Here is a 54972-nt window from a genome sequence, read left to right as displayed (position 1 = left end):
TTTTTCTAACTGGAACCCCAATAGGAGTAAAACCGATTCTAAATTATGATCGAGATAGTAGTTTTAGTGGTTTTGATTTTGATTGGAATACCATAAAAAATAACTCAAAACATTTCACCGTTTATCATTCAGACAATGATCCTTATGTGTCTTTAGGTAATGGAGAACAATTAGCTAAAGAGTTAGGCGTTGAGCTTTCCTTTATTCCAAACGCTGGACATTTTAATGCAAGAGCTGGATATTTAACTTTCCCTGATTTATTAGAAAAAATTAGAAAGATTCTATAACTTCAAAGAATATATGTATTATCTTTATATTCTTGAATGTGCTGACAAAACTCTATATACTGGAATTACCACAAATTTAGAAAGAAGAACTGTTGAACACAATAATACAAAGCTGGGAGCAAGGTATACTGTTTCTAGAAGACCGGTAAAAATTGTTTATTCAAAGAAATTCAAAAACAGATCTACCGCCTCAAAAGAAGAAGCTAGAATTAAAAAATTAAGAAAAAATAAGAAATTAGAATTAATAAATAAATAATGGAAAATCTTTTAAAAAAATCAAAAGAAATAATAGAAAAGATTGAATATCTCAATTCAGCTACCATTACCCCAGAGGGTTTGCCTTGGAATAGCCCAGTGTATTGTGCCTATGATAAAGAACTTAATTTCTACTGGTTATCTTGGAAAGAAAATCAACATTCAATAAATATAAGAAATAACCCAAATACTTTTACTACAATCTATGATTCAACCGTACCAGCCAGTACTGGTATTGGAGTATACTTTCAAGGTAAATCTTATGAATTAACTAATCCTATTGAGATTTTAGTTGGTATAAAATGTGTCTATATGAGAAGTAAGCACAAAATGAAAGATGTGGCTATGTTTTTGACTTCATATCCTAGGAGAGTTTATAAATTTGTTCCAGAAAAAATATGGATTAATGGAACAGGTCAAATAGATGGAAATTCTATTGATACTAGAACCGAACTAGATTTAAAAGAATTAAAAAAAATAATAAATTAATATCCATGGAACAATATTTAGAATTTGCAAAGAAACTAGCCAAAGAAGCTGAAGAAATAGCTTTGAAATATTTTAGTTTTGAAGTAGAAAACACTTGGAAGGGAGACAACACTCCATTAACTTTAGCGGATACAGAAATAAACGATTTAGTTATAAAAAGAATTAATGAAACTTACCCAGAACATAGTATTTATGGTGAAGAAAAAAGTGACAGAAAAGGAGGTTCTAAATACATTTGGGTCTGTGACCCAATAGATGGAACCATGGCTTTTTCGGTTGGTTTACCCATATTCGTTTTTTCTATTGCTTTAGTTGATCAATCAAATGGTCAGCCTATTTTAGGTTTAATATATGATCCAATAATGAAAATAACATATTGGGCATATAAAGAGGGCGGAGCATATAGAAATGGTCAAAAAATATTTGTCTCAAAAGAGACTACTTTAAAAAATACATATTTAAATATCGGTGCTGAAGGAAAAACGGTTGGTTTTTCAACATTGCCCTTCATTAAATTAATAATTGAAAAGGGTTGCAAATACATGAAGCTCCCTTCTTTTATTTATGGTGGTGTTCAAGTTGCTAATGGAAAGTATACCGGAGCTGTATTTTATAAAAAAGATGCTCATGATGTTGCCTCATTAAAAATTATTACAGAAGAAGCTGGAGGAAAGGTTACGGATCTAAATGGAGAAGAAAGAAGATACGATCAAGACGGACTTGGATGTATTGTTTCAAATGGTATTTTGCATAATGAAATTGTTGAAGCTGTCCAGTTAGGTAAATTATAAATTTAATGTAAAAAAATGGTTATAGATATAGAACTTACTTTGAATAGGTTTGGATTTGGAAAGATTGCTGAAAATAAATTTCAATTTTTTTGTTTTAGATTTTCTAAATGGAAAATTCCAAACAAGCATTCAATCTCTTTTGAGATAAATTGGAGAGGTAAAGATGATATCAAAATAAGATAATATGAATTTTAAACAAAAAATTAAAAAACTTTATTATTTTTTTAGAAATCCAGTTTATAAATTTTATTGTTTCATCTTTAGACCAAAGTCTCTCGGAGTAAAAGTAGTAGTTGAAAATAATAATAAAATTCTTATGGTCAGAATTGGTTATGCCCATAAGGGGTGGACATTCTCAGGGGGTGGAGTAGATAAATATGAATCTTTTAAAGAAGCAGGATTAAGAGAGTTAGAAGAAGAAGTAGGAATAAAAGCTCAAGATATAATTGAAATGGGAGAATATTCGTCAGAACGTTATTTTAAGAAAAATATCGTAAAATGTTTTTATTTACATACAGATTCTTCTTTTGTAAAAATTGATAATTTTGAAATAATTGATTCAGGTTGGTATGACCCCGAAAAACTTCCAGAAAATTGTTCCTTTGCTGTTCCAAAAATAATAGAAATTTATAAAGAGTATAAAGAAAAGCATAAATAAAATTATGGATAATTATCGTGGAGTAATAATTGAAGAAAGTTTAGAAAACAAAGAAGTGCTTAAGAAAGTTCAGATTTTGGAAACCAAAGTCAGTGTTGTTGCAGAAAAACATAAAACTCCTTGGGTTAAACAATGGACGTTGCACACTGTTTTAATTCCAGAAAATGAAGCTGAAGCCATAGCTAAAGAGATTAGTGTATCTTTAGATAAAGAGCATAATTGGTATGCTGATTTTAGAAACAAAACGCATCACTATATTATTTTCAGAGATAAAGTATTTTATATAAATAGAAATAGTATTGAAGAATATAATAAGGCAAAGGAGTATGGTATTTCCTTAGGTATCCCAGAATATCAAGTAGATTTTCATCCTGATGTTAAGGAATGGGAAAAATAACGTACATCTATTTTTTATTTTCTTCCATAGGAACAAGTTTAATATAATCCATAATCTTATACTTTTTCACCTCTTCAACTAAATGAGTAAAATGATACCAAGGATGCATTGAATTTAATTCTTTTCCATCTTTTGTCTCTCTACCCATTTGTGATTCAGTCAGCTTCTTGGGTGGCAAGATATCTTTATTGTCTTTAACCATAAAAATATGACAATGTTCGCCCTTACCGTAACGAGTAATAATTCTTGGTTTAATAATCCCTTTCCTTACCCACTTATAAAACGTTGGACCTTTGACACCGAACCTGCTTTCAATATCGTATTTTGAATACCAACTATCTTTGTCTTTTGCAACAGATGCAGGTATTTCTCCTTCATCGATTGCTTTCTGACAGATCAAACATTTTATGCCATATTCGTCATACCAATTATCACCTTCGGGAGTGCCATCACCGCATATAGCACAGCGATAACCAGCACCTTCAAGATGAAATCCTTTCGGATTTGCCTTTAATTTTTCTGCTCTTTGTTTTTCTTCCTCTTTCCATTCATCCATAAATTTACCAAGCTGTTCTAGTCGCCATTTTTCTTCTTGCCATTTTTTACCTGCTTCCTCAGTTAAACAAAAACGATCTCTATCTTCGGTAAATTTCTCATCAAACTCTTCTTCTTTTATTGCGTTTCTTTCTATTTCACTTTTTTTAACATATCCGCATTCTGAATTTATGCAGGTGTATTCAGTAATAAATTTTTCTTTAGTACTTGCATCTTTACAATCGAGTTTTGCTTTGCAGTTTGGGCAAGGGTTTGGCTTAGGTCTCCATTCTTCGCCGTCTGAGAAAAATGCTCTTCTTGGTAAACATTGATTTGGACAATCATACATAAAAAACATTCTGTCTTCTTTACCATTTTCAGACCATAGATTTTTAAATGTTGGTTTTAGAAGATTTCGACAGGTTAGACAGCGTATATTTTCTGGTGCTTGTGCTGTTTCATACAATTCGTCTTTTCTTTTATCAGCATCCATCCATTTTCGGATTGTCTCTTCTTTGTTCAAATATCTTTCGCCTGTTTGAAACATCATACTCCACTCAAGAGCCATTTTTGAAATGGCATCAACCATTTTCTGTGTTGGTTTTTTGCCCTCAATCAGTGGAGGATTTTTTATTGGTTCTGAATGAGTGCGTACGAGGTCTCGACAGCGTTTAACGGTGTGGCGGTCGTAAAGGTCAATATAATATTGCTTGTCTTTAAGATGCTTTTCCATGTATTTATTATAGAAAATTTATAAAAGTTTTCCACTTTTTTCCTTGCCTAGCTATTTACGCTTGATATACTAAAAATAGTTCTTTGAGTTTATAACGCAGACCAATGTGCAATAATCTTTTCTTTATCTTTAAAGAGTAAGAGTTGTGCATTGTCCCAACAAATATTTATTCTCTTTTTTACAAAGCTAAAGAGGCAAAAAGTATCTTATGTTTTAATGGTCGATTTAAATGCATAACCTTATCATTCAGGTAAACGAATGGCCGAAGTCGTAAATTAGGGAATTGGTGTGGAGTTGGCAATCTTGTGACTAAACAATCTGTTTAGTGTTTCAAAAAGTTGCCAATTCTTCATCAATAAATTTAATATTTTATTGAAAAGAAAAGGCAGCTACCAAGCTGTTTTTTTGTTGTCTCATTATTAAATTTAACTTAAAAAAAATATGCCAGAAAAAATAAAAATAGTGCATGTGGTTGTAAGCGAACTCAAGATTGCAGAATATAATCCTAGAAAATGGGATAAAGAAGCAGAGAGTCAGTTAAAAGAAAGTATTAAAAAATTCGGTATAGTAGATCCACTACTTGTGAATTCTGCCGAAGAAAGAAAAAATGTTGTTATCGGAGGTCACTTTAGATTGTCTGTGATCAAGGAACTTGGTATTGAAGAAGTGCCAGTTGTCTACATTAATATTCCTGATATCGAAAAAGAAAAAGAACTAAATATCAGGCTTAACAAAAATACTGGAGAGTTTGACTTTAATCTTTTAGCTAAGTTCGACGAAGCATTCCTCGCAGATGTCGGTTTTACTTCTGAGGACATAGACAGCATCTTTGAAGAAGACAAAGTGGAAGAACAATTCGACCTAAACAAAGAGCTAGAAAAATTAAATATCGAAAAGATAACTGTTGAAAAAGGAGATGTGTATGACTTAGATGGTTCAAAAGTTATGTGTGGCGATAGTACGGTAGAAGCAGATATGTTAAAGCTCTGTGGTGAAGATAAAATAGATATGGTTATGACTGATCCGCCATATATTTTAGATTATCTCCATGGAAAAAGCCGCCAAGGGAAAGCGACTGAAGGATTTGGCGCAAAGAAAAATAGACGATATCTTGAAACTGATGTCTTGCCTGATAATTTTACTGAATTATGGATGGCGAATGTGCATAAAGTACAAGCAGAAGATTTTTCCATTATTTGTTATGAGAACTGGAAAAATATCAGGACCATTTGGAATGAAATGGAAAAGTATTGGAAAGTTAAAAATATGCTCGTGTGGCATCTTGCTAACAGAAACCAAGGATATGCGGGTAAGCATAAATTTTTCTCGAAGTACGATATTGCGATGGTGGCAACTAGCGAACAGCATGAGGGCTTGCAGACTGAAATCGAGGAAGAATTACTGGAGAATGAATATAATACGGCTCTGTTTGCTATCTCAGGCAGTCCTCAATGGGAAAGCTATGGTAAAGGTAAAAAATATTGTCCCACAGATCATATTGAACATCTTGCCGCTGACGAAAAATCATCAGGACAAGGCATTATCTTTGGAACCAAACCGTTAGAAATCTTAATTCCATATATCAAAGTTCTAACGACTAGGGATCAATTAGTGCTTGAGCCATTTGGCGGATCAGGTTCGACGTTAATTGCATCAATAAAGCTAAAACGTAGATGTTTTGTCATGGAGAAGTCTCCAGTCTACACAGAAGTTATTATTAATCGCTGGGAGAAGTTCACTGGTAAAAGAAGGATTAAATTATCTTAAATGAAACATAATTATGAAAAATCAAAGTTTTTGGAGATTCTTCGTGAATCTCCATGGATCTCGTTCGCCTCCAAAAAGACGGGTATTTCGAGGGCTACAATTTACCGATGGATGAAGGATAGTCCTGAATTCAGACGAGAAGTGAATGTTGCCATGAAAGCAGGAGTGTCTCAAATAGATGAAATTGCAGAAATGGGGTTGGCAAAGAAACTAAAGGAAGGATACTTTCCAGCAATCAAATTTCATCTAATTAACAATAATCCAAAATATGCTCCAAAGCGGAATATTGATCCTCCTCCACTTTTCGTACATCAACACAATGATGAATCAGAAGTCTGTGAACTTTGCATTCGTGTAGCTGTCGAAAAAGAAAATAAAGAACAAGAAATGAAACAAAGAATAAAGGCAGAGGTCACAAGATTGTCAAATCCAAAAGCAAAAAAAGAAAAAGATGCACTTATGAAAAGTATTTTAAAAAATGCAAGGGAAAGAAACAAAAGACCCAGAGAAAGTTGGGAATAAGGTATTATTTCCTTCGTAATTGCCAAAGTATGAGATCAAGCATCTTAGCTTTCGTTAGGCTGGAATTTTGTGTTGTATTAGTGAAAGGATATTCAGAAACAAAGCGATCAAATAAATTATCTGCACCTTTTGTGGTTATAAATTCTTCAAACATTTCTGACAATTTTTTGTACAAATTTTCAGTTTCATTAAGTCGCTCTGATACATCTTTCAGTCTGCTTATTTTTTGAGATTCCTTTTCAAGAGAAAGATTTTTTAGTATCCACTTATCTATTACAGGTAAATCAGGATTAAGAGTTGCTAAAAGCTTACTGGAAAATGACGGCTCTATTTTATTTGTTTTTGTATACACTCCTTCAAGTGTTTTCTTGAAATCTCTGTCTTTTATTTTTAATGTTTCAAACAAATTAAAATATTCTTTTTTCCAAGCGCTATCTCTATTTCGATCAAAACCATAAAAATTACTAAACATTTCTTGGAACAAGATATCTTTGCTTGTATCCGTAATATTAACGCTTCGCTGAATACTTAAATACTGTTTTAGACCCTTCTTTAATTTTGCCAAGATTGGTTTAATTTTTAATTCGTTGATTGTGAGATCCGAATTGAGTAGCCCATATTCAAGAAATAAATCTTGAATTACACTCTGTTGTGTTTTCATTTTTTGTAGCGAGTTTTATTAGTTGCCTAGAGAGACAAAAAGCCCTCCGCCGGGCGATGGTCTTTCGACCACCCATAACCGTTTCCGATTATGACTCGCTACAAGTACCCTGACGAAGGGTTCTTTATCTTGTAGCGAGTTTTCATAAGACCATATCCTAAAGATTTTAGGGGTTAGGTCAACTTTATTAATTTGTAATGAGATTATACCTCTTTTTTAGAGGTCTTGCCATCCTAGCTTAGATCATAGGATTTGTGTAGTTTAGTTACCAACAGCTGAATCTGACGAGTCCTTATTTTTTGATAGGTGTTGTTCGTCAATTTGTGATATAAAAATCTCAGCGAGTCGTTCAGCACCTAACTCAATTGTTTTTCTTTTTTGTATTTCTGAGGGAGTCGGTTTTTTAAGTTTTTTTGTTTTTGGCATTTTGTTTTTAAGACTTAAAAAATATTCGGCAACTTTTTAAGTTCCTTTATCAATGCTTCAATTGGTATTGTGTGATGAGGAGTATCTTCTTTTGTAGCGATGTGTTTATACATTCCCTCAATTCTTGGTGCAATAGTTGGTGCAGAAAAAATACCATGAGTAAAATACTGAGTACCGATTTTCTTTTGAAGGTTCATTATGTGATCGTGCACGGAACCTCCTTCCGCAGACCACTGCATTGCATTAGCCCTTATTGTTGTAAGTTCTAGAACATAAACATTTTGTTTTATAAAAAAATATACATCCGGATATCCTTCTTTACCACCCAATGCTGGATACATAATTCCAAATTCATCAACCCGACCATTCCATATAACATCATCGATTTTACCTAAGTCTTTATACTTTTGAAGTAATTTAAAAAATAAATATTCTAGTCGGCCACCCCTAAGTTGGGCAGTATTAAAATTATTCTTACCGGTAATTGAACTAACTATAGATATATGATGACCATATAAAGAATCATAATCTTTACTAGCTATAAGCTCTAAAATTTTCTTCTCTAATATTTCTTGTGTATCATCTCCTTGTATAGCTTTTTTCACCGTGGGGAGTAAAAATTTAATAGTATCTGATTTAATTTTTTTCTTTTCAGAGTAAAAAAGTGTTGCATCACTAAAACTAAAAAAATCAAATTTATACTCTTCATTTTCAAAAAGAGCGGCGCCAAAGGATAAAGAACCCGAAACAACACCAGAAGAAGTTTCTTTATTTTCGTGGTTATAAACACGAACATAGCATTTTTCAGGTAAGTTAATGTGAACATTAACAAGTAATGGTGGCCGTATTCTTTTGAAATCACCAAAATATTCAATCCAAAGTCTTAAATTATCTCCAAAATCAAATGGTCTAATATTTTTGTATTTTTCAAGGATTAAAAGTATTTCTTCTTTTTTATCTACTTTTATACATAAATCACTAGATTTTCTTTCACATAAACCTGTAGCAACACAAAGACCAATATAGTAACCTGCGGTAGGTGCTTGTACTAAAGTAAGATTACCAACCTCAGTATTTTTAAAAGCATCAATTTCTGCTTTTCTTCGTTTCTCTGGTAGTTGTCTAAAAGTTTTAATTTTTTCAATAATTAATTTATACTCATCTTCCTTTTTCATTGAGAAAACAATGTATCCTAATTCTTCCTTCGAAAGGGATTCGAGTTCTAATAAAAGTTTTAAGGTAACACGAAATGGGAAAAGAAGAATATTTACACAATCCTCCTTTATTACAGGATTCGTAATTTGCAACTTATTCATTTGGTGTTCCACAACCTTAGATTCCAAAATTTCTTTTCCATTACCAGAAACAATAGTTAAATTTTTTCCTAAACCCAAAACGGAACCGTGTTTTTTTATTAGCTCAAAACCTGCATTTGTTACATGTATTGTTGAAGGTGTTGTGGAATTATCGATAACAATAAAACCTAAATATTTAATTAGGGCCTCTAATGTTCTTCTTGCTGATGGAGATAAAGGTCTACCTCTTTTAGTTAAGCCATGTTTCCCAAGAAGAGTATTAAAAGCTTCTTGTTTCATTGAAGTCCAAGATTTTCCATTAAAACTATCTTGAGATAAGATTTCTACAGAACCAATAATTTGATGGATATTTTGTCTCTTTGGTATATGCCAAATTTCTAAACTCCTTGTTCGTGTCATAAAATTATTTTTCAAAAACTAATACATAGTCTTTAGGGATAAATCCACCTCGACCAGATCTTGGGATACGAAGGTATCTATTTCTTATTATATAAGAAAAGACAAGCTTCTTTTTATATCCTACATCTTTTGCTATTTTTAACAAAATACTAGCTGTATCAACATCAAATCCTCTTATTTTACTGTTTCCTACAACTATGCAATAATATCCTCCTTTTTGAAGAGAATCATGTATAGATTTTAGATTTTCTGTCATTGCCTGAAAATACTTAAAAGTAATCCATGCTCTTTTTTTGTCTAATAAATATATTTGAGCCAATACAGAATCAAGTTCTTTAATTCCATATGCAGGAACTTCTTTTAAAGTTTTTACTTTTTCTGAGCCAATCTGATGATCATAAAGTTCATCTAACTTTTGTTTACTAAAACCATCAAGCCAAAAGTTTTCTAGCTTTAAGGAACGAACATAATCGAAGGCATTTATATAAGGTGGTGATGTCATTGCTAAACTAACCTTATTAAAATAGAGAGATTTTTTATCAACACTTCTTGCGTCAAATCCAATTATTTTTACCTCTGCTTTTGATTCATCTGAAAACTGCTTAATTGAATCTATATACTTAATTAGGTTTTTATAAAATTCATCAAACACAATAACGTGATCTTTTTTTATTTTAGTTGAAATATACGGTTTAGGTGATTGATTATCCGCCTTAGAAACTTTTCGTATTATAGAAGCCAATACAATTTCAAGAAAGTTTTTTACCTTTTTATTCTTAAATTGAGTAAAGTTTTTTTGAATTAGAAAACGAATAAGTGCGAGATCTTTAATTGTAGACTCAGAAAACCAGTAATTAATTAAATCCCTATCAGGAACAAACTCCTCAATCTTATTTTTTAATTGATCAGGCTTTTTTATTGTTATTTTATAATCAGAGATAAATTGATCAATAATAGAAAATTCTCTATCATAAAATGGTGTGGTTTTAACATTACTCAATAATTTACTTAATGGATCAATATCAATACCATAACTAGGATAACCTAACAAAGAAGCTTCTACGAGAGTTGTTCCTGAACCCATAAATGGATCTATTACACCATATTTTTTTGTATCAGTTGAAGCATAATTTTCTATAAACCAACGTGGGATATGTGGTATGAATTTACATGGGTACTTAAAAATGCCATGAGTAAAACTTGAAATACCAAATGCTTTTATTAAAAAAACATCCCCGTCTTTTGGTTTTGCTGGGATATTAGTTACTTCTATAATTTTCTCTTTTTCATCTTTTTCCATTTCTATTTTTTTTCCAAGTAAATGATACTTTCTCTTAAGTAACCACGGTATTTTTCGGTTTCTTTGTATTGTTGTGAACTAGTAATAATGTTACGAGCAACATCAATTGAAGAAACCTTAAAACCTAAATGCTTAGCGAATTTTGCTAATAATAGATCAGTTGGGATAACTATTCCTCCATATGCAGAATTACTAACAATAATTACACAAAACCCATTCTTTTTTAATCCTTTATATATTTCAGCCATTGAACGAAACATATCATTAAAGTATGCTTCTATCATCTTTGGAATTCTTTTATCCCAAAGTTTTTTTAAAGAAAGTTCCTTCACTAATGCTCCTAACTCTGGAACGCTTTTTACTGCAAGCTTAGATTCTATTTCATATCCATTTAAATGAGATCTAATACCTTTCTTTCGTAAAACTTTTAAATCAGAGTATTCTTTTACAAAAGAACCCATCCAAAGTTCTACTTTATATATTTCTGTATAGTCAAAACAATTAGCATAAGGGGGTGAAAAAATAACACCTTTTATAGAATTTTTTTTTGTGTATTTATTTAAATTAAAACAAGAGTCTTCAATGACCTCTGTATCTACCTTGTTAGATATCTTAACCGCAAAATCTAAATCATTTTTTATATTATCGATTGCCTTAAAGAATATTTTTCTTACATACTCCTGATCTCGAAGTGTTTTTTTAATAGTTTTACGGAACTTTAAACCATTACCAGCTTTTTTATAATTTGATGCTTCTTCAAGAATACCCAACCAAGCGAGCATCAGTAAATTAGAAACTTTTTTATTTTTTATTTTATTAATTTTATCTTTTAAAGTTAAAAGATAAAATAGTGCTTTTTTTTCAAAAAGTTGTTCAATTGTTGAAAGTTTTGGAATATCAACGTTCTGTTTACTTGTCACTTTTTTAAGTTCAATTACATTTTCATTAAATATTAAAATATCTTGTTTTTTATAATCTTGAGTCTTTACTTTTGCTAAAAATGCAGAAAAAGGATTTATCTCAAAACCAATGCTGTTACATCTATTTATTTTGGCTTGTAAAAGAGTACTTCCACTACCACAAAAAGGGTCGACTATTAGGTCGCCTTGTTTTACATTGTACTTAGTAAGAACTTGATCAACTAGCTTAATCGAGTATCCTTCCTTGTAGCGATACCAGCTTTGTATTGGTAAATCTAAATCAGAAGCATAATTAACAAGACTCTTATATGTTGCAGAGTTAATTTTTGGATAATTGATATTAAATTCTTTTTCAAAAGAAAGTAAAAATTTATCGTTAAAGTTCTCCATAAATAGTTAATTCATTTTAACATTATTTTTAATGATTCTAAAGCTTTAAAGTTACCAACAGTACCAACCGAGACGCTCTGGACTCCTACAGGGCTTTGCGTCATTCATTAGGTATATATGAATACGATGCAAATGCCGACTGGAGTGACGGTCAAACAAGCAACTCCCATAAAGGTAAAATACTGCCTTTATGCAAGAAAAAGCACTGAGTCTGAAGAACGGCAGGTTTTGAGCATAGACAGCCAAATTAAGGAGATGTTACAACTCGCAGATCGTGAGGGATTAGAGGTTATTACAATGAAAAGAGAATCACATAGTGCAAAAGAAACCGGACAACGACCAGTCTTTAACGAAATTATTGAAGAACTAAAGCAAGGAAAATTCAATGGAATTTTGACGTGGGCTCCTGACCGCATCAGTCGTAACGCGGGCGATCTTGGGAAAATTGTAGACTTAATGGATGCGAATTTATTGCAAGACATCCGAACATTTGGTCAACGGTTCATGAACTCGCCAAACGACAAATTCATGTTGATGATTTTATGTGGACAAGCAAAACTTGAAAATGATAATCGAGGAATTAATGTGAAGCGAGGGTTGAGAACAAGAGTAGAGATGGGGTTATGGCCTGGAGTGGCACCAACTGGATATCTTAATCAAAAACTTATGGATAAAAAGTGTCAGGTAATTATTGATCCTGATCGTGGGCATATCATAAAGAAAATGTACGAAAAAGTTGCATACGATAAATGGTCCGGCAGAAAGGTACATCAGTGGCTTAAGTTTGAATTAAATTTCAAGACAATAGGAAATAAAAACCTAGCACTTGGAAATATTTACCGAACTTTGATGAACCCATTCTATTATGGAACATTTGAGTATCCAAAAAAATCAGGTAATTGGTACGCAGGCAAACATGAACCAATAGTCACTAAAGAATTATTTGAACAAGTGCAGGCACAATTAAAAAGAGACAATATTATACGACAAAGTCATGAGTTTGCCTTTACAAAATTAATGACCTGCGGACTATGTGGCTCTGGAATATCAGCTGAAGAGAAATACAAACAACTAAAAGATGGAACGGTAGCTAAGTATATTTACTATGGATGCGGAAGATCAAGGGATCGACATTGCAAGAACCCATATATGAGGGAAGAAGAATTAATTGATCAACTCCTTATTAGTCTAGATAAGGTGGATCTGAATAAAATTGGGATACAACATAAATTTGAGGATGAATTGAAGCGGCATAATAGATTTCAAAAAGGAGTATTGGGAGTCCAAAATTCAAAGACTAAGCACGAAGACATAGATTTAAGAACTTATGCCAAGTATATTTTTAAAGAAGGCACCAATCAAGAAAAGCGAGAGCTGATGGGATGTTTTAAGTCTAAAATAAAAATTACTGTAAAAGTTCTTACTTTGATTGATTAATTTTTTTACTTTTTAAAAGGATAGCTGTAGTTTTGTTTGTATATATTCTCACGTTTTTCAATTATGCTTCTATGGTCAGTTCGGTGTATGTCATCTAAATTTTCTGGCCAATATTGTCTTTCGCCCCAAGTGACAATAAGCATCTTTTTACCGCTCTCTTTTAATATAAGATCAACTAAATCTTTTCTTGCATAGAGTAGGTTCTCATGTGTGCCATATTGATTTCCTACAGAAACAGGAATAGCAACAACTTCTCTCTTGGCGTTCAAGATATTGAATGATGCTGGAGCACAATGCAGTTTATATTTTTTTACTATTTTCTTACTCAATAAATGTAGTCCGGTTGTATCGTTATCTTTAATGTAGGTGTAATCCTTTGATACAAACCATCTTGCAAGACGCTGTATTGGTATCTCTTCATATATAGTTTCTGTTTTAAATTCTGGTAGTGATTGTTTCTTTTGGACAACTTCCTTTTCTCCAAAGAAAGCGAATCGGATAGAATGGAACCTTTTTTCTTTTTCCGTAAGTTTTTTTTGTATTTCTCCTCGTTTAATTTTGATATATAAATTTGGATCTGGTGTATTTTTCTCTCTCCATCCAAGCTCTCCTGCAAAAACTTCTCTGGTTTCAGGTAGAGAAGGGATATTATCATTTCCTGGAAATGGAGTCTTTGCCATGAATTCCTCGATTTTTTTCTCATTTACCTCATTTACAAGAATACCATAAATAAAAGTTGTGACTTTTCGACTTTTATTTGTATTTTTCTCCCCAATAATTCCATCAACTAAAATCCAAGGGCCTGGAAGGCCATCAATCTTATCAATTTCTAAATAATTGGAAATATCAGGAGGATTTTTCTGAACCATCCATTTCTTAATATCTGTTGGACCAGAGGTCAGATCTTTTGAAAATAATTTATTTCGTTTCGGTGTTTGTGGAAAACTAGCATCTACTTCAAACTCACTGTTTCTCCCATCTTCTGTGTACCACCAACGGTCCAACTTCTTTTTATCTAGCTTAATACCTAGCATTTCATGATATGCGATAAGAGAATATTTTTCTCCATATCTTTCTATTTTTCCAGCATAGTTTTGAGGTCCATCGTATCTTGTATTACGAACAATTTCTTTATCAATTTCGCCAAATTTTTCAAGAGAATAGCCAAGCTGATAAAGTCGCCACATCATGTTTTCTTTTAGACGAATGTAATTCTTGTCCTTATCATCATAAGCTTGACTACCAACAAGGTGTCTTAAAGTGTCTTTTTCAAACTCCCACCCTAAAGGTGAATTACCATCTCGATATTTGCCTTCATCCTTGTCTAGGTTGCGACCCCATTTGCGGGTGCCACCGTCAGTATAGGGTGGTCTAACACGTCTTATTTGAGCAGGTGAAAGTAATTTCTCATTATGATATAACGCTACCTCAATAATACCTCGAACATAGTCTCTGATGAGAACATTTGTTGAACCCAACTTAGCTCCTTTTTTAAAAAAAAGAGCATAAATAGTTTTAGCATTAGGAAATAAGACTTTTGAAATTAGCTTTTTATCTAGGTCCTCAATCGCCATTGCAATTCCATACCCTACGGATAGAATTCGTTCTCGGATATAAGGGTCGTTTATGTGTATAATTTCTTGAAGAGATTTAAAAAATTCCTCCGGATGAATCTTGCCAACAATATACAAACACCGTGTAGCTCTATTTCTCAGTAATTTAACGTTTGTTCCCAACGCCCATGATAATACTGTAATTACAGAAGCAGCTTGGTCAGCCGTAATTTTTTCAAGAGTTTGATTTTCAATCCAAGAAATTAGTTTATATATACTGCCTGAACCATATTGTTTTCTTACATATTCAGACCAGATTAAATCTCTATCAGTAAGCGAGAATTTCAATAAATATTTGTTGAGCATTTTTGAGTTAAAGGGATGGAATGGTTTTGTGGCTGTTGCAACAAATAGGTTTAAAAATTCCCGAGAAGAGTTTTCGTAACGTAGAAGCGTTTTATTTATATAATCAACTATAGACTTTTTGATTAGTCCTTTAGTGTTTAGGAAATTCTCAGGCTTCCTCCAATATAAGCTTTCGATAAAAGCTGACATGATTTGAGAATCAGCCTTGAGTGTTTCTGGTATGTAATCAATTAAGTCACTTTCTGTTAATTTTGGATTTTTCTTTATTCTTTCTGGAAATTCAACCATCAGAGCTTCAATCAATCCTATGTTTCTTAATATACTTTCTTCTGAAGAAAAAAGGTTACCAAGAGAATTTGAAGCATGGAGACTAGCTGTTATCTTTTTGCTGTCAAAAAATCCCCCCAAGAGATATCTTGCAATTATATGGTCACTAAATTTATGAAAAGAGAATTTGAATACGTCAAAATATTTTTTTGTTTGATCATCCCAAGCTGCATCTCGAATTAGTACTCCTTCTTCTATTAAAATTTTTAAAACTTTTGAGCATGTTATGAATGAATACTTATTATTAGATAGGTCTTTAATAACCTGAAGCACTTCGTTTTCTTTGAGATACTGTTGTCCGTTAATTGCCATTACCTTGGCGATATTCTTTATAAGACAATCTCCAGATTTATGCCAAATCCAAGATTGCTTTATAAGAATTTTGAATTTTGATGTGTGTTTCTTTACTATCCATTCTTCTTTCGAGATATAGAAATCTTCCAAGATTTTAGTCATTCCCACTTGACCCAAAGCAAGGTCATTAATCCCTTTTACTACCTTTGCTTTCCCACCTTTAATATCTCTCGCCGTTCTACAAAAACAACTAAGGAATAGTGGGCTACTAAACTCGGATATAAGAAGTGGCACTTGAGGTAAAGATAAACCGTAAAAATTAAAGAATGCAGTCATGGCCTCTAACTCGTTGTCTTGAAAACCTTGATGATATTCCGTTATTATTTTTAACTTTTTTGGAAGGTATAGAAACTGGAAGGGTACTCTGCATGTCATCACTAACCCAACCCAATGATAATTCTTTACCTCGTGAATAAGTTTATACACTCCCGATTTCCAACCTCGTCTGTCAGCTTCATTTATTGCGTCAACAATTATTAAAGCCCTTCGATTTGCTTTTTTACCTCTTTCATTAAGTTCATTTAAAATCTTTTTCTTAGATCCTTTTATTGAGACGGCGCTGAATATGGCACCAAGAGAATCTTGAATGTCTAGAAGTTTTTCACCTAAAACAATCACAGTTGGCGGAAGTTCATTTTCAAGGCGGTTTTTAGTTATATCACATACCAAATGTGTTTTCCCCATTCCTGCCTGACCAAGGATGAGCAAAAAAGGATTATTTAAAAGTTGTGCCTTGTGACTTTTTGCAAAATAATCTATTTCTCGAATACCTCTACTAAATTCTCTGAGATTATGCTCAAGGCTTTTAAGTTTTCTTAATTCGTCCGACTGGCTATGTCCAAAGTACTGTCGGTTCTCAGTCTTTGCTTTTTCCCTTTGTTCATCATCCTCCTTTCTCTCAAAATCCCATATACTCCTTTCAATAGGAGAAAAATAGGGAGAAATTTTTTTTGTTGCTAGAATGATTGATTTTAAATCAATCATTCTAGACTGGTCCTTGCCAAATTTTTCGGTGGTTACTAGGAAAAATTTTCCAAGAGCTTGAATTTTTTTGAGATTCTTTTTTATAACGTCGTCTTTATATTCTGAAGTTTTTAGGTGACTGATTGATTTATATGCACTTCTTATTTTTTTTCTAAATTCTTCAATTTCCTCAAAAATCTTCTCAGTCCTACCAATACCATCGAATACATCTTTTATTTCCAATTCAACATTTATATCGCTGGTATAGCGAGGACCAGCTGCATCTTTAGCGTCCCTCCAAATTCTTTTTTGCAGCTTTTCGGTTAGTGATACTTTCTTCATACTGAGTAAAGTATATATTAAAAACCAATAGTTATCACACTAAAGAAAGTGTCGAGCATCAGAGTCTTCCGATACTAAATACTGACTGCGGAGAGAGAGGGATTCGAACCCTCGGTCCTTTTAAAGGGACGACAGTTTAGTAAACTGTTGGTTTCAACCACTCACCCATCTCTCCTAAACTTAGGAAGAGTATAACAAAAAAATGAAAAAAGAGCAGTAATATGCTAGAGTAAATAAGTTCAACAGGAGCCGTGTCAGAGTGGTCTAACGTACCTCTTTGCTAAAGAGGCAGGGGCTTTAAAACCCCTCGGCGGTTCGAATCCGCCCGGCTCCGCAAGCAACAGATAGCACGAGATGCTTAGATTTTAAGCTTGTTTTTTGTGCGTAATTGCCAGCAATATTTTACTCTTCAAACATCCCAATAGCTCTCTCTTCTCAATATCACTCCTGTTTCTTAATATATCTGGCATATCCTCGCACGACTCCAAAAAACTCATTCAAATCTGAAGATCCTCAAGGCTTGAGCGACGTACCAAACTGCCCGCAAACAAAAAACCACTCCGATTTACGGAGTGGTTTTTTGGAGCAAAAATTATTTTCTAGAAAACTTGGAACATACAAAAACAAGATATACTGCAGAAATGCCCACTAATACATATATTATACGAGAAAGAACAGACATGTCGCCAAATATTGTGGCAACAAGGTCAAAATTCATAGCACCTACGAGACCCCAGTTAAGACCTCCTACTATCACCAAAACGAGCGCAAGCCAGTCGAGAACATTAAGTTTATTCATAATTTTAATTTAATTTTTTTAACTTACTTGTGTGTTTCGACCATAACACTTTTATACTTCAATCATAGCATAGTTCGACACAAAAATGGTATAATTATGTTAATAAACTATGGCAAATACAACATTGAATTTTTTAGGACTCTTTATTTTTATTTCCGGTTTTATTATTGGACTCGGAGCTGTGACAGTCATCGATATTCACGGCTTTCTCGGAAGAAAATCCTCCTATTGGACTGAAGCGACAACACGAACGCACAAGGTTACAAAACCTATGATTTGGGTTGGAATTATTCTTGCCACAATTGGTGGTTTGATTTTCTACCGCCATCAATCTTTTTCGGGTATTCCACTCATTCATTTCATTACCGCGCTTCTCCTCATTACTAATGGCTATTTTCTTTCTTTCAAAGTCAGTCCATTTTTACTGCAGCGTGAAAAAGAAGGACGATCGGGAGAGCTACTGCCTGCATCGTGGCAGAAGAAAATCATAATAAGTCTCATTGTCTCAGACATCGGTTGGTGGGGCGGACTTATTTTACTTGTGGTGTATATAGTAGGTAATTAAATTATGAAACCTAAGCACAGGATAAAAGTAGTTATAGTAAACGACAAATTCCAGAAGGGCTATAGATATGAAATTTCTGAACCAGTTGGCAGAAATTTTCACTCTGACTTCAAGCCAGAACTTACACCGAAGAAAATGCTTAAGCTTGGTGTCTTTGGAGGCAAATATATGACCGACTGTAGAAGAGAATTCCCTAAAAGCTGGTTTATCCATGCCAAGCTGTCACCAAAGCACCACGACGATACGCTTAACTATTTTCACAAACATGCCAGCCAACCACTTAAGGTGTGGGAAGAGAAAGGATGGATCAATGAAGAACATGATCCGCGCGGATGGTTCCAGTGGTATGGCCGGTATTATATGGGTAGAAGATTGCCAGATGAGGACGAGCGCCAGATCAAGCGATGGAAAGCAATAAGGCGGCACGTCGCCCAGATCGTTAAGAACTGTAGAGTAAAAGACCTTGCTTGCCGTCCAGGACAAAGGCAGGCACTTTTGCATTGGGCCTATGACAGCACTAAGATTTAAAAAAGGAATGTTACAGATAGCTGTAACATTTAAAATTTATCCTGTGTCATTTTTGTCATTTTTTAGCTCGCACGAAACGTATCCTTGTGGTAAAAGACAAAATTATAATAAATAACGTCACAGGGCTTGTTATTGAAAAGTCCGAACACGAGATCTCCAACTTGAGACTTTTCTTACAACACCTCCGGTTCGTCGGGAGATCTTTTGACGGGATGTTGGCCAAACTCTCCACGCATAGTAGAAACTACTTTTCCTTGATAGGATGGTTTTTTCTGTGAGGCCTCTCTCGCATCGAGGGACGCTTGAATAACAGGCATAGGAATATTTTCTCTCTTCCCTGCTTCCACTGTCCAATGGCCTTCTCCGGAAGCAGAAGCTTTGCCGGAAATTTCATTTAAATCTTTCCCATATTTTTTATATCCATCATTCATCCATGAAACCAAACTCGAGGTAACCACGCTTCCATGAGAATACACTTCTGTTATTTTTTCCAAATCTAAATTATTAAATTCTTTTGAGTGACGCATGAGGTCAAACCCTTCTGCGATAGCCTGCATCATTCCATATTCTATGCCGTTGTGAACCATTTTCACGAAATGTCCCGCTCCGGACGGACCAAAATGCCCCCAACCTTCCGGCTTGCAAGTATCTTTAAAAAATCCTACACCATCAAATTTATCATACAATTCTTTTTTTCCACCCACCATCATACAAGCGCCATTGAGTGATCCCCCAGGTCCGCCAGAAACGCCGATATCCAAAAATTCAATTCCTTTGGCATTTAATTCTTTAGCTCGGCGCATTGATTCTCGGTACGGAGAATTTCCACCATCCACTATCAAATCACCTTTTTCAAGCATTGGCGCCACTTCATTTATCACTTCATCAACCGCTTGATGAGAAACCATTATCCATACAACACGAGGAGTAGGAAGTTTGGAGACTAATTCTTTTATACTGGATGTTCCGACAGCGCCTTTTGCCCCTACTTCTTTGACGCTTTCCGGACTTCGATTATAAGCGACGATGTTCCAACCTGCACCTAACAATCGAAAAACCATATTTTTCCCCATTCTCCCAAGCCCAATATAGCCTATTTCTTTTTTCATAATTCTTATAGACTTTTCTTTTTAATATTTCTTACAGTTTTTTTAGCAACTTTATTCACTCCTTTCCATTCATCTTTCATTTTCTTGGCAAGAGCTTTTATATCTCCTTCGTGAATTTTATATTGTTTAGCGTAATTTGAAGAAATGGCATTTACGACGTCGTCATAAATAGGGGCGGTAACCTTCCTGGCTTTTTTTACTTCTCTGTCTATCTCTTTTTTCATCTTGGAGATCAAAGCTTTTGTTTTCTTTTGGTGCACTTTAGCTTTGGGACCGAATAAATAATATACTCCAGCTCCAACTGCGCTAATAGCTGCTGCCCCTGCTGCTCCCACTGCTACCTTTTTCCCAACTGACATTTTTTTGTTATTTTTTTTCATCCCGTTTAGAAATCATACTATCTGTACATTTATTTTTATATATAAAGACAGTTGATTATTGTTAATTTAATAATATTTTCCCGTTTTGTAAATTTCTAACGGGATTAATCTTCACGACCCTTGCGACTTTTTCTTTTTTTTCTTAAAAAGAAACTAAATAATGCACTATCTCGTAAATCTCCCAACATTTCTTTCGTAGTATCACCAATTTCATTTATATTATCTTCTATTTTATCCATAATCCTTGAAAAGGCGCGAGTGATGCGAATAAGGTAAAACAAAAATATCGCTGTTAAAATCCACAAAACAACAAAGCCCATAGAAGATATAAAAAAGAAAACTTGAGATTGTAGAAGTGTGTCCATGGGTATATTATAAACTATATGGAGCTTCATAACAAACTGGAAGAAAAATTCCGCCTAGATGTAAATCAAAAAAGAGCTTTGCGTAAATTAAATATTTTTTCAGTGGCAGATTTGCTTGGATACTTCCCTGTCAGATATAGCGATATGAGTGAAGTAAAAAATATTGCAGATCTTGTTGCTGGCGATATGGCTACGGTCTACGGCAAAGTATCAAAACTGAAAACAAAAAAAGCTTTTCGATCTCATATTCCTATGGCTGAGGGTGAAATAGAAGACCTGTCTGGAAAAATAAAAATAACTTGGTTCAACCAAGCTTATTTAGCCAAAATGATGAAAGAAGGAGAAAATGTGAAACTTACAGGGAAAGTTAGCCAAGGGAAAAATAGTATTTATTTGGCGAATCCAGAATTTGAAAAATTACCCAATATGCCGATAGATATGCACGATACTCTATTCACAAAAAACAAAACCTCCAATTCTGGTTTTTCTTACCCTATTTACGCTGAAACTCGAGGCATTACTTCTAAATGGTTTTATCACGCAATAGAAAAAATATTTAAAGATAAAACATTAGATAACATCCAAGATTATATCCCAGACAATATTCTTAAAAAATATCACTTACCGACTTTAAAAACTGCGCTTGTTTGGATACATAAACCAAAAAATAAAAAGGATGCGGAGTCTGCGCGCAAAAGATTCGCTTTTGAGGAAGTTTTCTGTATCCAGCTGGAACGCCAACACGATAAATTTGAATATAGAAAAAATAAATCTTTCCAAATAAAAGTGGGACCTCTTGCTTTAAACGTAGATAAATTTTTATCTCGTTTCCCTTTTGAACTAACTGTCTCACAAAAAAAAGCTATAGAAACAATACTGAATGACATGGGAAAAACTTTTCCAATGTCTCGCTTGCTTGAAGGCGACGTAGGGAGCGGCAAAACTGCCGTCGCTGCCACCGCGGCTTATGTAGTTCAAAATCAAAGACCCTTCGATAACACTTCTGGCAAATCTCAAACTTTTGGTAATCTACAAACAGCCTATATGGCACCGACAGAAATATTGGCCACCCAGCATTTCGAATCTTTTATAGAATATTTTAAACATCTACCAATAAACATCGGACTCATCACTGGATCAGGTTGTCGTAAATTTCCTTCTAAATTAAATCCTAGCGGTTGGACCACTATCTCTCGCGCCCAACTATTAAAATGGGTAGCAAATGGAGAAATCCCAATTTTAATCGGCACCCATGCGCTTATTCAAAAAACTGTAAAATTTAAAAATTTGGCTTTTGTGGTAATTGATGAACAACACCGTTTCGGCACAGCCCAACGAAGGAAACTTGTCCACAAAGATAACATTGCACCACACCTGCTCTCAATGACTGCCACCCCCATACCCCGCACACTTGCGCTCACAATATATGGTGACTTGGATTTATCTCTTCTTGAGGAAATGCCTCTGGGCAGAAAACAAATAATTACTGAAATAATCACCCCGAATAAACGCAATGAAACTTATGAAAAAATTCGCCAAGAATTAAAAGCTGGCAGACAGCTGTATGTTATTTGCCCGAGAATCAACGAACCAGATCCAGAAAAAGAATTAGCTCTCAATGTAAAATCAGCAGAAGCCGAGGCTAAAAGATTAAAAAAAGGGGTTTTTCAAGAATATGAAATAGGAGTTTTGCACAGTAAAATGAGCAAAGAAAAAAAAGAAAAAGTGATGCAAGAATTTACCGAAGGGAAAATAAATATATTGTGTGCTACCTCTGTGGTAGAAGTGGGGGTTAATGTTCCAAACGCGACAGTAATAATAATCGAAGGGGCTGAACGTTTCGGCCTAGCCCAACTTCACCAACTTCGCGGACGCGTCATCCGAAGTTCCCATCAAGCTTATTGTTATATTTTCGCTGAAGCGAAAAGCGAAAAAACAATTGCTCGCTTAAAAGCTTTAAAAACCGCCAAAAATGGTTTTGAATTGGCTGAATTAGACCTAACTATCCGCGGTGCAGGAGAACTCGGAGGTACGAAACAATGGGGTATCACCGATCTCGGCATGGAAGCCATAAAGAATATAAAAATGGTAGAAGCCGCCCGCACAGAAGCCATAGCTCTAATAGAAAAAGATCCAGAACTCTTGAAATACCCCCTCCTAAAACAAAAAGTGCACCAAAAAACCAGCGAATTTCATTTCGAGTGATTATTTATAAATATCATGACTACCAATTGCATGAAAATGTACAGAATTAGTATCAAAAAAAGTAAAACCTATACGATAGTTATAAGAAATAGAAAATGCCCAGTACTCCTGCATAGTTCCATGCAATTTATGTGTTTTTAATTTAGGATTAAATGGATTTTCTCGAAATAATTTCTCACATTTTAGAGCAGATTCTTTTATCTCTTTAGGTAGCTTTTTAAATTGCTTTATAAATTTTGGAGAATACTCGATTTCCATAAATTTACATCAAATCTTTTAATGAACGAAGTTTTTTACCCTTACCAGCAGCAAACTCTCGCTCACTTTCCATAATATCCTTAATAAGCTTGTCTTCCTCAAGAGCTCTAACAGCATCACGAAAAAACTCACTAGTAGAAGAATAATTATAATCTTTTATCATGCGATCCACATTCTTTTTTTGAAGTGGTGGCATTGAAATGTTTAATGTTGTTCTCATATTTCAAGTGTAGCACAATGTGCTACAGAATGTCAACTATTTATACTCCGGTTTGATTTCTTCTTCGCCTTCTAAGTGGCTCGCGATGCGAGCTAAGGCGTATAGTAAACTAGAGAGTCTATTAAGATATGTCAGCGTCTCAACGCTGATTTTTGTTTTTCCTTCCTCTTTTGCATCTATCACCCTCCTCTCCGCGCGTCGCACCAAGGTTCTAGAAATATCCAGCACTGCTCCATCTTTTGTGGCGCCACTGATAAAAAAAGTTTTAATAGGCGGTAAGATTTTTTCAATTTCATCCACTATTTTTTCTATTTTTTTTACTTTCTCTCCTTCTATGGAAAGAGTCGCCCCGGCGACTTCTGCTTGCACAATAAATAAATTCTGCTGAATCTCTAAGATAAGGTCAGGAAATTTTATTCGCTCACCTTTAATTTCAAAAACTTTATCTTTGGTTCTAGCGCGGGCTAAACCTAAAAAAGAGTTCGCTTCATCGAGCGCGCCTAAGGCTTCAGCCACTATGGAACTTTTAGAAATACGCTGATCGCAAGCAAAAGTTTTCGTTGTGCCGTTGTCTCCTTTTCTAGTGTAGAGCATAAATTTATATTACTACAAAACTCTTTCTTGGTATAGTTTTCTGTCAACACGCATAAAAATCTGCTGATTTTTTGCTATGCTCGGCTACCCGCCTGCGCAATGTTTCCATAAAACTACACCTGCAACGAGTTTTGTAGTTACAATTCGCAAACACCAGAAACACAAGCAAACTCTTTCGCTCCAGTGGTGTTGTCTGTCGCTTCATATTGAGAAAGTTTTGAGAAATCAATCTTGCCAATATTTCGAGCGCGCCTCTCGTATTCTTCTTTGGTAATTGCTTCATACGGAGCTAATTGATAAACATGCTCCGATCGAGGAAGGAAAGAAAGCCCGCCGATCACATCCCAGTTTTCGTAAACGAAATTTCCAACAGCGAGCCATTCATCCGGACCGACATAGATCGTCGCGGATGGATTGTGTTCCACGAAATGCTCCTTGAGTCTTTTCCATTCTTTAATCAAATCAAGGGCTGAAACTTCGTCTTTGAAGATTGCTCCTGCTGGCGCTTTGACTGGAAATTCTAAAACGTAAGTGGTTGCGGATTCGGAAGACTGACCGACTTCCGGTAAACAAGGTACCCCTTGGTCTCGAGCCATTTGAAGTAATGTGTCGGTGTGAGAAATTCGTACTCGGCGAATAAAATACGGAGCATACCAAGGATGCATACCAGAACCGACTCCCAAGAGCTGACCGGAATTGCCATGGGGCTTCACGCAAGTTATCGCGGTAGAAGGATTGATTCCGAAGCGTTTCGCATATTTTTTATTTGTCTCAATAGAATCAAGACGAAGAATGTCCAATACTTTATCATTTCTAATAAGAGGATTGTCGTAATAACCTGTGAGGGATACGCCGAGCAATCTTTCTTCTTCACAATTTTCTTTCCATTTTTTTGAAAGATAACCAAAATTCGTCAAAGTAGATTGATAAGTCCCGAGCAAAGTCGCTAATTCCATTTTTCTTTTGAGAGTTTCAATGGTGTCCTTTGGCCGAATCACGATACTGGTCAAATTACAAAATTGTTTGGAACGCAAATAAATTTCTCCACAAGGATTCATTCCTATTTGTCGTTCATCTTTTATAGCTGCCCACCTGCGAGCTGGTAATTGTTTTTCTAATCCGCCTCGATTGAAAATCCCACGCTCCCCGGATTTAGATTTCACTAAAGCAGTCCATTCATTTAGAAACTCTTCAGCTGATGGTTTAGAATTATAGACTGCGGAATTGTTTGCCATAGAACGTTGACCCTCGGTTAAATAAAACTGTCCTTTTTTGGCATCTCGCATCTCTTTGTCTTCTAATTCAGAAAGAGAAATCAAAGCGCTACGCCTGACTCCTCCTGCCACCACGATCATTCCAATCTGACAAATAATATCATGCATGTCTAGATTTGAAAGACGACGGCCTTGTTTTGATAAAATTTTACGTCTAGCGAATTCCATTAAATCCATCAAGGGTTGTGGTCCGGAGGCCCTCCCGCCTGCTGTTTCGAGCCGTGCTCCAGCTGGTCTGATCGCAGAATAATCAAATTTCACATCCTTGCCATCAAACCAAGCTTTGAGTCCTAAAACAAAAGCATTCGCCCAGCCTTCTTTGCTGTCATGAACTATATGAATTGTTGGCTTTTCTTTTGTTTGTTTTTTTATTTGGGGAAATTGTTGAACATTTTCCCATTCAACGGCAAAGCCGAGACCAGCCCCACACATGGAAATATACATTATTTCACCTAAATCTTGAGGACAAGTTGGAGCAATATATGAACAATTATACGCCCAAACATTAGACTCACGGCAAGCTTTTCCAGCAGACCACAAAAGACGCATAGAAGGGCAAATATCTTGATTTAAAATGGCCTGGCGAACATCCACATATTCTTTAGCGGTAAGTTTATCTCCCATATTCTCTTTCATAAAAGACATAAAGCGATCAATAGCCTCGATCCAGGTCTCTCTGCGTCCCAGCTCTGGAACCCACCTGGAATAAAATTGGTAAAAAATATATTCAGAATAAGGACTGCTAAAATACTTACTGGATTCTTCTACAGCCAGCCGGACAGATTCAGGCACAGGACCGAAAGCAGCGCGAAGCTCTGAACGTTTATTGCGGTAAAGAATATATTTTTTAGCGGTATCGGTAAAATTGTTTTTCATTAATTCTTTTTCCACTAGATCTTGAACCATCTCAACGGTAGGTAAAAATTTTGCTCCTTTATGCGCACTTACCAAGCCGGCTTGAATCTTTAAAAGATTTCTAAAAACGCGCTTAGCGACTTCTTGTGATTCTGCCTCTCCTCCTTCTCCTGTCACCTCAAAAGCTTTCAAAATTGCTCGAGCCACTCTCCCTAAATCAAAAGAAACAACCTCACCAGTTCTTCTTCGGATTGATTTTATTTTTGCTAATTCACTTTTTAAAATTTTTTCTGTTTTTTTCATTTTTTTAAATTATTTTAGGATTAAAGATGTTAGAGGGTGATAACAAATTTTTTTCTTTTTTCTTAATTAAATTTTTGTAAATCGCAGGAGATAAAATTAGGGCAAAAATTACATTACCTGTCAGGTGAAGCGCGGTAAATGGAATTTGGCCGAAGAAAGACTGGGTGAATGATTGATGAAAGAAAATAGGACCGACTGTGAACCCGGTAAACGCATCAAAAAAAAGCGTCCCAAAAATGGCAAAACGGACATAATCCCATCTGCTGCCTTGATATTTTTTAAAATAACTCGCTGACCACAAACCAAGCACTCCATATGCCCCGACAGTAAAGAGCGTCTGTATTCCCATAGTGCCAGTTAATAAATCGTAAATAAAAATACTCAAAACAGCAAAAGAAAAACCAATAAATGCTCCATAAGCTTTTGAAAAAGGCATCATCGTCGCGAGGATAGGCTCAACGTTCGGCGCACGGAACGGAATCAACCGAACGACTAAACACAAAAGGAGAGCAAAGAAAAACTTCGGGGAGAATTTAGAATAATTTTCTTTAACTACACTCATAAAAATCATTATACACGAAACTAGTCCTCTTAGGTAAGGTGTATAACCATGATTTTTAGCATTAAAACACAAAATAAAAAATTATAAATATCCAAAAATCACCTATCTAAATATAGCCCATTTATTATAAATATTTTTGAGTCTTTGGGAGGTACCTTTTACAAGATTTTAGAATATTGGGGATAATTTTCTTTAACTAATTTAACCCAATTACCCGTTTCACTACCCCCTCCCATGTCATTTTTATGATACACAAGCAAAACACAAACTTTGTTTATATTTTTATGAATAGCGACAATACATCTATTGCCAGAACCATGACGAGATTCTTTCGTACCAGAAATCTTAAATTCTGTTTTACAAATAGCAATGTCTGCATTTTTATCAGTAATATATTCCGCAATACTTTTACTAAATAAAACATCAAAAAACTTAAACTCTTCTTTTATAAAAAAGAAAGTGCTATCCCATGCATTTTTATATTTTTTCGAAAAAGTTTTTATGAAATGTCTTTCGGAAAAAGGCTCAAACACCACTTCGTATTCATTAGTAATATTCATGCGGATCTTCCTGTGTTATTAAGCCAAGAGTGATAATTTCATTTTTTTTAGCGCATAAATATGGAAGTTGATTGTGAGTAAACTCAACGATTTCTTTAGTTTTTTTATTTTTCCATTTGTGATTAACATCTGTTATTAGTTTTAATTCTTCTTTCTTTATTTCAGATAAAGAACTTTTTCCGCCAGCGCGAGTTTGAGATACGAGCATGGCGCCTTCTTTTGTTTGTTCTATCTCAATTTGACCATTTTGATATAGCTCATCTATTATACTAAAATATGATTCTGCTACTGGACCATATTGGATTTTTCTATATTGCATACCGCTCATACTGCGCAAACGATAATAAAACCAACCAGCATCTGCAAGATACACAAGTTTTGCAAGTTTAGTTTTTGGAATTTTTTTGTCTAATCGTAAGAAAGCCAAGATCATTTGCTTGTACTTTTCATAATTCGGAGATTCTCCTCCCTCTAATTCTTCAAAAGAAACACCCAAAACTCCGGAAAGCTTTTCAAACTCTCCCAAGGTTAATTCTCTTTTGCCTTGTTCTATGCTTATATAGGAAGGTCTAGAAATACCTAATTTATTAGCCAAGAAAGACTGAGAAAGTCCACGCTCTTTTCTAGTAGTTTTTATAAATTGTGCATATTTATTACTCATGTAATTAGTATATAGATAAATGTAAAGAAGTCAAGCATGTTATGTAAAACTTCTTGACATTTGGCTTTTTAGAGATTTTTTAAAAAAGACTCTTCGTGTCCGTCCTCTTGGATTCGAACCAAGGACCCCAGAGGTATAAGCTCTGTGCTCTAACCAACTGAGCTAAGGACGGATGTTTCTATAACATCTTTCTTTTTTAACATAATACCATGAGCAACCAAAATTTTCTCGTAGTCTTCCTGTTCTAAAGTTTCCACTTCTATAAGTTTTAAAGCAATGGCGGTAAATGCTTTTTTGTTTTCTTCCAACACTTTTTGCGCAGTCTTTAACCCATCATTTATGATTCTCGAAACTTCTCTATCGACTTTAGTGAAAACGGCTTCAGAAAATTCTTTTTCAGCAGACATTTCACCATATTGAGACCTACCGGGAGAATCCACTAAAGCTATCGGTCCGATAACATCGGACATCCCCCATCTCGTCACCATCGCTCGCGCTAGATTTGTCGCTACTTGCAAATCACTCGACGGTCCGGTGGTGATGTCTCCGAAAATCATTTGCTCAGCCACATATCCGCCGAGGGACATAGCGATGTCATCAATAAATTCTTTTTTGGATTGCAAACGTCGTTCTTCAAGCGGTAACTTTAAAGTATATCCCCCGGCATTTCCGCGAGCGATAATAGAAACTTTGTGCACCGGATCTGCATGCGGAAGCACCGATGCCACGATCGCATGCCCGGCTTCATGGTAAGCAGTAATTTCTTTTTCTTTTTTGGAAAGTAAATGACTTTTTCGCTCTGGACCAAGCATCACTTTTTCAATCGCGCGAATCAAATCAAATTGAAAAACTTTCTTGCGATTTTCTCGAGCCGCCAAGATGGCGCCTTCGTTCATAAGTGAATACAAATCCGCGCCGGAAAAACCGGGAGTGCGTTCAGCAATCAATTTCAAATTTATATCTTCAGCTAACGGTTTTTTTAATGCATGAATTTTCAATATCTCTTCGCGATCGGTACGATCAGGCAAATCAAGCATAACTTTTCGATCAAAACGCCCTGGACGAATGAGTGCCGGATCTAGCACGTCTGGCCTATTAGTCGCTGCCATCACTATTACTTTGTCGTTCGGCTCAAAACCATCCATCTCTACTAAAATTTGATTTAAGGTCTGTTCGCGTTCGTCATTCCCTCCTCCGAATCCTCCTCCGCGAGTACGGCCTATGGCGTCTATTTCATCTACGAAAATAATAGCAGGCGCCGCTTTTTTGGCCATTTTAAAAAGATCTCGCACTCTAGAAGCTCCGACTCCGACAAACATTTCCACAAACTCACTTCCAGAAAGATGAAAAAATGGCACGTTCGCTTCTCCTGCCACTGCTCGCGCGAGCAAAGTCTTGCCAGTCCCTGGGGCGCCGGTTAAAATGACTCCTTTGGGAATTCTGGCTCCAATATCTAAAAACTTTTTGGGACTTTTTAAGAAATCTACTATTTCTTTTAATTCTTCTTTAGCCTCTTTGCAACCAGCCACATCTTTAAAGGTGACCCGATTGTTTTTATCATCCGGATTCGTGAGACGAGCTTTGGATTGTCCAAAAGTAAAAGCCTGCATTCCTGCGCCCTTGACTTGCCGAGACAAATACCAAAAGAAAATTAAAATAAAAATTATCGGCAAAATAAACGGCAGCAAATTTACCAGCCAAAACATAAAACCACTCTCGTTTTTTATTTGAATGTCTGTTTTTGCAATCGCGGCAGATGTTACCCCATAATCAAAAAGTGTTTGCGAAAGCGGCGCGCCGACTTCTTTTTTAGATTCTTTAACATCGCCATTTTGATAAGTGATAGTGAGCTTATCCCCTTCCACTAAGATGGTTTTGACATTCCCTGCCACGACACTATTGGCTAATTCAGAAATCGAAACTTGGGGAGTTGTTTTCCCGTCTCCAGACACCACTAAATAAAGCGCTGTAATGAGCATAAAAAAAACTATCGCGCCGGCAATATTCCCGCCGAAATTGCTCTTGGGTGGAATTTTTTTTCCTTTATTATTTGGTTCCTTTTTGTTGAAAAAATTCAAATCCATAGGATGATAATAGCACAAAATACATGAAAAGAAAATTAAAAAAAAATAAAAAGAATTTGTGCTAAGATAAACTTATGGCAAGCTATGCGGAAAACCGAAAAGCGCGATTCAATTATGAATTCTTGGAAAAATACGAGACTGGTATTGAGCTTTTGGGTACAGAAGTAAAATCTGTGCGTGGAAGGCAAATGTCGCTCGAAGGAGCTTTTGTTATTATTCGTGGAGGGGAAGCATTTTTAATCAATGCAAATATTCCACCATACCAAGTAAAAAACTCACCCAAAGACTATGACCCGCTTCGCAATAGAAAGCTTTTGCTCACTAAAAAAGAAATAGCGGAACTGGCAGGAAGTGAGAAAAATAAGAGTTTGACAATAGTACCAATTTCAGTGTATAATAAAAACAGAAAAATCAAAGTTGAAATTGCTTTAGTAAAAGGTAAGAAAAAATTTGATAAACGAGAAACTATAAAGAAACGCGATACTGATCGCGAGATTCGTAGAACCTTGAAAAACTAAAATGTTGGAACATAACTTTTGCAGGGGTTTCGAGGCTGTCGAGCCGAGAACTTCAGGAATTTTTAAGCTTCAAAAATTCCGTACCGGAAAAAGATATGTTCCAACATTTTTTATAAACATGGGGATGCCAGGCATAGACAGTTGGCCATTTGTTATTGATGCATATCGAGCATGGACGTAATCTCGTAAAAATTCGTCCAAATGTTAATTGCAAAATTGACTGCTAAAGCAAAAGCTGCACTTTCTCCTTACTTCGGTATGAAGGATTTCGCTTTCGCTCCAGCCTTCGCGTAAGCTCGGCTGGTGTCTCTCTTATAGACTTCCGATATATAAGATGAGGCATAATATTATCGGGATAGAGAAAAGACTGTTCTGACTTTTTTTCGAAACAAAAGAACTCGATTAAAAAATATTTGGCTCGCTTAAGAATTTTTTAATCTAAACAAAAAAGCGCGCTATATATGTAGACTTCTTTACAATAACCTTCTGCACGGGGATTCAATTTCCCCCATCTCCACAAAATCAAAAAACACCCTGCAGGGTGTTTTTTGATTTAATTATTTATCTATTTCTTATCTGGGATAATTTCCAAAACCACTTCTATGGGCAACTCAGCAACTCTATTAAACCTATTTTCTATAAGATCTTTAAACTCAATAGCAATTAGATAATCCCCAGACTTACTTACTGGTAATGATTGAAAATTAGTTCTAACTCTAAAATTTTTAATGTTTTTTTCTATTGCTAATTTTTGATTGGAAGTAGATATAATTTTACCTTCAGGACTAATAAGCATTACTTTATAATCAAGTGTTTCAACTTTTCCAGTATCTTGGCGAGCAAAACGACTAACAACCTGAAAAGGAATTTGAAAAATAATATCTTCTTTGTTGTCTTTTTTTATTTTTTCTAACTCAGATTCTTGTATTTTAAAAGTAAATTTTTCAATTGCATTGAAAAAACTTAAATTATTTGTATCTTTATCAAGAAGTGAATTAGAACAAATTATAGACCAAACATGATTAAGTGAATTTTTCATTTTTTATATTGTGTTTATTATTAACTGACTATTATTTGACCTGTCCCCTACAAAGTATGGAGTGAGAGTTGGAAAATCATATACATTATTAGTAGAATTCGGAGCATTTGTATTAACGATATGATTACTCTGTTTTTCCATAAAAGCGAATTTGGGTGGCAAAAGATAGGTATTGAAGGCTTCGGCTACGCGTTTTAAAAAAGATAAACTTGGTAGAGAATTCCCATTTTCCGTCCTTGCTATATTTGATTGACTTGTACCAATTTTTTTTGCCAATTCTTTTTGAGTAAGACCTTTTACCAATCTCGCCTCTTCAAAATGTCTAGCAACTTGAAAAGCTAGATCTTTCTTAACCTCAAGATCAATATAGGGTTTATTTTTTAATATTTCTTTTTTTATATCTCCTATTTTCATGTTATTTTTTGTAATTATTAATATCCAATAAAGATGCTTTTGTTTTTGCTATTTTTAATTCTCTTCTTGGTATCTGTTGGGTTTTTTTCTTAAAAACATATATTAGTATAAGTTTATCTTTACACACTACACCAAAAAATCTTAATTTAGTTTTAGCTATTGGGATCCTGAGCTCATATAGAGATCCCTTCAACTTTTCAATTTTGTGTTTTTGTATAAGTTCTAGAATACTAAATTTTTCATAAGTCTCCATTCTTTCAAAAACCTCAACTCGCTCCATATCAGTAAAATTAGATTTCAAAAAATCGCTAACTTTCTGACCATCTTTATTATTTTCAGGAATAATAATTTCCATATAGTTATTTTTAATATTCGACCTACAATTTTCTTATTTATCGTAAGATATCAATAATGATATACTATGCAAATAATTAAGTCAAGCCATTTTGTTGAAATTGCACATAATGTTTGACTTTAACGTCCAAATAAGCTAATATTCCTTGTGTAGTCAAAGCCTACTATATCAATTGCGAGAAAGAATAAACAACCAAATACGAGCGAAAGAACTGCGGGTTTTAGACAGTGAAAATAAAAATCTCGGTGTTTTAAGTATCAGAGATGCTTTAGAGCTAGCTCAAAGCAAAGGATTGGATTTAATTGAGATATCCCCGAATGGCAATCCCCCAGTCGCCAAGCTGATGGACTTCGGCAAATACCAATATGAAACTGCCAAGAAATTAAAAAAGGCTAAGGCTAGCTCAAATAAGACGGAAACCAAGTCCATCCAAATAAAAATAGGCACAGGAGATCATGATTTAGAGCTGAAAGCAAAAACTGCTTCAAAGTGGATAAAGGAAGGCCACAGAATCAAAGTTGAGCTTTTCCTCGCAGGACGCGCGAAATATATGGATGAAAAATTTTTGAGAGAACGTTTAGATAGAGTTTTACATTTAATTACCGAAGATTATAAAATATCAGATAATTACAAAAGGGGTCCAAAAGGTTTAACAACAACAATAGAGAAAAAATAATTTATGGGAAAAGGAATGAAAACAAATAAATCATACAGCAAGAGATTAAAACTTACGAAAAACGGAAAGATAATTTCCCGCAAGCCCGGTTTTAATCATTTCAATGCAAAACAATCGCGCGGAACCCAGCTCGCCGGCAAAAAAGGGCAGAATTTTGTTATTAAAAACAAACCAAAAAGTCACTTATTACCATTTAGTTAGACCCCTCCCCAACCCCTCTCCATAATCTGAAAATTATGGAGAGGGGCGAAGGGGTGAGGTAAATTATATTCATGACCAGAGTAAAAAAAGGAGTACATGCGTTAAAAAGAAGAAGAAGTGTTTTGAAACAGACCAAAGGAATGCGCCATGGACGTTCTACCAAGGAACGCCTAGCAAAAGATGCGCTTCTGCATGCTGGAAGTTATTCTTTCGCCCACAGAAAAGATAAAAAATCTCACAATCGCAAACTCTGGAATATAAAAATCAACGCCGGCGCGAGAGAGCTCGGTATGTCTTATTCAAAATTGATCGGTGCCCTTCATAAGAAAAACATAATGCTGGATAGAAAAATCCTTTCTGACTTCGCAGAACATCACCCAGAAACTTTTGCTAAAGTTTTAGCAGCGATAAAGTAAGAAACTATAAAAAACTCAAGATAAATCTTGAGTTTTTTATAGTTTCTTACTTGCTGGGCATTGGAGTTTTTGTAATTTTGTATTCCGGTATCTTGTCTTTTCTAACAAGGGCAATAACGTCTTCTAAAAGTTCCTTTGGATCATTCCCGACGACTATTTTAGAATTTGGGCGATGCCCCTTGGCAATAATCTCTTCAAGTTCTGCTCCCATTTCCCATGTACCTTTGAAAATACCAATAGGTTTTCCATCTTCAAAAGCAACTGTGAACTCGTGAATAGTACCTATGCGCCCGCAACCGCAAATAACTGCGTCAGAGCTGCGAGTAAGTAAAAGATCGCGCCCGGGATAACCAAAACCAGTATAAATAATCAAATCCATATAATCTAGAGGAAGCTTGTACACTTCGACGTGTTCTTTTTCTGAAGCTGCAGGAGATATCCCCACAGAAATCCCGCCTGCTTCTTTCGTTCCCATCGCTGCCCAAAAAGGAAATCCGGTCGTGGCGCCTGTTACAAGCACGGCTCCCTGACGCGCAATCTCGCGTCCAAGTTCTTTGGCTTTTTCTAGTGCGTCTACTCCGCAATTTCCTGTCTCCGCCGCGCCTGAAACACAAATCTTTATTTGGTTATGTCCATGTTTGTCTGGAAAATTAATTTTAGAATCCATCCCGTACGAAGTAGGAAATCTTTAGATTTCCGTAGTTAAATTATTAATAACGACTTTAAAATACTGTCTTAGTATAACATTTATTATGACTTTAATTAACTGAAGGACTTCGTACGGGATTAACATTCCAAAACCACGCTCTCCCCTCTCTCCGGAGCAAAAGCTTCAAGGCCTAAACAATCTCTTAATTTCTGAACTAAAAACATCGATGATTTTGGCTCTCCCATAACCACAAAAACTTTCTTGACTGTATCTTCCATATCTCCCACAAAATTTACAAGCCCATCCGAATCTTTGTGTCCTGAGTACCCAGAAATCTTTACAATATGCGACCTTATGGCCACATCTTCTCCAGTTATTCGCACTGTCTTCATTCCTTCCTCTATTAGACGCCCCGGGGTGCCGACAGATTGATACCCAGTCAAAAGCAAAGTATTGTTTGGGTCTGGCAAATAATGTCTTTCATGATGCACGATACGTCCGCCAGTCGACATTCCGGACCCAGCGATAACTATTTTAGGATTGGGCACATTTCTAATCATTTGCGATTCTTTGGATTGCAAAGTGTCGTGAAGCCCCGGAAAATCAAAAAGATGTCTACCAGGATGTATCACTTTTTGCGCATTCTCATTAAAATAACTTTTATATTTTTTGAAAACTTCAGTCAAACGAATAGCCAAAGGAGAATCTAAAAAAATAGGCATCATTGGAATGCGATTATTAGTGACCAAATCATCCAATTCAAACAAAAGCTCCTGAGAACGCTCGAGAGAAAAAGTAGGAATAATTAATGTACCCTTTCTTTTATAATTATCTTCAATTGCTTCTTCCAAGAATCTTTTGCGATCTTCTCTCGACTCGTGATTCCTATCTCCATAAACACTTTCAATTATTAAATAATCCGCATCAGTGACTTTTTCTGTATCAGGAAGGATCGGCGAAGGACTGTTGCCTAGATCTCCGGTAAAAAGAATTTTCTTTCCATTATAAAGAAACTCAATCATCGCCGAACCTAAAATATGCCCGGCATTTAACATAACAACCTCTAAATTATCTGTGATTTTTATCGTCTCGTGATAGGTAAAGCCCTGCCAAAGCGATAAAGCTGATTTTATATTTTCCGCTGTGTAGATTTTATCTAAACCGAGGGCAGTGTAGTTGCTCAAGATGCCTGCAGTATCTTCAAGCATAGGCAAGGCAAGTCCTTTTGTCGGTTCGGTGGAATAAATTTTTCCATGGAATCCGTCATTGATTAATTTTGGAATCCTTCCCAAGTGATCGATGTGCCCATGGGTCACAAAAAGAATATCTATTTCTTTCGGATCGTATATAAAAGGCTCCCAATTGATGGCGTCATCCATTTTGTCTCCTTGAGTAAGACCGCAATCGACTAGAATTTTCTTGCCGTCAATCTCTAAAAGAAAATTAGCACCCGTTACTGTGCCTACCCCCCCGCAAAATGTTATTTTGGCTGTTTTTTTCATTTTTTTAAGAACGGTTCTTAAGAGAGTTTCTCTAAGAACCGTTCTTTGATAATATCACAAAAAAAACTTATGTAAAAGAAAAAATCCGCCAAAATAAATTAAGATAAATTTAAGTAGCGGAGTTCTTCTTAGGACTATCTCTGATGTATTACCGTAGCTTTAAAGCTAAGTGGGTGTTAGACGCGTTGGGCCAAGGCCTAAAGCGATCGAAACTCCCATAAATTAGTGTTCTAGGTAATAATCGGAAATAACCCTACCTTGAGTATATGCTATTAAAATTTTTTGGCAACAAATTTTTTCAAGACACCACAACTTTTTTACTATTTCAAATAATTTTTTAATCAAAAATTAATGTTACAAAAAACAAAATCCTCTTTCGAGGATTTTGTAAATTATTTTCTTGAATGATGTTTTTGGGTTTGAGTAAACTTTTCGTGTACTGTTTCGTAATCAAAAAGTTCATTATCGGAGAACCAATGCGCAATTTCTAACTTTGCTTCTTCTGTATCACCAGAAGCGTGTAGTAAGTTTGGCAACCCAACATCCTCTTTGTCAGCATGAGCAAAACTCATATGAGAATAATCCCCTCGGATAGTACCAGGTAAAGCGCTCTTTGATTCTGTAGGACCAACCATTTTTCTTATAAAAGAAACTGCTTCTACTCCCTCTAACACGGTAGCTATGACAGGACCTTCACTCATCATTTCAACTGTTATATCAAAAATCTTTTGATTATGGCGAGAAATCATTTTGCCTATAGTTTCATAGTGATGAAAATAATGTTTTTGATCCGGTCTCAGCATTTTCATACCGACAATTTTAAATCCGGCTTTTTCAAAACGAGACAATATTTCCCCTACTAGCCCTCTCTGCACTGCATCAGGCTTAAAAATAACCAATGTTCTTTCTTGTGTGTTTGTCATAATAAGAATATCTTAGCAGAAAAAAATAATTTTGCAAAAGTATTCCTCCCCTCCTTGTCGAGGAGGGGCTAGGGGTGGTGATTCATTTTTACTCCATCCCCGAATACCTTGCCATGATTTCCGCCTCTACTTCTTCTCGGTCTCGGCCAAATTTTAGATAGGAAAGTTCTTTTAAATTATCTACAATATCTGGATTGCCTTTTTTTGCATCTAAAGTTTTTAAATTAAATGGCTTTGTTGGTTGGCCATTTACTAGCATACTTATATAAGCATTTCGATTCTCAAGCTTGGTAATATCTCGAGCAGAAAATTGAGGCTTAAATTTCGGCTCTAAAAAAGTGGCGTCTTCGGTGCCCACTCGAAATACTGCCATGGATCCGACGTTGCCAAAAACAGCATTTTTAATATTTTCTTCAAGCTGAGTGATATACTGGTGCGCAATATTTAAAGACAGTCTATATTTTCGAGCTTCGGATAAGATAGAAGCAATGGAATCCGTGGTAACATTTTGGAACTCATCAATATATAAATAAAAATCATTCATAGGTTTGCCAAACATATCCACGCGAGAAAGCGCTGCCATTTGAATCTTACCGACGAGCACCAGACCAATTAAGTTCGCATTAATATCTCCCAGTCTACCCTTAGAAAGATTTACTAGAAGAATTTTCTTCTCATCCATAATTTTCCTGAAATTAAAAACAGAATTTTGTTGAAGCACTACTGGACGCATGATGTCATTGCTGATAAAGTTGTCGAACTTAGAAGAAATGTAAGGCACAAAGTTCGCGAGCGATTGATCCCCCGTCGTTTGTTCTGCTGAAATCCAAAATTGTTTGATGATAGGATTCTTGCATTTAGCGAGCTTCATATCACGAAAACTTTTATCACCCAAGACACGGGTAATCTCAAGCAAAGTTGAACCAGACTCCGGATCTTCCATCACTAAAAAGGCGCTATTCCTAAAATATTGCTCAAACATCGCTCCGCCTCCGACTTTCATATCGAAAAGCTTGTTGAAGATTCCCATCATTTCATTCACCACAAAAGTTTTCTGCTCCGGATATTTCGGATCATATTCGAGCATATTGAGGCCCATTGGTCGCGCAGTATAAGCTGGATCAAAATAAACCACATCTTCAATGCGTTCTTTTGGTATTCGAGAAAGGATCGTTTGAATATCGGTTCCATGCGGATCAATATAGCAACACCCATCTCCATTTTTAATGTCCTGCGTTATCATATTGAGCATAATGTTCGTCTTACCAGTACCAGTCTGGCCGATGACATAAAAATGCCGCATGCGATCTTCGCGCGCAAGGTGAATTTCGGTATCTTTGCCTCTATAACTGTTTACCCCAAGAATTACTCCCTCTTGGCCCATTTCTATCGGAGCAGGAGCAATGCCTGCTTTGGCTTCTCTTAATTGTGGCTGGCTCCCCATTCCGACTGGGAAATGAAATACTGAAGCAAGCTCTTTTAAATTCAAAGGCAATATTTTATCGGCAGAAAATGTACGATAAGAAAAATCATGGAAAAGTTTTTTTAATTCGCCTCCTCTTGCTTGTTCAAAAACAAAAGAGTTGCTGGCTGCTTCGGAAAACTGATTAAAAGAAGATTCTATTTCCCGTAAAATTGCCTCTGCGCGCTCCGGCGTCCCTCCCGAAGCGATCACTCGAATATTCGCTTTCATGATAGTGCTTTTTATCTTGTTTCCTATCTTTTCAGCAGCACCCTCATCTACCGCGCGCCTGCCTTTCATATATTTTTCTTTTTTCTCGTCTTCGCTTTTTTCTTTATGACCGAACATTAAGCCTTTGCCTGCTTTTAAAAAAGCTTTATTGAATTTGTAAAAATTATCATCTGCATGTTTTACCGAAGTACCGTCTTTAACATCATCTAAAATTTTGTGAAATTCATTTATGAATTTATCTCCGGCTGGCGCTATCACGAGCTGAATCGCCGCGCCTTCTCCTGATGTTTGCAATTTAGAAAAAACATTCAAGATCGGATTCATAGGATCATGCTCAATATTGTCATAAGTTTTGATCGGCATCACTGCGCGCTCGGTAAAACTCGCATAAGCGCCAACTGACCCGCCGTTCTCGCTGAAAATATTGTAATCATCCGCGACTTCTTTGATTTTTGCATAGTGATAAAAAGCCAAAATTTGTTTTTCAAAAAGCGAAAGATATTTATTGGGAATAGCTGCATAGACGACGACTTCATCGCTTTGATTGCCGAGGGCTATCTCCAAAGTAAAATAGTTTTCTTTTTCATTATATTTGCCTTCTCCGATGGATTGCATTCCAGCGTAAAATTGTTCCATGGCGCCGATAAATTCTTTAAAACTTTTCGATTTGTCTGCTTCTTCCTCTGGTGGCGGAAGAGTAATTTCGAAAAGGGTCATATGGAGAGCCTTATAAATAGGAGAATCTTCTCGCAAATCTAATTTTGCCACCCCAGTTTTTAGATACTGAATAAGAATTCTGTGAAAATCATCATCCACGTGTGGATTGTTCATCATTTCCACCACAGAAAGGGCATTGCGAACTCCTTTAGTAATAACAATTCCCAAAAGTTCTTCCATCACGCTATCATGAGATTCCGGCTTTAGTTTTAACACGATACCTTCCGCCTCTTTTTCATTTATTAGATTATTTTTATGAATTAATTGTTCGGCTGGTATATTTTTATATTCACTGATTACGCCATGGGCAGCATTCTCTGTAGCATGTTCTATATGCCCTGTGTTTATAAGCTCTTCCTCTCTGGCTTTCACATGAGCACGCAAATAATCCAGCTCCTCGTCAGGACTTTTAAACTTCGGCATCTCTCTAAAGAATGAGGGATTCATCCCGTTAGAAGTAGGAAATCTTTAGATTTCCGTAGTAAATTAAATAATAAAGACTACAAGACATGACTTCATTATATCACTAGTTGTGATTTTAATTAACTATAGGACTTCTAACGGGATTCATTAGTATAATTATAACACAAGCTATCCTAAAAAAAATTTTAGAATAAACTTTTGGAGGGGTTTTGAGGCTGTCGAGCCGAAAATTTCAGGATTTTTTAAGCTTCAAAAAATCCGTACCGGAAAAAGTTTTATTTTAAAATTTTTTCTGAAAGAGTTTTTAAATTTTAGTCAAAATTTCTGCCTCCCCTTCAGTAATCAAAATCGTATGTTCAAAATGCGCGCTGTTTTTTCTGTCAGCAGTGCGAAAAGTCCAATCATCCCCATCTATCGTTACATTCTTGGTACCAAGATTTATCATCGGCTCTAAGGCCACCACCATCCCCGGAATTAATTTTTCCCCTTTGCCTCTTTTTCCAAAATTCGGGATATAAGGATCTTCGTGAACTGCTCGCCCGACACCATGCCCAGCCAAAACTTCCACAATGCCATACTTATGGTATTTTTGCGAATTAATAAAACTCTCTATCGCATACCCAATATCCCCTGTCGTATTTCCTCCCCGCGCTGCATCAATGCCCACCTGCAAAGTCTGCTTTGTGATTTCTATAAGTTTCTGATTATCCGCATTCACTTTGCCTACAGGCACAGTAATGGCCATATCCGTGAAAAGACCTTTATGTTTGAGGCCAAGGTCTAATGACACAATATCGCCTTCTTTTAAAATTCTATTTTTCTTTGGAATTCCATGCACTACTTCATCATTCACTGAAATACAAAGAGACGCAGGATAAGGCGAACTCGCCCCGTCTGGCTGATAGTTTAAAAAGGCAGGAGTGTCGCCGAACTCGCGGATTAATTTCTCTGCATATAAATCTAAATCCTTCGTAGAAATTCCCGGCTTAACAATTTCTTTCACTTTATAAAGCACGATCGCCAAATGCTTCCCCCCTTCGCGTATTATTTCTATTTCTGCTGGTGTTTTAATGATTATTGACATAATTGCTTGTTTTGCTATAATACACACATTGATGTTCCTTCGGGAACTTCCGAGAATACCCGCCTTGTGCGGGTATTCGATTTTCAACGAAATAATAACACAAAAAGATTTTTAATTTCTTCCAATTTTTTTCTATCTATTTTACTTAATTTTCGCAGCAATCTATTTGAACTAATAACCCTTATTTGTGAAAAAACAACAACACCGCATCCTCCATCTTCGTAATCAATCTTACGATGATATTTATCAGTAAAATGATCTTTACTTGTTAAAGGTAATACATACAAGGTATGTTTATTAATCACTTTCAAAATTAGTACTGGTCTTTCAAAGGTTTCATTTTTCCCATTTATTTCCTTACCGATATTTATTCCGAGCGTAGTCCACCAAACGTCTCCTGGGTGAAAATTAAACTCATCATTAACTTCCTTTTTGTGTATTAATTTTTTTAAATTATTCCAGTTGTCAAAATCTTTTTCCATTGTATTTATTTATTAAATTAAAATAATTAATAAATCTCTTGCTTATAACATTTATAACAAAACACTATTTCAGACCTATAGTGATATTAAAATACTATTGATAATTATCTTTCAAGTATTTAAATAATAATTTGTATTCTTCGGGATGTTGAACGAAAGATGGGTCTTTTTTATTTACCAAAACTTTAAGTTCCTTATGGGGAATAAATTTTACTTCAGAAACTTCTTCCTCTTGTTTTTGTATTTTCTCTGGATTTAAATCTATTTTTACTACATATACAGGATTTATTTCATTATTTATATAACCCTCTCTTTTTGATGTCTGTTTTACCGTGCCAATTTGAATTAAGTCTTCTCTTAAAAATTTTAATCCGATTTCTTCTTTAATTTCTCTTAATGCAGAAACTATATCTCTTTCTCCTGCAGAAACATGACCCGCAGAAGAAATATCCCACTCATTTGGATGATTACTCACTAAAGGGGATCTCTTTTGTATTAAAAGTTCTCCTTTGGAATTAACAATCCAAATATGAACAGATCTGTGCCATAGTCCCAGCTCATGAACTTTTGTTTTAAGTTCTTTTTGTCCTGTTAAATTCCCTTCGCTATCACAAATATCTAAATATTCCATATCAAGAAATTACTGACCCTATAAACTTCTCTCCGCTGAGACATTTTGCTAGATTATCGATCGGCTTACCGTTCATAGTGATCACAGTAATTTTTTCTTCTTCGGCTATTTTGGAAGCGATAGGGTCAAAAGGAGAATTCATCCTCGGATTCCACTCTTTCGGAATAAGCGCTCGGTATAGAGCCCAAGAAATGCTTTCGATTTTCTTGGCATCAGGGTTTACTCTCGGATCAGAATCATAAACATAATCAGTATTGGACAAATTAATTATTTTTTTCGCGCCGACTTTTTGGGCAGCCAAGGTAGCATCCCAATCGGAACTTTTTCCGGGTTCAAAAGCTGAACCTATAACTATTGATTTCTCAAAAGAAAATTCTTTGGAGAAATTATCAACGACTTTAGCATTAGCCAAATCTCCAAACATCACTCTCACTAGCTCAGCGTTTAATCTAAGAGAAGCGATTCCTATCCAATCAAGATCATCATTGGATGGATTCGCAAGTTTTTTTACAGCTTCGTTGTATTTCTTGTTAGTTCCTCCCCCGCCGGTAATGATCACAAACTTTTTACCTTTCGCCACCTGCTCCAAAATAAGCTTTTTAAAATCTTTTAAAAATTCTACATCTATATTTTCGGGAACGATAAGCGACCCTCCCAGTGAAATTATTATTGCTTCTTCCATCCCGTTTAGAAGCAGATCGCGATCAACTCGCGTGTCTGATATTTTAAGTTAATAATTTTTCTAATATTTAATTTCATATTTTTGTTTGTTTTAAATTGCGATCACGGCTTCTAACGGGATCCATATTTTAAAAATCTAAGGCTTTAATAATATCTTTGTGTACTTTTTCTATGCTCTGCTCACCATTTATTGTAAAAATTTTATATCCAATTTTATCCTTAAAATAATTCATCGCCGGAACAACCTTATTCACATATTCGTCAAACCTTTTTTCTATCCCCTCTCCTGTATCATCGTGCCTGCCTCTAAGTTTCAATCTTTTTATGGCTTCCTCTTTGCTTAATTCTATGTAAACAATTTTTACATTCTCTCGTTTGTAAAACTTCATCATCTCGAAGAAAGACTCTGATTGCATTATGGTACGAGGATAGCCATCAGCTATCAGATGTTTTTTATCCGTCAAAGAAGAAATCAAAATATTAGTAAAAAGTGAGGTGGTTAAAAAATTCGGTTGGAGCTCACCGCGATTTAACGAATCTTTTACGATATTTCCAGTATAACTTTCGCTATTCATAAGCTTGCGATATTCATCCCCCGTACCTGCGTAAAGAGGTTCTCCAAGATTTTTGCTTTTTAAAAAATCCATTAGCAATTTGACCTGCGTCCCCTTGCCGGAGCCCACTATTCCAAAAAATATAAAAGTTTGCGGTTGCATCCCGTTAGAAGCAGGTCGCGGTCATTATTCCGCTACCATACTTGATTATGCTATTAAATTTTGTATTTCTTTTTAACATTAAATATATTTAACTGCGACCGCGGCTTCTAACGGGATTGCATTTACTAAGAATACAAAATTTAGCTTGAATAATCAAGGTTTTTATAATAGAATGATTCCATTATGAAAAAACTTGGATTTGATCTTATATTGTTGGGAGACTCTGCTTCTGGAAAAGAAACCCAAGCTAATATCCTTAAAAAGAAATACGCACTAAAGTTTGTGGAAACCGGGGTATATTCACGCAAACTTCTGAAGGAAAAAAGCAAAAATGGGGATTGGGCCAGGCGAACCACAGGCAAAGGCGAACCCTTGCCCGTCGTTTTGTTAAAGGAATTTTTAATTAAAGAGATCAAAAACAAGCCGAAAAATAAAAATCTGCTTTTTTTGGGTGGTCCAAGACTCAAGCCCGAAGCTCAGCTTCTCAAAAAAATCCTCGACTCTCGCAAAGAAGATTTTTTTGCTTTATATCTCACTATTCCGGAAAAAGAAGTCTATAAGCGTTCGCTCAAGCGCCGAGAAAGCAATGTAAAAGAAATTTATAAAGTTCTTGATACGGAAAAAATTATAAAAGCAAGAATCAGATATTATAAAAATCAAGTAAGCAAAACCGCAAAATATTTAAAAAGCTTAAATAAAATAAAAATAATCAACGGCAATCAACCCATCTCAAAAGTCACTAAGGATATTTTGAAAGAGATTGAGAAATACAAATCTCTGCGTTAGGCAAGGCCTAACGCAGAGCTAATATTCTCGCATGGAAACTTGTGCGTCGACTTTTTTCATTAAGTCTAGGACGACAGAGACAACGATAAGGATAGAGGTTCCTCCTAGAGCAAAAGAAGTGTTGCCGGTAATGAATTGCATAATTAAAGGCAAAATTGCTACAAAACCCAAAAAGGTAGCTCCTAAAAGAGTAATTCGGCTTAAGACTTTAGAAATATATTCGGACGTATGCATACCTGGGCGAATACCTGGAATAAATGCCCCATTTTTTTGCAAATTAGTGGAAAGCGCTTCCGGATCAAAAGTAACAGCCGTATAAAAGTAAGTAAAGAGAAATACAAAAATAAAATAAAAGACTGCATACAACACGCTCGTTTGAGTAAATGCCATCAGTACGTGAGAAATCTTCGCAAGAATTACGTTTGAATATCTAGAAAGAAAAGTACCTATCATCTGAGGGAAAAGTAAAATAGAAAGAGCAAAAATTATTGGAATCACTCCGGCTTGGTTCACTCGAAGAGGCAAATAAGTAGAGCCCCCGCCATACATCTTCGTTCCTCGAACACGTTTCGCATAAGTGACAGGAATAGGACGTTCCGCTTCAGTAACCAAGACAATTCCAGCTAAAATAATCACCCCCACAATAGCAAACACAAGATACATAGGGATTTGAGAAACATCAAAAGTAAAAATATGTTCACCAACCCAAGAAGGAAGTCTGGAGACTATCCCTGCAAAAATTATAAGTGATACACCATTACCAATACCAAACTCCGTGACAAGTTCTCCGATCCACATAATCAACACTGACCCCGCAATCACAATAAGTAAATTTGTAATACGGTCAAAAGTTGTCAAATTAACTAAAATATTTTGTTGTTCAAGAATAAATAAAAGACTAAATCCCTGAATAGCAGCCAAGGGAACAGTGAGCAGTCTAGAATATTGAGCAAATCTTTTCCTGCCTGCCTCCCCTTCCTCGTGATAAATCTTCTTCAAGGCTGGAACCATAATAGTGAGGAGCTGCATGATAATTGAAGCAGTAATATAAGGACCGACACCGAGCATAATGATCGACAAATTGGAAAGTCCACCACCAGAGAATATATTTAAAATGCCGAAAAATTGGTTGTTGGAAAGAAATCTATTTAATTCTACGGTATCAATGCCTGGAATAGGAATAGCGGAGAGAAGTCTGAATACTATCAACGCAAAAAAAACAAACAATACTTTTTTGCGTAAGCTTGTGTCCGTCCAAATCAACTTTATTTTATTCCAGAAATTTTGCATTATTTTGGTAAATTTCTATTTTATAACTATATGCTTCCCTTTTATCCCTAGGCGTTTTCTGATGTCAGAGAAGGTTTCTTTCGGAGAAGCTAATTTATCTTTTTTGATCAAAAGAACTTTTTTGATAGATTTGAATTGGTAACCGCGATTCTTTGGCAATTTTTTGATAATATCGCGAAGTTCCGGACGGCGTTTATTGCCGGCACGCGCTGTTTGACCCTTGCCTCCTCGGCCGGATGTCTTTGCATGCTTGCCTCCTCGGCCGATAAGCCTATCTTTTTTATTTTTATGGGTTCTTTTTAAATTATGTATTTGCATAAGATTATTTTATCAGCGCCTTAGGCCCTTGTTTAAATAGGGCCTAAGGCGCTATCTGTTACGACTTCTTTGTTGGCAATCACGGTGCTTTCTGGAATTATTTTTGTATATTTTGAAGAAATTTGAGAAAATGCTGCCATCACTGCTTTTGCATTATTTAATTTATTTTTACTGTTAGATAAAATCTTTCCAGTGACGTCTTTCACTCCGGATAATTTGATTATATCACGAATGACAGAACCAGCGACGAGCCCACGACCCTTGTTTGGTCTTAATATTACATACGAACTTGAGAATTTAGCAGAGAGTTCGTGAGGAATAGACATTGTTTTGGTGAGGTTCAATCGGACCATATTTTTCTTTGCATTTCGAAGAGCCTTGTTGATCGCAAGGGCAGTATCTCCAGCTTTTCCCAAACCTAAGCCAACAGATCCTTTTTTATCTCCAGCCACTATCGCGACACTAAAAGAAAATCTGCGTCCGCCAGCGACAACGCGAGTAACACGGCGAATGTTTAAAATCTTCTGGTCAAATTCTGGTTTTACTCTATTAAAAGAGCCCCCCCTGCGGCCAGTATTCTTTCTTTCTCTTATACCCATATTTTCTTTTGGTTTGTCTTTATCCATATACAAATTAAACTTTAGAATTCTAATCCCGAAGCCCGGGCAGTATCCGCTACTAATTTTATCCGGCCAGTATATTTAAAACCATTGCGATCAAAAACAACTTTCTTAATTTTTTCTTTTAAGCAAACTGCTCCGATTGCGCTTCCCACTTCTTTTGCTCTTTCACTTTTGGTGCCTTTGGTCATCTTCACGTCGCTTGCTTGCGCCAAAGTTTTACCAGTCATATCATTTATGACTTGCGCATAAATAAATTTATTTGAACGAAAAACCGTAAGCCTAGGACGCTCTGCCGTACCTTGGATTTTTACTCGTATCTTTTTCTTTAATCTTATTCTTTTGTCGTTTTTGTTTTGCATATTATTATACGGTCTTCTTACCCTGTTTTCTTCTTATGACCTCACCTTCATAACGCATACCTTTACCCTTATAAGGCTCTGGTTTTTTCAACGCACGCACGGATGCGGTAAAACTTCCGACAAGCTCTTTATCAATCCCGGTAATCGTAATATTATTTTTTTCAGCCGTAACAGTGAGGCCCTCTGGTATTTTCACAATCACTGGATGAGAGAAACCCAAAGCAAAATGAATTTCTTTTCCTTTGACTTCGGACTTGAAACCAACTCCCTCTAAAATTAACTTCTTTTGATATGGGGTTTCGACACCCTTGATCATATTTTTGATATGCGAAGCATAAGTACCCCAAAGGGATTGAGAAAATTTGTCATTCCTTTTTATATTTAAATTGATTGTTTTACTTGCCCCGTCAACGGCGGGGTCTGTAATAGTAATAACAATATCATTTCTAAAATTCTTTGTAAGTGTTCCCTTTGGACCTACCACAGTAAAAATATTGCCTAGAGAAGAAGCACTGATTGAAGCTTTGATTCCCGCTGGTATTAAAATTTCTTGTTTTCCAATTCTGCTCATAAATTTTTGTAAATTTTTGTTATATTTCGCACAATTTTCGTATTACCAAATTCTAAATAAAGCTTCACCGCCGACTTGTTCTTTCCTTGCTTCTTTGCCTGATAAAATTCCTTTAGGAGTAGAAAGCACTAATAACCCTGTCCCATTTCTAACTGAATGAATATCTTTCATACCAAAATAAACCCGTCTAGACTGTTTGGAGATTCTTTCTACTTCTGTAATTTTTGGTTTTTTGTCTGTGTAAATCAATCCTACTTCCAATACAGACTGTCCTTTTTTTACTTTTTTGGAAATTTCAGAAATGTATCCTGCTTTTTTTAAGCATTCGCCGATAGCATTTTTCATTTTGGAATATGGAAAAGATACAGACTCTTTGCCTGCAAGTGATCCGTTCTTCATTATTATTATCATATTTGAAATTGAATCCATCCCGTTAGAAGCAGATCGCGATCAACTCGCGTGTCTGATATGCTATGTTAATAATTTTTTTAATATTTAATTTCATGTTTTTGTTTATATTTTAAATTGCGATCGCGGCTTCTAACGGGATCCATATCCTTAATTACCAGCTTGACTTACGAACTCCTGGAAGCATTCCTTCATTGGCTAATTCTCTAAAACAAATACGGCATAAACCAAAATCTCTCATAAAAGCTTTCCCTCGACTACAGCGAAAACATCGATTCTTGGATCGAGTGGAAAATTTTGGTTTCTTTTTGCTTCTTGCTGTAACTGATGTTTTTGCCATCCCATTAAAAAATTTAAATAATAAAACTTTTTCATTTTACAAGTCCGCTGATTTTCTAACGGGACAAGTAAATAATTAACGGGGGTGCTTCGTTAATATCTTACTTTTTTTCTTTAAGCCTTTACAAATAAGAATTATGCAAAGAATTAAAGGAGAAAAGCAGATTAATCAAAACTACATTCCCTTATTGCTATATTAGCAAACTAACACTTATTAGTCAAATAAAAAGGTTACTTAGGAAATTATTTCTCAAATTTTCCTGTCACCCAATCAAATTCACCTTGCCAATTTCTATTAGTACATCTCCATCCCGGACTTCCTGGATAAGGATTTCCACTTGTTTCCATATTGCGAACTCCTAAAACATAAAAACTACCAGGGCAACCTGCTTGAGGGCCATAACGATAGTATGCATAACCACCATTTTGAGAAGTAATAGTTGGATCACAAGGGGTCTTTGAAATAAAATCATTAGTTTCTAAGGATGAAATAAACGAATCACCTGCTCCAAAACATCCAGTATCCCAACCACCATTATCATTATCATTATTACCAGGATAAGTGCCATACTTATCATAATAAAATTCTAAGGCTAATTGAATTTGTTTCATATCAGAAAGACGATTTATATCTCTCGCTTTTTCACGAGCTGTTTTTAAACTTAATGAAACAATAGAAGAAAGTAATCCGATAATTGCTACAACAACCAAAAGTTCGATAAGAGTAAATCCTTTAGTTTTTGATTTTTTATTCATATTGATATCTGTATTTTCTTTTATTTTTATTTCTTCAGACATAAAGATATTATACACAATACAATATTCAAGTATTTGAGGGCTAGGGAGAAGTTGAATTTCTACTTCTTCTTTTTTTCTTCCTCCTTTTTGAAAGGAACACCCAAGATTTCAAAAAAGGCCATCCCTTCTTTTTTGTTTTTTGTGGAAGAAACTAAGGTAATAGATATGCCAAAAACATCTCGAATATCTTCGTCGGCTGTTTCTGGGAAGATGGTGTGTTCTTTTATGCCAATAGTTAAATTCCCCATGTTGTCTACCGCATTCCGAGTAATTCCTCGAAAGTCTTTCGTTCGGGGAAGAGCGATATTAATGAGTTTTTCCAAAAAAGCGTACATCCTTTTACCTCGCAAAGTCACTACTACCCCTATAGGGTCGCCTTGTCTGGTTTTGAAAGATGCGATAGATTGTTTAGCGCTTCGGAAGGAAGGCTTTTGACCAGTGATCTTTGCTAAACGAAGAGAGATGGCTTCATTTTTATTTTTATCTTTCTTCATAGCTGTTCCCGTGCCGACGTTTAGCACGATCTTTTGCATCTTGGGAGTAGCCATCGCATTTTTATAGTGAAAAACACTTTTTGTTTTCTCAAAGACTTCTCCTTCTTTTTCTTTTACAGTTAAATGTTTCATCCCAGTACTAAAATTTTAATTATTAATGTTTATCTTTATGCCCCGTAATCAAAAATTTAGTACGGGACAGGTATATTTCTTATTCGACTTTTTTAACATTTGAAGCGTGAATCGGCATTTCAATATTTTTCATACTCCCCTTTGAGCCGGACTTGGTAGGGCGTTGATGCTTCTTCATCATGTTTGCTCCTTCAACAATAACTTTATTTTCTTTAACTAAAACATGAACAATCTTGCCAGACTTTCCTTTGTCTTTCCCCGTTATTATTTTTACGTTGTCTCCTTTTTTTATTTTCATCCCGTTAGAAGCAGATCGCGATCAATTCGCGTGTCTGATATGCTATGTTAATAATTTTTTTAATATCTAATTTCATGTTTTTGTTTGTATTTAAATTGCGATCGCGGCTTCTAACGGGATTCATTCCTTAAATAACTTCTTGCGCTAAAGAAATAATTTTCTGAAATCCTTTTTCCGCCAACTCTCTTGGAATTGGTCCAAAAACGCGGCCAGCCTTTGGGTCTTTTTTTCCTTTTTCTAAAATAACTACGGCATTGTCATCAAAGCGAATATATGAACCGTCTTTTCTCCTATATGCGCCTCTGGTGCGAACCACGACAGCCTGATGCACGTCTTTCTTTTTTACTGCCTTTCTGGGACTAGCGACTTTAACTGAAATGATAACTAATTCGCCCAAAGTCGCATATCTTTTCTTGGAAGACCCTAAAATCTTGAACACCTTTCCCACGGTGCCTCCGGCGTTGTCTGTTATTTTTACTAAAGTCTCAGTTTGAATCATACTTTGTCCGCCTATGGCGGGAAATTATCTTTTAATTATCGCACTATCTTAAATCTTTTATCTTTCGAAATTGGCCGAGTTTCTATTATTTCTACTTTATCTCCCACCTTGCAAAGGTTCTCTTCATCGTGCGCTTTATATTTCTTGCTGATTTTGTAAAACTTCCCGTAAAGCGGATGCTTCACAAACCTAGAAATGGATACCACGACAGTTTTATCCATTTTGTCTGAAACAACCACCCCTTTTAGTGTATTATTTTTTTTCTCTTTTTCTCTTATTTTTTTTGTTTCTGTTTTCATAAATTCGTAATTCGTAATTTTTAATTCGTAATCATTTCTGATTTATTTCTGTAAGAATTCGGGCGATTTGTTTTTTAATATTTAAAGACTCCTTTACGTTTTTTGATTTAGAACCTTCAGCCTTGAATTTGATGACTCTGATTTCCTCCCGCAAAGAAGCAAGCTTTTTTATCAGTTCCTCTTTTTTGAATTCTTTTAAATTTTCTTTTTTTCTTGCCATTTTTTTATTCGTGATTGATTATTATTGCTTGTGCGCTCTGCTAACAATTCTGGTTTTGATTGGAAGCTTCGAACCCGCTTTTCGCAACGCCTCACTGGCTACTTTTTCATCTACTCCATCCACTTCAAAAATAATACGTCCAGGCAAAACATCAAAACAATATCCTTGCGGATCCCCTTTTCCTTTTCCCATGCCTACTTCAGCAGCCTTGGCTGTAAAAGGACGGTCTGGAAAAATACGAATCCAATATTTGCCGGTTTTGGTCAAAGTACGAGAAATAACTTTTCGAGCAGATTCGATTTGATTTGATTTCACTCGGGATTGTGATTCGGATTTTAAGCCAAAAGAACCAAAAGCAAGTTTTATGCCTCGCGTGTCAGCTCCTCGCGTCTTTGGATTTGAACGCGCACTTTGCCACTTTCTAAATTTTACTTTTTTCGGGGTCAACATAAATTAATCCATTTTATTCTTATTTTCTAATGAACCAGAAGCATTTTCTTTAGCGCTCCCTGCACCGGAAGAAATATAAGTGCTGCGAGCAGGTTTCTTGTCAGCAAAAATTTTACCGCGATAAATCCAAACTTTTATTCCAATGACGCCATAAGTAAGAGTGGCGCGTTCACGCTTGAAATCTATATCCGCACGGAAAGTTTGAAGCGGAATCGAGCCTCGTTTGAGTTCTTCAGTACGAGCAATTTCAGCTCCACCTAGGCGCCCTGACAATACGACTCTGGCGCCTTCTACTCCGTGAGCTTGCATTACCTTTTCAATGATTTGTTTTATTACCCGTCTGTAAGGCATTCTTTTTTCCAATCCTTCGGCAATCATATAGGCAACTATCGCAGCATCAGCTTCTGGATTTGAAACTTCTACAATTTCAAGCTTGAAATCTTCCGGTCTGCCTAATTTCAGCTTGTCCATTTTCTTTAAAATATCTTCTTTGAGTTTTGTCGCTCCCTCGCCGCTTCTGCCGATGATAAGGCCTGGACGAGAAGTTTTAATTATAAAACGAGTAGCTTTTCGGCTTCTCTCGATTTCAATACTGGAAACATACATACCGCGCAATTTCTTTTCTAAATATTGGCGCACTAAAACATCTCCTTTTAAATAAGTAACGTATTTTTTAGGATCAGCAAACCAGCGGGACTTCCAGTCTCTCAATATTATCAATCTATGGGCGTATGGATGAACTATTTTTGACATATTATTTCTTGCTCGCCGAAGCTTTAGCGGAGGCGGGTTTTTTAGATTTCGACTTCTTAACTGCTAAAACTTTTTCTCCTAAAAGAATATTTAAATGACTCGTGCGTTTATTTATTCTGTGTCCTGTGCCCATCGCAGCCGGCATCATTCTCTTCATGGTGATCCCTTTATCTACGCGTAATTCTTTTATAAATAAATTATCCACATCTTTGCCTGCTTGTTTGGCATTTGCCACAGCTGAAAGCAAAAGTTTCTTGATGGGAAGCCCTGCGCGTTTTGCCAAAAAATCAAGCTCTGCAATAGCTTCTGATACTTTCTTCCCTTTAACAAGCCCTGCTACCAAGCGGACTTTTCTGGGAGACTGTCTATAATTTTTTAAAAATGCTTTCATCCCGTTTAGAAGCAGATCGCGATCAACTCGCATGTCTGATGTTTTAAGTTATTAATTTTTAATATATTTGATTTCATTTTTTTGTTTATTTTTTAAATTGCGATCGCGGCTTCTAACGGGATTCATTCTATTTCTTTTTTGCATCAGCAGCTGTGGCTGTCGCAGTTTTAGCTTGAGTTATCTCTGCTTCCTTTTTCTTTTGTTCTAGCTCTTTCTGCATTTTTCCTCCGTGTTTTATAAATTTCTTCGTTGGAGAAAATTCTCCCAATCTATGCCCGACCATGTCTTCGGTCACCAAAACCTCGACATGTGTTTTTCCATTATGAACACCAAAAGTAAAACCGAGCATCTCTGGGGATATCACGCAGGCTCTTTTCCACGTCTTTATCGTTGGAGTCGAGAGCGGATTTTTACCGGCAATCTTTGACAGAAGCCTTTCGTCGACATTTAATCCTTTTTTAATTGATCTGGTCATGTATTTTTATCTTTTCACGTAAACAAAAAGCTCGTAACGAGCTTGGTTTCATAATAGCAAATTCAACAAAAAAGTCAAATAAAAACGCCCCACCACATGAAGATAAGTGTGGTGGGGCAAAAAAGCGGCTTTCGCCATACGATGCAGGACAGACATGCGCCCTCCTATATTAGAGAAAGGTTAATTCCTTTCTCTCTTTCGAAAATTTTCGAATACTGCAAGGAAACAAATTCTTTTTCATTTATGACAGATGCCCCAAAAAAAAGCAAACGAGGAAATGTGGAAAACTTATTTTAGAAATCTTATTTATTTTTTCCAATCTTTCTGCGAGAAACGATAAACACATTGGAGTATTTCTTTGGACCTCTGGTTTTCCTTCCACCAGTAACTTTACCCCACAATGTTTTAGGTCTTTTGGTTCCTCTGCCTTGTCTGCCTTCTCCACCTCCATATGGATGGTCTACTGGATTCATCGCCGTACCACGAACTCTAGGACGAATTCCTTTCCAACGGCTGCGGCCTGCTTTGCCGTAATTTTCTAAATGATGTTCTTCGTTTGAAACAGTTCCGACAGAAGCCCAGCAATTTTCATTTACTTTTCTTATTTCCGTTGAAGGCATTTTCAAATTTGTATATCCTTCGGCATTCGCTACTACTTGCGCGAAAATTCCAGCAGAACGGCCGATCTTTGCACCGCCTTGAGGCTTGATTTCAATGTTATAAACAAAAGTTCCCACTGGAATACTCTTTAAAGGAAGTCTGTTTCCTGCTTTTAGCTCGGCTTTTTCAGATACGATAAAGGCATCTCCCGGCTTTACAGACTTTGGTAATACTACATATCTTTTTTCTCCATCCTTATATACAGCTAAACCAATAAAAGCTGAACGGTTTGGATCATATTCAATAGTTTTTATTTTTGCTGGTATTTCTTTTTTATCGTATAAAAAATCAACTTCTCTGAAAAGACGTTTATGCCCTGATCCTTTGTGGCGCATGGTTATTCGGCCCGCACTATTCCTTCCCACTGAACGCCTAAAACCATGAGTTAAAGACTTTGTCGGGATTCCAGTCGTTAAAATATCCCTGTAATTAACATTAGTCATTTGTCTTCTTGATTTTGATGTTGGTTTGTATGTTTTCATTTTATTAAATAAATTCTATCTTATCGCCCTTTTTTAAATAAACAAGGGCTTTGCGGCCCCCTCCTTTTGTCCCAGCCTTGCCTTTGGACATAATATTTTTCTTCGGAACAGTTAAAACATTTACTTTTACAGGATGCACTTTGTAGAGTGTGAAAATAGCTTTTTTAATTTCTGTTTTATTAGCAGACTTCGTAATATCAAAAGTATAAACATTTTGCTCTGCACTAAAAGATGCTTTTTCAGTAATTCTTGGGTTTTTAATTATTTGTGTTGTCATAATTTTGTTACGGACGTTGGACGTCTAGGAATCTAGACGTCCAACGTCCGTTTCTCTAACCTCTTGATTCTAAAAATTTAACTGCCTCTGCAGGTTTCTCTATTAAAAGATATTGATGATTAAGCACGTCGAGCGGATTTAAATTTTTAAGAAAAACTATTTCCATCTGGGGCAAATTTCGAAAACTCTTTTCTGCTTTTTCGTCTCTTCCAAAAAGCGCAGTCAGAACTCGCGGCTTCTTTGAATTTGCCAATGTTTTATAACCGCTTGCTTTCGCCAAATTTTTTACGACATCCAATGCGGATTTTGTTTTTATTTTAGACATCGACAACGAATCAATAAAAATTATTTCATTATCCTTTAGTTTTTTAGAAAGCACAGAAAATAGTGCTTGCGCGCGCATTTTTTTGGAAATTTTTCT

Annotated in this window: 69 protein-coding genes, 3 tRNA genes and 1 other RNA gene (2 of these 73 running past the window's edge); 20 read left to right on the top strand and 53 right to left on the bottom strand. The window is 35.6% G+C overall.

Annotation, left to right across the window (positions count from 1 at the left end):
* The 7 genes in view from PHT16_01545 to PHT16_01515 are tightly spaced (at most 15 nt apart) and all read left to right on the top strand, a layout consistent with a single transcriptional unit that may run on beyond the window.
* Positions 1–287 carry the 3' portion of an alpha/beta hydrolase gene (locus tag PHT16_01545; protein ID MDD5721113.1) on the top strand. The gene continues 277 nt to the left of window position 1, outside the view, so the window shows 287 of its 564 coding nt (coding positions 278–564); its start codon lies beyond the left edge, outside the window; the stop codon is at positions 285–287.
* A gap of 13 nt (positions 288–300) precedes the next feature.
* Positions 301–543, top strand: a complete 243-nt coding sequence (locus PHT16_01540) for a GIY-YIG nuclease family protein (GenBank protein MDD5721112.1) — start codon at positions 301–303, stop codon at positions 541–543.
* Positions 543–1031 (top strand): pyridoxamine 5'-phosphate oxidase family protein, encoded by a 489-nt coding sequence (locus PHT16_01535; protein MDD5721111.1) that lies wholly within the window; start codon positions 543–545, stop codon positions 1029–1031. The genes PHT16_01540 and PHT16_01535 overlap by 1 nt, the downstream gene beginning before the upstream one ends.
* Positions 1032–1036: 5 nt before the next feature.
* A complete protein-coding gene (locus PHT16_01530) occupies positions 1037–1822 on the top strand; it encodes an inositol monophosphatase (protein ID MDD5721110.1) in 786 nt (261 codons plus the stop codon).
* A 15-nt stretch (positions 1823–1837) separates the two neighbouring features.
* A complete protein-coding gene (locus tag PHT16_01525) occupies positions 1838–2005 on the top strand; it encodes a hypothetical protein (protein MDD5721109.1) in 168 nt (55 codons plus the stop codon).
* A 1-nt stretch (position 2006) separates the two neighbouring features.
* Positions 2007–2480: an NUDIX domain-containing protein gene (locus PHT16_01520; GenBank protein MDD5721108.1), complete on the top strand. Its 474-nt coding sequence runs from the start codon at positions 2007–2009 to the stop codon at positions 2478–2480.
* 4 nt (positions 2481–2484) lie between these two features.
* Positions 2485–2877 carry a hypothetical protein gene (locus PHT16_01515; GenBank protein ID MDD5721107.1) on the top strand — a complete coding sequence of 131 codons (393 nt, stop codon included), beginning with the start codon at positions 2485–2487 and terminating at the stop codon, positions 2875–2877.
* A gap of 7 nt (positions 2878–2884) precedes the next feature.
* On the opposite strand, the gene PHT16_01510 is transcribed toward PHT16_01515, so the two are convergent.
* Positions 2885–4144, bottom strand: a complete 1260-nt coding sequence (locus tag PHT16_01510; GenBank protein MDD5721106.1) for a hypothetical protein — start codon at positions 4142–4144, stop codon at positions 2885–2887.
* Positions 4145–4585: 441 nt separating this feature from the next.
* On the opposite strand from PHT16_01510, the gene PHT16_01505 reads away from it, so the two are divergent.
* A complete protein-coding gene (locus tag PHT16_01505; GenBank protein MDD5721105.1) occupies positions 4586–5911 on the top strand; it encodes a DNA methyltransferase in 1326 nt (441 codons plus the stop codon).
* A complete protein-coding gene (locus PHT16_01500; protein ID MDD5721104.1) occupies positions 5912–6433 on the top strand; it encodes an AlpA family phage regulatory protein in 522 nt (173 codons plus the stop codon). It begins immediately after the preceding gene.
* A 4-nt stretch (positions 6434–6437) separates the two neighbouring features.
* Here PHT16_01500 and PHT16_01495 read toward each other — a convergent pair whose 3' ends face one another.
* The 5 genes from PHT16_01495 to PHT16_01475 form a co-directional block, all read right to left on the bottom strand.
* Entirely contained in the window at positions 6438–7094 is a 657-nt protein-coding gene (locus PHT16_01495; GenBank protein ID MDD5721103.1) for a hypothetical protein, read from the bottom strand.
* Between the two features lie 261 nt (positions 7095–7355).
* The gene (locus tag PHT16_01490) at positions 7356–7520 is read right to left on the bottom strand and encodes a hypothetical protein (protein ID MDD5721102.1); all 165 of its coding nucleotides are present in this window, start codon (positions 7518–7520) and stop codon (positions 7356–7358) included.
* Between the two features lie 14 nt (positions 7521–7534).
* The gene (locus tag PHT16_01485; GenBank protein ID MDD5721101.1) at positions 7535–9250 is read right to left on the bottom strand and encodes an AlwI family type II restriction endonuclease; all 1716 of its coding nucleotides are present in this window, start codon (positions 9248–9250) and stop codon (positions 7535–7537) included.
* A complete protein-coding gene (locus tag PHT16_01480; protein MDD5721100.1) occupies positions 9240–10535 on the bottom strand; it encodes a DNA methyltransferase in 1296 nt (431 codons plus the stop codon). Before PHT16_01480 ends, PHT16_01485 begins: the two co-directional genes overlap by 11 nt.
* A gap of 2 nt (positions 10536–10537) precedes the next feature.
* Positions 10538–11845 carry a DNA methyltransferase gene (locus PHT16_01475; protein MDD5721099.1) on the bottom strand — a complete coding sequence of 436 codons (1308 nt, stop codon included), beginning with the start codon at positions 11843–11845 and terminating at the stop codon, positions 10538–10540.
* Positions 11846–11962: 117 nt separating this feature from the next.
* On the opposite strand from PHT16_01475, the gene PHT16_01470 reads away from it, so the two are divergent.
* Positions 11963–13282 (top strand): recombinase family protein, encoded by a 1320-nt coding sequence (locus PHT16_01470; GenBank protein ID MDD5721098.1) that lies wholly within the window; start codon positions 11963–11965, stop codon positions 13280–13282.
* Between the two features lie 5 nt (positions 13283–13287).
* Here the strand turns inward: PHT16_01470 and PHT16_01465 are convergent, their stop codons facing one another.
* Together PHT16_01465 and PHT16_01460 are read right to left on the bottom strand one after the other, a co-directional pair.
* Entirely contained in the window at positions 13288–17187 is a 3900-nt protein-coding gene (locus PHT16_01465; protein ID MDD5721097.1) for a hypothetical protein, read from the bottom strand.
* Between the two features lie 88 nt (positions 17188–17275).
* Positions 17276–17362: transfer RNA gene (locus PHT16_01460), tRNA-Ser, on the bottom strand.
* 70 nt (positions 17363–17432) lie between these two features.
* Between PHT16_01460 and PHT16_01455 the strand changes: the two genes are divergently transcribed.
* Positions 17433–17521: transfer RNA gene (locus tag PHT16_01455), tRNA-Ser, on the top strand.
* Positions 17522–17779: 258 nt separating this feature from the next.
* Here PHT16_01455 and PHT16_01450 read toward each other — a convergent pair.
* Complete coding sequence (locus PHT16_01450; GenBank protein ID MDD5721096.1) at positions 17780–17986, bottom strand: DUF378 domain-containing protein; 207 nt, start codon at positions 17984–17986, stop codon at positions 17780–17782.
* A gap of 109 nt (positions 17987–18095) precedes the next feature.
* Here PHT16_01450 and PHT16_01445 point away from each other — a divergent pair, with 109 nt between their 5' ends.
* The gene (locus PHT16_01445; protein ID MDD5721095.1) at positions 18096–18551 is read left to right on the top strand and encodes a hypothetical protein; all 456 of its coding nucleotides are present in this window, start codon (positions 18096–18098) and stop codon (positions 18549–18551) included.
* A 3-nt stretch (positions 18552–18554) separates the two neighbouring features.
* Positions 18555–19079, top strand: a complete 525-nt coding sequence (locus PHT16_01440) for a hypothetical protein (GenBank protein ID MDD5721094.1) — start codon at positions 18555–18557, stop codon at positions 19077–19079.
* A 173-nt stretch (positions 19080–19252) separates the two neighbouring features.
* On the opposite strand, the gene gnd is transcribed toward PHT16_01440, so the two are convergent.
* The 3 genes from gnd to PHT16_01425 form a co-directional block, all read right to left on the bottom strand.
* Entirely contained in the window at positions 19253–20188 is a 936-nt protein-coding gene (gnd, locus tag PHT16_01435) for a decarboxylating 6-phosphogluconate dehydrogenase (GenBank protein ID MDD5721093.1), read from the bottom strand.
* Between the two features lie 5 nt (positions 20189–20193).
* Positions 20194–20568, bottom strand: a complete 375-nt coding sequence (locus tag PHT16_01430) for a hypothetical protein (protein ID MDD5721092.1) — start codon at positions 20566–20568, stop codon at positions 20194–20196.
* 104 nt (positions 20569–20672) lie between these two features.
* Positions 20673–20933 (bottom strand): hypothetical protein, encoded by a 261-nt coding sequence (locus PHT16_01425; protein ID MDD5721091.1) that lies wholly within the window; start codon positions 20931–20933, stop codon positions 20673–20675.
* An 18-nt stretch (positions 20934–20951) separates the two neighbouring features.
* Between PHT16_01425 and recG the strand changes: the two genes are divergently transcribed.
* Positions 20952–23138 (top strand): ATP-dependent DNA helicase RecG, encoded by a 2187-nt coding sequence (recG, locus tag PHT16_01420; GenBank protein ID MDD5721090.1) that lies wholly within the window; start codon positions 20952–20954, stop codon positions 23136–23138.
* Here the strand turns inward: recG and PHT16_01415 are convergent, their stop codons facing one another.
* The 9 genes from PHT16_01415 to ftsH all read right to left on the bottom strand — a co-directional run bounded on the left by PHT16_01415 (position 23139) and on the right by ftsH (position 30509).
* A complete protein-coding gene (locus PHT16_01415; GenBank protein ID MDD5721089.1) occupies positions 23139–23396 on the bottom strand; it encodes a type II toxin-antitoxin system mRNA interferase toxin, RelE/StbE family in 258 nt (85 codons plus the stop codon).
* A 4-nt stretch (positions 23397–23400) separates the two neighbouring features.
* Entirely contained in the window at positions 23401–23616 is a 216-nt protein-coding gene (locus PHT16_01410) for a ribbon-helix-helix domain-containing protein (protein ID MDD5721088.1), read from the bottom strand.
* A 36-nt stretch (positions 23617–23652) separates the two neighbouring features.
* Positions 23653–24210 (bottom strand): cob(I)yrinic acid a,c-diamide adenosyltransferase, encoded by a 558-nt coding sequence (locus PHT16_01405; GenBank protein MDD5721087.1) that lies wholly within the window; start codon positions 24208–24210, stop codon positions 23653–23655.
* Positions 24211–24347: 137 nt separating this feature from the next.
* A complete protein-coding gene (locus PHT16_01400; protein ID MDD5721086.1) occupies positions 24348–26642 on the bottom strand; it encodes an ATP cone domain-containing protein in 2295 nt (764 codons plus the stop codon).
* A gap of 4 nt (positions 26643–26646) precedes the next feature.
* On the bottom strand, positions 26647–27204 hold the full coding sequence (locus PHT16_01395) for a hypothetical protein (protein ID MDD5721085.1): 558 nt from the start codon (positions 27202–27204) through the stop codon (positions 26647–26649).
* 158 nt (positions 27205–27362) lie between these two features.
* Complete coding sequence (locus PHT16_01390; GenBank protein ID MDD5721084.1) at positions 27363–27764, bottom strand: hypothetical protein; 402 nt, start codon at positions 27762–27764, stop codon at positions 27363–27365.
* Positions 27751–28425, bottom strand: a complete 675-nt coding sequence (locus PHT16_01385; GenBank protein ID MDD5721083.1) for a DUF4065 domain-containing protein — start codon at positions 28423–28425, stop codon at positions 27751–27753. Before PHT16_01385 ends, PHT16_01390 begins: the two co-directional genes overlap by 14 nt.
* A gap of 98 nt (positions 28426–28523) precedes the next feature.
* Positions 28524–28597: transfer RNA gene (locus tag PHT16_01380), tRNA-Ile, on the bottom strand.
* Positions 28575–30509, bottom strand: a complete 1935-nt coding sequence (ftsH, locus tag PHT16_01375) for an ATP-dependent zinc metalloprotease FtsH (GenBank protein MDD5721082.1) — start codon at positions 30507–30509, stop codon at positions 28575–28577. The genes PHT16_01380 and ftsH overlap by 23 nt, the downstream gene beginning before the upstream one ends.
* Before the next feature lie 74 nt (positions 30510–30583).
* Here ftsH and smpB point away from each other — a divergent pair, with 74 nt between their 5' ends.
* Positions 30584–31027, top strand: coding sequence for an SsrA-binding protein SmpB (smpB, locus tag PHT16_01370; protein ID MDD5721081.1), 444 nt, complete (start codon positions 30584–30586; stop codon positions 31025–31027).
* A gap of 120 nt (positions 31028–31147) precedes the next feature.
* Positions 31148–31547, top strand: a transfer-messenger RNA (tmRNA) gene (gene ssrA, locus PHT16_01365).
* 45 nt (positions 31548–31592) lie between these two features.
* Here the strand turns inward: ssrA and PHT16_01360 are convergent.
* The 3 genes from PHT16_01360 to PHT16_01350 are packed head-to-tail and all read right to left on the bottom strand — an operon-like array spanning position 31593 to position 32835.
* Positions 31593–32066: a hypothetical protein gene (locus PHT16_01360; protein MDD5721080.1), complete on the bottom strand. Its 474-nt coding sequence runs from the start codon at positions 32064–32066 to the stop codon at positions 31593–31595.
* 3 nt (positions 32067–32069) lie between these two features.
* On the bottom strand, positions 32070–32480 hold the full coding sequence (locus tag PHT16_01355) for a helix-turn-helix transcriptional regulator (protein ID MDD5721079.1): 411 nt from the start codon (positions 32478–32480) through the stop codon (positions 32070–32072).
* A 1-nt stretch (position 32481) separates the two neighbouring features.
* Positions 32482–32835, bottom strand: coding sequence for a type II toxin-antitoxin system RelE/ParE family toxin (locus PHT16_01350; GenBank protein ID MDD5721078.1), 354 nt, complete (start codon positions 32833–32835; stop codon positions 32482–32484).
* A gap of 172 nt (positions 32836–33007) precedes the next feature.
* Here PHT16_01350 and infC point away from each other — a divergent pair, with 172 nt between their 5' ends.
* The 3 genes from infC (at position 33008) to rplT (ending at position 34128) form a co-directional block, all read left to right on the top strand.
* Positions 33008–33511: a translation initiation factor IF-3 gene (gene infC / locus PHT16_01345; protein ID MDD5721077.1), complete on the top strand. Its 504-nt coding sequence runs from the start codon at positions 33008–33010 to the stop codon at positions 33509–33511.
* A gap of 15 nt (positions 33512–33526) precedes the next feature.
* Positions 33527–33712, top strand: coding sequence for a 50S ribosomal protein L35 (locus PHT16_01340; GenBank protein ID MDD5721076.1), 186 nt, complete (start codon positions 33527–33529; stop codon positions 33710–33712).
* Between the two features lie 71 nt (positions 33713–33783).
* The gene (gene rplT, locus PHT16_01335) at positions 33784–34128 is read left to right on the top strand and encodes a 50S ribosomal protein L20 (protein MDD5721075.1); all 345 of its coding nucleotides are present in this window, start codon (positions 33784–33786) and stop codon (positions 34126–34128) included.
* Between the two features lie 46 nt (positions 34129–34174).
* Here the strand turns inward: rplT and PHT16_01330 are convergent, their stop codons facing one another.
* The 9 genes from PHT16_01330 to PHT16_01290 form a co-directional block, all read right to left on the bottom strand.
* Positions 34175–34795, bottom strand: coding sequence for a hypothetical protein (locus PHT16_01330; GenBank protein MDD5721074.1), 621 nt, complete (start codon positions 34793–34795; stop codon positions 34175–34177).
* Between the two features lie 119 nt (positions 34796–34914).
* Positions 34915–36279: an MBL fold metallo-hydrolase gene (locus PHT16_01325; GenBank protein ID MDD5721073.1), complete on the bottom strand. Its 1365-nt coding sequence runs from the start codon at positions 36277–36279 to the stop codon at positions 34915–34917.
* Positions 36280–36671: 392 nt separating this feature from the next.
* Positions 36672–37202 (bottom strand): nucleoside-diphosphate kinase, encoded by a 531-nt coding sequence (locus PHT16_01320; protein ID MDD5721072.1) that lies wholly within the window; start codon positions 37200–37202, stop codon positions 36672–36674.
* A gap of 88 nt (positions 37203–37290) precedes the next feature.
* Positions 37291–40059, bottom strand: coding sequence for a type IV secretion system DNA-binding domain-containing protein (locus PHT16_01315; GenBank protein ID MDD5721071.1), 2769 nt, complete (start codon positions 40057–40059; stop codon positions 37291–37293).
* Positions 40060–40339: 280 nt separating this feature from the next.
* A complete protein-coding gene (gene map / locus PHT16_01310; protein MDD5721070.1) occupies positions 40340–41119 on the bottom strand; it encodes a type I methionyl aminopeptidase in 780 nt (259 codons plus the stop codon).
* 83 nt (positions 41120–41202) lie between these two features.
* Positions 41203–41601 carry a type II toxin-antitoxin system PemK/MazF family toxin gene (locus PHT16_01305; GenBank protein ID MDD5721069.1) on the bottom strand — a complete coding sequence of 133 codons (399 nt, stop codon included), beginning with the start codon at positions 41599–41601 and terminating at the stop codon, positions 41203–41205.
* A 94-nt stretch (positions 41602–41695) separates the two neighbouring features.
* Positions 41696–42232 (bottom strand): NUDIX domain-containing protein, encoded by a 537-nt coding sequence (locus PHT16_01300; GenBank protein MDD5721068.1) that lies wholly within the window; start codon positions 42230–42232, stop codon positions 41696–41698.
* A 1-nt stretch (position 42233) separates the two neighbouring features.
* Positions 42234–42914, bottom strand: a complete 681-nt coding sequence (pyrH, locus tag PHT16_01295; protein MDD5721067.1) for a UMP kinase — start codon at positions 42912–42914, stop codon at positions 42234–42236.
* Positions 42915–43041: 127 nt separating this feature from the next.
* Positions 43042–43629, bottom strand: a complete 588-nt coding sequence (locus PHT16_01290) for a nucleoside monophosphate kinase (GenBank protein MDD5721066.1) — start codon at positions 43627–43629, stop codon at positions 43042–43044.
* A gap of 183 nt (positions 43630–43812) precedes the next feature.
* Here PHT16_01290 and PHT16_01285 point away from each other — a divergent pair, with 183 nt between their 5' ends.
* Positions 43813–44415 carry a nucleoside monophosphate kinase gene (locus tag PHT16_01285; protein ID MDD5721065.1) on the top strand — a complete coding sequence of 201 codons (603 nt, stop codon included), beginning with the start codon at positions 43813–43815 and terminating at the stop codon, positions 44413–44415.
* Positions 44416–44433: 18 nt separating this feature from the next.
* On the opposite strand, the gene secY is transcribed toward PHT16_01285, so the two are convergent.
* From secY to rplD, 20 genes are all read right to left on the bottom strand, one after another.
* Positions 44434–45705, bottom strand: a complete 1272-nt coding sequence (gene secY, locus PHT16_01280) for a preprotein translocase subunit SecY (protein ID MDD5721064.1) — start codon at positions 45703–45705, stop codon at positions 44434–44436.
* Positions 45706–45720: 15 nt separating this feature from the next.
* The gene (locus PHT16_01275) at positions 45721–46023 is read right to left on the bottom strand and encodes a hypothetical protein (GenBank protein ID MDD5721063.1); all 303 of its coding nucleotides are present in this window, start codon (positions 46021–46023) and stop codon (positions 45721–45723) included.
* Between the two features lie 32 nt (positions 46024–46055).
* Positions 46056–46649 carry a 30S ribosomal protein S5 gene (locus PHT16_01270; protein ID MDD5721062.1) on the bottom strand — a complete coding sequence of 198 codons (594 nt, stop codon included), beginning with the start codon at positions 46647–46649 and terminating at the stop codon, positions 46056–46058.
* A 14-nt stretch (positions 46650–46663) separates the two neighbouring features.
* Positions 46664–47005: a 50S ribosomal protein L18 gene (gene rplR / locus PHT16_01265; GenBank protein MDD5721061.1), complete on the bottom strand. Its 342-nt coding sequence runs from the start codon at positions 47003–47005 to the stop codon at positions 46664–46666.
* Between the two features lie 4 nt (positions 47006–47009).
* Positions 47010–47576 (bottom strand): 50S ribosomal protein L6, encoded by a 567-nt coding sequence (rplF, locus tag PHT16_01260; GenBank protein MDD5721060.1) that lies wholly within the window; start codon positions 47574–47576, stop codon positions 47010–47012.
* A gap of 42 nt (positions 47577–47618) precedes the next feature.
* Positions 47619–48005 carry a 30S ribosomal protein S8 gene (rpsH, locus tag PHT16_01255; GenBank protein ID MDD5721059.1) on the bottom strand — a complete coding sequence of 129 codons (387 nt, stop codon included), beginning with the start codon at positions 48003–48005 and terminating at the stop codon, positions 47619–47621.
* A 133-nt stretch (positions 48006–48138) separates the two neighbouring features.
* The gene (locus PHT16_01250) at positions 48139–48324 is read right to left on the bottom strand and encodes a type Z 30S ribosomal protein S14 (protein ID MDD5721058.1); all 186 of its coding nucleotides are present in this window, start codon (positions 48322–48324) and stop codon (positions 48139–48141) included.
* 242 nt (positions 48325–48566) lie between these two features.
* Positions 48567–49121, bottom strand: a complete 555-nt coding sequence (locus PHT16_01245) for a type II secretion system protein (GenBank protein ID MDD5721057.1) — start codon at positions 49119–49121, stop codon at positions 48567–48569.
* A gap of 59 nt (positions 49122–49180) precedes the next feature.
* On the bottom strand, positions 49181–49747 hold the full coding sequence (gene rplE, locus PHT16_01240; GenBank protein MDD5721056.1) for a 50S ribosomal protein L5: 567 nt from the start codon (positions 49745–49747) through the stop codon (positions 49181–49183).
* Positions 49748–49826: 79 nt separating this feature from the next.
* Positions 49827–50045, bottom strand: a complete 219-nt coding sequence (locus PHT16_01235) for a 50S ribosomal protein L24 (GenBank protein MDD5721055.1) — start codon at positions 50043–50045, stop codon at positions 49827–49829.
* 127 nt (positions 50046–50172) lie between these two features.
* Positions 50173–50544, bottom strand: coding sequence for a 50S ribosomal protein L14 (gene rplN / locus PHT16_01230; protein MDD5721054.1), 372 nt, complete (start codon positions 50542–50544; stop codon positions 50173–50175).
* Between the two features lie 35 nt (positions 50545–50579).
* Positions 50580–50843 carry a 30S ribosomal protein S17 gene (gene rpsQ / locus PHT16_01225; GenBank protein ID MDD5721053.1) on the bottom strand — a complete coding sequence of 88 codons (264 nt, stop codon included), beginning with the start codon at positions 50841–50843 and terminating at the stop codon, positions 50580–50582.
* A gap of 31 nt (positions 50844–50874) precedes the next feature.
* A complete protein-coding gene (rpmC, locus tag PHT16_01220) occupies positions 50875–51063 on the bottom strand; it encodes a 50S ribosomal protein L29 (protein ID MDD5721052.1) in 189 nt (62 codons plus the stop codon).
* Positions 51064–51084: 21 nt separating this feature from the next.
* Positions 51085–51513, bottom strand: coding sequence for a 50S ribosomal protein L16 (rplP, locus tag PHT16_01215; protein MDD5721051.1), 429 nt, complete (start codon positions 51511–51513; stop codon positions 51085–51087).
* A 3-nt stretch (positions 51514–51516) separates the two neighbouring features.
* The gene (rpsC, locus tag PHT16_01210) at positions 51517–52266 is read right to left on the bottom strand and encodes a 30S ribosomal protein S3 (protein MDD5721050.1); all 750 of its coding nucleotides are present in this window, start codon (positions 52264–52266) and stop codon (positions 51517–51519) included.
* Between the two features lies 1 nt (position 52267).
* On the bottom strand, positions 52268–52657 hold the full coding sequence (rplV, locus tag PHT16_01205) for a 50S ribosomal protein L22 (protein ID MDD5721049.1): 390 nt from the start codon (positions 52655–52657) through the stop codon (positions 52268–52270).
* Between the two features lie 127 nt (positions 52658–52784).
* A complete protein-coding gene (gene rpsS / locus PHT16_01200; protein MDD5721048.1) occupies positions 52785–53132 on the bottom strand; it encodes a 30S ribosomal protein S19 in 348 nt (115 codons plus the stop codon).
* A gap of 302 nt (positions 53133–53434) precedes the next feature.
* Positions 53435–54274: a 50S ribosomal protein L2 gene (gene rplB, locus PHT16_01195; protein MDD5721047.1), complete on the bottom strand. Its 840-nt coding sequence runs from the start codon at positions 54272–54274 to the stop codon at positions 53435–53437.
* Between the two features lie 4 nt (positions 54275–54278).
* Positions 54279–54551: a 50S ribosomal protein L23 gene (gene rplW, locus PHT16_01190; GenBank protein ID MDD5721046.1), complete on the bottom strand. Its 273-nt coding sequence runs from the start codon at positions 54549–54551 to the stop codon at positions 54279–54281.
* Between the two features lie 55 nt (positions 54552–54606).
* On the bottom strand, positions 54607–54972 hold the 3' portion of the coding sequence (gene rplD, locus PHT16_01185) for a 50S ribosomal protein L4 (GenBank protein ID MDD5721045.1). 333 nt of this gene lie beyond the right edge of the window; 366 of the gene's 699 nt are visible here — the last part of the coding sequence; its start codon lies beyond the right edge, outside the window — the gene reads right to left on this strand; it ends in the stop codon at positions 54607–54609.

It is taken from the genome of Candidatus Paceibacterota bacterium, assembly GCA_028718635.1.
Taxonomy (GTDB): domain Bacteria; phylum Patescibacteriota; class Minisyncoccia; order Phycocordibacterales; family UBA9973; genus UBA9973.
The sequence above is the reverse complement of the archived record's forward strand: the minus strand, read 5'-3'. Positions and strand labels throughout refer to the sequence as shown.

Excerpts from the sequence above, each read along its gene's own strand:
- PHT16_01475 (MDD5721099.1), bottom strand. The coding sequence starts at position 11,845 with ATGGAGAACTTTAACGATAAATTTTTACTTTCTTTTGAAAAAGAATTT.
- PHT16_01385 (MDD5721083.1), bottom strand. The coding sequence starts at position 28,425 with ATGAGTAATAAATATGCACAATTTATAAAAACTACTAGAAAAGAGCGT.
- pyrH (MDD5721067.1), bottom strand. The coding sequence starts at position 42,914 with ATGGAAGAAGCAATAATAATTTCACTGGGAGGGTCGCTTATCGTTCCC.
- rplE (MDD5721056.1), bottom strand. The coding sequence starts at position 49,747 with ATGAAACATTTAACTGTAAAAGAAAAAGAAGGAGAAGTCTTTGAGAAA.
- rplR (MDD5721061.1), bottom strand. The coding sequence starts at position 47,005 with ATGCAAAACAAAAACGACAAAAGAATAAGATTAAAGAAAAAGATACGA.
- PHT16_01520 (MDD5721108.1), top strand. The coding sequence starts at position 2,007 with ATGAATTTTAAACAAAAAATTAAAAAACTTTATTATTTTTTTAGAAAT.
- PHT16_01425 (MDD5721091.1), bottom strand. The coding sequence starts at position 20,933 with ATGGACACACTTCTACAATCTCAAGTTTTCTTTTTTATATCTTCTATG.
- PHT16_01250 (MDD5721058.1), bottom strand. The coding sequence starts at position 48,324 with ATGGCAAAAACATCAGTTACAGCAAGAAGCAAAAAGAAACCAAAATTT.
- PHT16_01315 (MDD5721071.1), bottom strand. The coding sequence starts at position 40,059 with ATGAATCCCTCATTCTTTAGAGAGATGCCGAAGTTTAAAAGTCCTGAC.
- rplF (MDD5721060.1), bottom strand. The coding sequence starts at position 47,576 with ATGAGCAGAATTGGAAAACAAGAAATTTTAATACCAGCGGGAATCAAA.
- PHT16_01405 (MDD5721087.1), bottom strand. The coding sequence starts at position 24,210 with ATGCTCTACACTAGAAAAGGAGACAACGGCACAACGAAAACTTTTGCT.
- PHT16_01350 (MDD5721078.1), bottom strand. The coding sequence starts at position 32,835 with ATGGAAATTATTATTCCTGAAAATAATAAAGATGGTCAGAAAGTTAGC.
- PHT16_01290 (MDD5721066.1), bottom strand. The coding sequence starts at position 43,629 with ATGCAACCGCAAACTTTTATATTTTTTGGAATAGTGGGCTCCGGCAAG.
- secY (MDD5721064.1), bottom strand. The coding sequence starts at position 45,705 with ATGCAAAATTTCTGGAATAAAATAAAGTTGATTTGGACGGACACAAGC.
- PHT16_01330 (MDD5721074.1), bottom strand. The coding sequence starts at position 34,795 with ATGGATTCTAAAATTAATTTTCCAGACAAACATGGACATAACCAAATA.
- rpsS (MDD5721048.1), bottom strand. The coding sequence starts at position 53,132 with ATGACCAGATCAATTAAAAAAGGATTAAATGTCGACGAAAGGCTTCTG.
- rplT (MDD5721075.1), top strand. The coding sequence starts at position 33,784 with ATGACCAGAGTAAAAAAAGGAGTACATGCGTTAAAAAGAAGAAGAAGT.
- PHT16_01325 (MDD5721073.1), bottom strand. The coding sequence starts at position 36,279 with ATGAAAAAAACAGCCAAAATAACATTTTGCGGGGGGGTAGGCACAGTA.
- PHT16_01320 (MDD5721072.1), bottom strand. The coding sequence starts at position 37,202 with ATGACAAACACACAAGAAAGAACATTGGTTATTTTTAAGCCTGATGCA.
- rplP (MDD5721051.1), bottom strand. The coding sequence starts at position 51,513 with ATGTTGACCCCGAAAAAAGTAAAATTTAGAAAGTGGCAAAGTGCGCGT.
- rplB (MDD5721047.1), bottom strand. The coding sequence starts at position 54,274 with ATGAAAACATACAAACCAACATCAAAATCAAGAAGACAAATGACTAAT.
- PHT16_01510 (MDD5721106.1), bottom strand. The coding sequence starts at position 4,144 with ATGGAAAAGCATCTTAAAGACAAGCAATATTATATTGACCTTTACGAC.
- PHT16_01410 (MDD5721088.1), bottom strand. The coding sequence starts at position 23,616 with ATGAGAACAACATTAAACATTTCAATGCCACCACTTCAAAAAAAGAAT.
- rpsQ (MDD5721053.1), bottom strand. The coding sequence starts at position 50,843 with ATGAAAACAGAAACAAAAAAAATAAGAGAAAAAGAGAAAAAAAATAAT.
- PHT16_01515 (MDD5721107.1), top strand. The coding sequence starts at position 2,485 with ATGGATAATTATCGTGGAGTAATAATTGAAGAAAGTTTAGAAAACAAA.
- PHT16_01440 (MDD5721094.1), top strand. The coding sequence starts at position 18,555 with ATGAAACCTAAGCACAGGATAAAAGTAGTTATAGTAAACGACAAATTC.
- recG (MDD5721090.1), top strand. The coding sequence starts at position 20,952 with ATGGAGCTTCATAACAAACTGGAAGAAAAATTCCGCCTAGATGTAAAT.
- rpsC (MDD5721050.1), bottom strand. The coding sequence starts at position 52,266 with ATGTCAAAAATAGTTCATCCATACGCCCATAGATTGATAATATTGAGA.
- PHT16_01495 (MDD5721103.1), bottom strand. The coding sequence starts at position 7,094 with ATGAAAACACAACAGAGTGTAATTCAAGATTTATTTCTTGAATATGGG.
- PHT16_01270 (MDD5721062.1), bottom strand. The coding sequence starts at position 46,649 with ATGGATAAAGACAAACCAAAAGAAAATATGGGTATAAGAGAAAGAAAG.
- gnd (MDD5721093.1), bottom strand. The coding sequence starts at position 20,188 with ATGAAAAAAGAAATAGGCTATATTGGGCTTGGGAGAATGGGGAAAAAT.
- PHT16_01390 (MDD5721084.1), bottom strand. The coding sequence starts at position 27,764 with ATGAATATTACTAATGAATACGAAGTGGTGTTTGAGCCTTTTTCCGAA.
- rpmC (MDD5721052.1), bottom strand. The coding sequence starts at position 51,063 with ATGGCAAGAAAAAAAGAAAATTTAAAAGAATTCAAAAAAGAGGAACTG.
- PHT16_01360 (MDD5721080.1), bottom strand. The coding sequence starts at position 32,066 with ATGAAAAATTCACTTAATCATGTTTGGTCTATAATTTGTTCTAATTCA.
- map (MDD5721070.1), bottom strand. The coding sequence starts at position 41,119 with ATGTCAATAATCATTAAAACACCAGCAGAAATAGAAATAATACGCGAA.
- PHT16_01430 (MDD5721092.1), bottom strand. The coding sequence starts at position 20,568 with ATGAAAAAAAATAACAAAAAAATGTCAGTTGGGAAAAAGGTAGCAGTG.
- PHT16_01235 (MDD5721055.1), bottom strand. The coding sequence starts at position 50,045 with ATGAAAATAAAAAAAGGAGACAACGTAAAAATAATAACGGGGAAAGAC.
- PHT16_01490 (MDD5721102.1), bottom strand. The coding sequence starts at position 7,520 with ATGCCAAAAACAAAAAAACTTAAAAAACCGACTCCCTCAGAAATACAA.
- PHT16_01540 (MDD5721112.1), top strand. The coding sequence starts at position 301 with ATGTATTATCTTTATATTCTTGAATGTGCTGACAAAACTCTATATACT.
- PHT16_01470 (MDD5721098.1), top strand. The coding sequence starts at position 11,963 with ATGAATACGATGCAAATGCCGACTGGAGTGACGGTCAAACAAGCAACT.
- rplW (MDD5721046.1), bottom strand. The coding sequence starts at position 54,551 with ATGACAACACAAATAATTAAAAACCCAAGAATTACTGAAAAAGCATCT.
- PHT16_01450 (MDD5721096.1), bottom strand. The coding sequence starts at position 17,986 with ATGAATAAACTTAATGTTCTCGACTGGCTTGCGCTCGTTTTGGTGATA.
- PHT16_01445 (MDD5721095.1), top strand. The coding sequence starts at position 18,096 with ATGGCAAATACAACATTGAATTTTTTAGGACTCTTTATTTTTATTTCC.
- PHT16_01500 (MDD5721104.1), top strand. The coding sequence starts at position 5,912 with ATGAAACATAATTATGAAAAATCAAAGTTTTTGGAGATTCTTCGTGAA.
- PHT16_01415 (MDD5721089.1), bottom strand. The coding sequence starts at position 23,396 with ATGGAAATCGAGTATTCTCCAAAATTTATAAAGCAATTTAAAAAGCTA.
- PHT16_01285 (MDD5721065.1), top strand. The coding sequence starts at position 43,813 with ATGAAAAAACTTGGATTTGATCTTATATTGTTGGGAGACTCTGCTTCT.
- PHT16_01355 (MDD5721079.1), bottom strand. The coding sequence starts at position 32,480 with ATGAAAATAGGAGATATAAAAAAAGAAATATTAAAAAATAAACCCTAT.
- PHT16_01530 (MDD5721110.1), top strand. The coding sequence starts at position 1,037 with ATGGAACAATATTTAGAATTTGCAAAGAAACTAGCCAAAGAAGCTGAA.
- PHT16_01505 (MDD5721105.1), top strand. The coding sequence starts at position 4,586 with ATGCCAGAAAAAATAAAAATAGTGCATGTGGTTGTAAGCGAACTCAAG.
- PHT16_01480 (MDD5721100.1), bottom strand. The coding sequence starts at position 10,535 with ATGGAAAAAGATGAAAAAGAGAAAATTATAGAAGTAACTAATATCCCA.
- PHT16_01275 (MDD5721063.1), bottom strand. The coding sequence starts at position 46,023 with ATGCAAATACATAATTTAAAAAGAACCCATAAAAATAAAAAAGATAGG.
- PHT16_01535 (MDD5721111.1), top strand. The coding sequence starts at position 543 with ATGGAAAATCTTTTAAAAAAATCAAAAGAAATAATAGAAAAGATTGAA.
- PHT16_01340 (MDD5721076.1), top strand. The coding sequence starts at position 33,527 with ATGAAAACAAATAAATCATACAGCAAGAGATTAAAACTTACGAAAAAC.
- rplN (MDD5721054.1), bottom strand. The coding sequence starts at position 50,544 with ATGATTCAAACTGAGACTTTAGTAAAAATAACAGACAACGCCGGAGGC.
- PHT16_01305 (MDD5721069.1), bottom strand. The coding sequence starts at position 41,601 with ATGGAAAAAGATTTTGACAACTGGAATAATTTAAAAAAATTAATACAC.
- ftsH (MDD5721082.1), bottom strand. The coding sequence starts at position 30,509 with ATGGATTTGAATTTTTTCAACAAAAAGGAACCAAATAATAAAGGAAAA.
- rplV (MDD5721049.1), bottom strand. The coding sequence starts at position 52,657 with ATGAAAGCATTTTTAAAAAATTATAGACAGTCTCCCAGAAAAGTCCGC.
- PHT16_01465 (MDD5721097.1), bottom strand. The coding sequence starts at position 17,187 with ATGAAGAAAGTATCACTAACCGAAAAGCTGCAAAAAAGAATTTGGAGG.
- PHT16_01395 (MDD5721085.1), bottom strand. The coding sequence starts at position 27,204 with ATGAGTGTAGTTAAAGAAAATTATTCTAAATTCTCCCCGAAGTTTTTC.
- PHT16_01525 (MDD5721109.1), top strand. The coding sequence starts at position 1,838 with ATGGTTATAGATATAGAACTTACTTTGAATAGGTTTGGATTTGGAAAG.
- smpB (MDD5721081.1), top strand. The coding sequence starts at position 30,584 with ATGGCAAGCTATGCGGAAAACCGAAAAGCGCGATTCAATTATGAATTC.
- PHT16_01245 (MDD5721057.1), bottom strand. The coding sequence starts at position 49,121 with ATGTCTGAAGAAATAAAAATAAAAGAAAATACAGATATCAATATGAAT.
- PHT16_01400 (MDD5721086.1), bottom strand. The coding sequence starts at position 26,642 with ATGAAAAAAACAGAAAAAATTTTAAAAAGTGAATTAGCAAAAATAAAA.
- rpsH (MDD5721059.1), bottom strand. The coding sequence starts at position 48,005 with ATGGATTCAATTTCAAATATGATAATAATAATGAAGAACGGATCACTT.
- PHT16_01300 (MDD5721068.1), bottom strand. The coding sequence starts at position 42,232 with ATGGAATATTTAGATATTTGTGATAGCGAAGGGAATTTAACAGGACAA.